Annotated in this window: 33 protein-coding genes (1 of these 33 only partly in view); 16 read left to right on the top strand and 17 right to left on the bottom strand. The window is 45.0% G+C overall.

Annotated features, from left to right (window positions below; all coding sequences use genetic code 11):
- The 3 genes from L5L77_RS13860 to yjgA form a co-directional block, all read right to left on the bottom strand.
- On the bottom strand, nt 1-181 hold a 181-nt coding region (locus L5L77_RS13860; protein ID WP_263142523.1), incomplete at its 3' end, for a transposase domain-containing protein.
- A 103-nt stretch (nt 182-284) separates the two neighbouring features.
- Complete coding sequence (locus L5L77_RS13855; RefSeq protein ID WP_263222961.1) at nt 285-2786, bottom strand: Ig-like domain-containing protein; 2502 nt, start codon at nt 2784-2786, stop codon at nt 285-287.
- Between the two features lie 29 nt (nt 2787-2815).
- Entirely contained in the window at nt 2816-3352 is a 537-nt protein-coding gene (gene yjgA / locus L5L77_RS13850; protein WP_263222960.1) for a ribosome biogenesis factor YjgA, read from the bottom strand.
- Between the two features lie 437 nt (nt 3353-3789).
- On the opposite strand from yjgA, the gene pmbA reads away from it, so the two are divergent.
- Nucleotides 3790-5133 carry a metalloprotease PmbA gene (gene pmbA, locus L5L77_RS13845; RefSeq protein WP_105251299.1) on the top strand — a complete coding sequence of 448 codons (1344 nt, stop codon included), beginning with the start codon at nt 3790-3792 and terminating at the stop codon, nt 5131-5133.
- A 250-nt stretch (nt 5134-5383) separates the two neighbouring features.
- Here the strand turns inward: pmbA and L5L77_RS13840 are convergent, their stop codons facing one another.
- Nucleotides 5384-7510 carry a TonB-dependent receptor gene (locus tag L5L77_RS13840; RefSeq protein WP_263222958.1) on the bottom strand — a complete coding sequence of 709 codons (2127 nt, stop codon included), beginning with the start codon at nt 7508-7510 and terminating at the stop codon, nt 5384-5386.
- 245 nt (nt 7511-7755) lie between these two features.
- Complete coding sequence (locus L5L77_RS13835; RefSeq protein WP_317629712.1) at nt 7756-8604, bottom strand: substrate-binding periplasmic protein; 849 nt, start codon at nt 8602-8604, stop codon at nt 7756-7758.
- A gap of 266 nt (nt 8605-8870) precedes the next feature.
- Between L5L77_RS13835 and L5L77_RS13830 the strand changes: the two genes are divergently transcribed.
- Both L5L77_RS13830 and fumC read left to right on the top strand, forming a co-directional pair.
- On the top strand, nt 8871-9095 hold the full coding sequence (locus tag L5L77_RS13830) for a ribosome alternative rescue factor ArfA (protein ID WP_131523432.1): 225 nt from the start codon (nt 8871-8873) through the stop codon (nt 9093-9095).
- A 209-nt stretch (nt 9096-9304) separates the two neighbouring features.
- Nucleotides 9305-10708, top strand: coding sequence for a class II fumarate hydratase (fumC, locus tag L5L77_RS13825; protein ID WP_263222956.1), 1404 nt, complete (start codon nt 9305-9307; stop codon nt 10706-10708).
- A 212-nt stretch (nt 10709-10920) separates the two neighbouring features.
- On the opposite strand, the gene rimO is transcribed toward fumC, so the two are convergent.
- Nucleotides 10921-12339 carry a 30S ribosomal protein S12 methylthiotransferase RimO gene (rimO, locus tag L5L77_RS13820; RefSeq protein WP_219250655.1) on the bottom strand — a complete coding sequence of 473 codons (1419 nt, stop codon included), beginning with the start codon at nt 12337-12339 and terminating at the stop codon, nt 10921-10923.
- 417 nt (nt 12340-12756) lie between these two features.
- On the opposite strand from rimO, the gene L5L77_RS13815 reads away from it, so the two are divergent.
- The 4 genes from L5L77_RS13815 (at nt 12757) to L5L77_RS13800 (ending at nt 16625) form a co-directional block, all read left to right on the top strand.
- Nucleotides 12757-13470, top strand: a complete 714-nt coding sequence (locus tag L5L77_RS13815) for an oxidative stress defense protein (RefSeq protein WP_263206857.1) — start codon at nt 12757-12759, stop codon at nt 13468-13470.
- A gap of 206 nt (nt 13471-13676) precedes the next feature.
- Nucleotides 13677-14453, top strand: coding sequence for an EAL domain-containing protein (locus tag L5L77_RS13810; protein WP_113940061.1), 777 nt, complete (start codon nt 13677-13679; stop codon nt 14451-14453).
- A gap of 140 nt (nt 14454-14593) precedes the next feature.
- Nucleotides 14594-15445 carry a class I SAM-dependent DNA methyltransferase gene (locus L5L77_RS13805; protein WP_105251307.1) on the top strand — a complete coding sequence of 284 codons (852 nt, stop codon included), beginning with the start codon at nt 14594-14596 and terminating at the stop codon, nt 15443-15445.
- 601 nt (nt 15446-16046) lie between these two features.
- Nucleotides 16047-16625 (top strand): porin family protein, encoded by a 579-nt coding sequence (locus tag L5L77_RS13800; protein WP_263222955.1) that lies wholly within the window; start codon nt 16047-16049, stop codon nt 16623-16625.
- A gap of 470 nt (nt 16626-17095) precedes the next feature.
- Here the strand turns inward: L5L77_RS13800 and L5L77_RS13795 are convergent, their stop codons facing one another.
- The 4 genes from L5L77_RS13795 to L5L77_RS13780 all read right to left on the bottom strand — a co-directional run bounded on the left by L5L77_RS13795 (nt 17096) and on the right by L5L77_RS13780 (nt 21537).
- Nucleotides 17096-17839, bottom strand: coding sequence for a class I SAM-dependent methyltransferase (locus L5L77_RS13795; protein WP_263222953.1), 744 nt, complete (start codon nt 17837-17839; stop codon nt 17096-17098).
- A 4-nt stretch (nt 17840-17843) separates the two neighbouring features.
- Nucleotides 17844-19232 (bottom strand): hypothetical protein, encoded by a 1389-nt coding sequence (locus tag L5L77_RS13790; protein ID WP_263222951.1) that lies wholly within the window; start codon nt 19230-19232, stop codon nt 17844-17846.
- 786 nt (nt 19233-20018) lie between these two features.
- Nucleotides 20019-21122 (bottom strand): phosphoribosylaminoimidazolesuccinocarboxamide synthase, encoded by a 1104-nt coding sequence (locus L5L77_RS13785; protein ID WP_263222950.1) that lies wholly within the window; start codon nt 21120-21122, stop codon nt 20019-20021.
- Nucleotides 21109-21537 carry a hypothetical protein gene (locus L5L77_RS13780; RefSeq protein ID WP_317629711.1) on the bottom strand — a complete coding sequence of 143 codons (429 nt, stop codon included), beginning with the start codon at nt 21535-21537 and terminating at the stop codon, nt 21109-21111. The genes L5L77_RS13785 and L5L77_RS13780 overlap by 14 nt, the downstream gene beginning before the upstream one ends.
- Nucleotides 21538-21784: 247 nt before the next feature.
- On the opposite strand from L5L77_RS13780, the gene L5L77_RS13775 reads away from it, so the two are divergent.
- The 8 genes from L5L77_RS13775 (at nt 21785) to L5L77_RS13740 (ending at nt 30686) form a co-directional block, all read left to right on the top strand.
- Nucleotides 21785-22267 (top strand): SRPBCC family protein, encoded by a 483-nt coding sequence (locus tag L5L77_RS13775; RefSeq protein WP_263222946.1) that lies wholly within the window; start codon nt 21785-21787, stop codon nt 22265-22267.
- 104 nt (nt 22268-22371) lie between these two features.
- The gene (locus L5L77_RS13770; protein WP_107402699.1) at nt 22372-23034 is read left to right on the top strand and encodes a pentapeptide repeat-containing protein; all 663 of its coding nucleotides are present in this window, start codon (nt 22372-22374) and stop codon (nt 23032-23034) included.
- A 430-nt stretch (nt 23035-23464) separates the two neighbouring features.
- Nucleotides 23465-25747 (top strand): thiosulfate reductase PhsA, encoded by a 2283-nt coding sequence (phsA, locus tag L5L77_RS13765; protein ID WP_105251315.1) that lies wholly within the window; start codon nt 23465-23467, stop codon nt 25745-25747.
- A gap of 12 nt (nt 25748-25759) precedes the next feature.
- Nucleotides 25760-26326 carry a 4Fe-4S dicluster domain-containing protein gene (locus L5L77_RS13760; protein ID WP_263193257.1) on the top strand — a complete coding sequence of 189 codons (567 nt, stop codon included), beginning with the start codon at nt 25760-25762 and terminating at the stop codon, nt 26324-26326.
- Nucleotides 26327-26328: 2 nt separating this feature from the next.
- Nucleotides 26329-27276, top strand: a complete 948-nt coding sequence (nrfD, locus tag L5L77_RS13755; protein WP_263222945.1) for an NrfD/PsrC family molybdoenzyme membrane anchor subunit — start codon at nt 26329-26331, stop codon at nt 27274-27276.
- Between the two features lie 774 nt (nt 27277-28050).
- On the top strand, nt 28051-29412 hold the full coding sequence (locus L5L77_RS13750) for a CBASS cGAMP synthase (protein ID WP_263222943.1): 1362 nt from the start codon (nt 28051-28053) through the stop codon (nt 29410-29412).
- Nucleotides 29413-29414: 2 nt separating this feature from the next.
- A complete protein-coding gene (locus tag L5L77_RS13745) occupies nt 29415-30071 on the top strand; it encodes a hypothetical protein (protein ID WP_263222942.1) in 657 nt (218 codons plus the stop codon).
- 84 nt (nt 30072-30155) lie between these two features.
- A complete protein-coding gene (locus L5L77_RS13740; RefSeq protein WP_263222940.1) occupies nt 30156-30686 on the top strand; it encodes a hypothetical protein in 531 nt (176 codons plus the stop codon).
- 260 nt (nt 30687-30946) lie between these two features.
- Here L5L77_RS13740 and L5L77_RS13735 read toward each other — a convergent pair whose 3' ends face one another.
- The 7 genes from L5L77_RS13735 to metJ all read right to left on the bottom strand — a co-directional run bounded on the left by L5L77_RS13735 (nt 30947) and on the right by metJ (nt 39717).
- Nucleotides 30947-33112 (bottom strand): AAA family ATPase, encoded by a 2166-nt coding sequence (locus tag L5L77_RS13735; protein WP_317629710.1) that lies wholly within the window; start codon nt 33110-33112, stop codon nt 30947-30949.
- The gene (locus L5L77_RS13730) at nt 33109-33546 is read right to left on the bottom strand and encodes a VPA1267 family protein (RefSeq protein ID WP_263222938.1); all 438 of its coding nucleotides are present in this window, start codon (nt 33544-33546) and stop codon (nt 33109-33111) included. The genes L5L77_RS13735 and L5L77_RS13730 overlap by 4 nt, the downstream gene beginning before the upstream one ends.
- Nucleotides 33546-34223 (bottom strand): gamma-mobile-trio protein GmtX, encoded by a 678-nt coding sequence (gene gmtX, locus L5L77_RS13725; RefSeq protein WP_000353920.1) that lies wholly within the window; start codon nt 34221-34223, stop codon nt 33546-33548. Before gmtX ends, L5L77_RS13730 begins: the two co-directional genes overlap by 1 nt.
- Nucleotides 34223-36880 (bottom strand): integrase family protein, encoded by a 2658-nt coding sequence (locus L5L77_RS13720; RefSeq protein ID WP_263222936.1) that lies wholly within the window; start codon nt 36878-36880, stop codon nt 34223-34225. The genes gmtX and L5L77_RS13720 overlap by 1 nt, the downstream gene beginning before the upstream one ends.
- The gene (gmtY, locus tag L5L77_RS13715; protein WP_263222934.1) at nt 36880-38337 is read right to left on the bottom strand and encodes a gamma-mobile-trio recombinase GmtY; all 1458 of its coding nucleotides are present in this window, start codon (nt 38335-38337) and stop codon (nt 36880-36882) included. Before gmtY ends, L5L77_RS13720 begins: the two co-directional genes overlap by 1 nt.
- A gap of 187 nt (nt 38338-38524) precedes the next feature.
- Complete coding sequence (locus tag L5L77_RS13710) at nt 38525-39268, bottom strand: sulfite exporter TauE/SafE family protein (RefSeq protein ID WP_106649332.1); 744 nt, start codon at nt 39266-39268, stop codon at nt 38525-38527.
- A gap of 134 nt (nt 39269-39402) precedes the next feature.
- Complete coding sequence (gene metJ, locus L5L77_RS13705; protein WP_105251319.1) at nt 39403-39717, bottom strand: met regulon transcriptional regulator MetJ; 315 nt, start codon at nt 39715-39717, stop codon at nt 39403-39405.
- 212 nt (nt 39718-39929) lie between these two features.
- Between metJ and metB the strand changes: the two genes are divergently transcribed.
- Nucleotides 39930-40877, top strand: the 5' portion of a protein-coding gene (gene metB, locus L5L77_RS13700) for a cystathionine gamma-synthase (RefSeq protein WP_105251320.1). The gene runs 216 nt beyond the window's last position; 948 of the gene's 1164 nt are visible here — the first part of the coding sequence; its start codon is at nt 39930-39932; the stop codon falls past the right edge of the window.

Below are 40877 nucleotides of genomic sequence, written 5' to 3'. Positions count from 1 at the left end.
CCCAAATCATCGCGTCCATCGGCAATTTACGCCGTCTTAACGTCGCAACGCCCTGAGAGTCTAGGCAAGATTGAATTAACTCAGGTTCTAACACATCTGCTAAGCAGGTGAATTCGGTTAGGCGGGTAATATGAGTACGGGCGAGTGCTTCTGAGAGTTGCATAAAAAAATCCGATGACATGAGGTCATCGGATTTTGATCTTTTCAGCGAGATCGTCAAGCGATCTGTCTTAACTGATCGGCATTACGCATTCGCGGGTCTTTTCAGTTTGCTTAATTGAGTTTTAAAGCGCTGGTACTGTGAAACCTAAGCCATCAGTGACCACATTTTTAGGGGTCGTGACTTTCACCGATACGCTGGTGTTGGCCGATGCCGTAAATTTCAGTGGTGAACCTAGACTGCCTTTCGCATACACAGTATTGGGAACCTCGAAGGTTTTAGGGGTTCCAGCACAATCCACGCAAAGTTCGATACTTGTCTGAGCTGGCATGATTTGATTCGCACTGTCGTGGACAAATACTACAAATTCAGAACTAGCACCAACGGCCACAGGTTTGATGTCATTCACACTCGGCAATAACACACCGTCTTGCATCACACTGATATAAGCCTGTGAGCCTGACATGCTCATTACTAAGGCTTTGCGGATATAGGTTTTATTGGCTTGGCCTTTGCCGCAGAGTGCGCTTTCGCATTGTGGACCGTTAAATTTACCATCGGCAAAACTATATTCTTTTGCTTGAGTATTCCAAAATGGTTCGGCTGAATTCCTAATGCCATCTTCATTGTCATCCCTAAACGCATCACCTAGATCACTAAAACCACTAGGAAGATAGGCTTCGATGTCCATACCATTGCCTGTGCATTTTTTCGCAACGCCTGAATTCGTTAAACAAGCCAAGTCAGGCACAGGCGTGCCATTGATGTCTTTACTAACATCAGCATCATCAAAGATGTTATTGCCATTGGTATCGAAGAAGGTTTCGTGACCTAAGGCATAAGCAAGAATCGTGATGCGGTGATCGGGTACTCGTGCCGTTTGTGAAGTCCAAACAACGCTACAAGTCCCATTTTTAGTTAAACATGATGTTGGGATCTGGCCACCTTCTGTCGTGAAGTTGACAGCAGTATCATCGGGCGCTGGATTGCCAAAACTATCGGAGGCTCGAATGGTGATCGTTGCGGTTTCACCATTAAAGTCACCCGCTTCTGGATTGAATACTGTCGTTGATAGACTAAATCCAAGTTGTTGAGGTAGACCAGTATTCACGGTTAACTGTTCAGATTGGCTAGTGATGACTTCTTTAGTATCAGTATCAACAGCAGTGGCGACCACGCGCACAGGCGTGGGTACTGTGCCGGATAATACGCGCACACTGGCGATACCTTGGGAGTTAGTCAGGCTTTGCGCATTCGCAGTGCCATTGGCAAAACTTAAACCACCGACAACCGTATCTAAGGTAAAGCTGACATTCTGTTGCGCTGCGGGTTGGCCATTGGCGCTGGTGACTTTGAAGCTGACTAAAGAGGATTCGCTTGAACCCGTACCGCCCGCACCTTTAATGCGAATTTGTGCCGGCTCTGCCGACTCAAAACTTAAGCTGGCAAGCGTTTGGCGTTGTAGAGTAAATGGGAAATTCGCCGTTAACGTCTGATTGCCCGCTACTGTCGTGGCGACGATTTGGTCGCTACGTTCACTGTTGCCACTGCAACTTGTGTCTTGGAAGGTCGAGCCCGCATTACCCGATAAGGTTGTAACTGGGGTATCGAGTGTGGCGCTATTGTTTGTGGTGCAATCTGAGCTAAAGCTGATGGAAGAGGGTGTTTGTACTCGCGTAACCGTGCCGTCATTGGCCTCTAATACTAAACTTGCACTTACACCAAAACTACCGCCTGCACTGATTTTATATTTGCCATTGGCATCGGCGGTTAAGGTGCTCGCCAATTGACCTTCGGTAAAGACTGCACCATTGAATGAGCCGATTTTCAGCGTGCCTTCTTGATTGACGGCATCTTTACTCAAGACTTCATACAAACTGCTGGTTTGCAGCAATTGACCTTGATAGTCCACAGTGACCGTTAAGGCATTTGCCCCTAATTCAGTTGCACTTGGCGTATAGGGGACCTGCGCAATACCTTGAGTGTTGGTCAACGCACTGGCAGGATTGAGCGCCGCTGAACCTGCAGTAAAGGTGACTTTAGCGCCTTCGATACCTTTGCTTTCGCTATCGAGCAATATGGCTTGTAATTGCACCGACTCATCGACTTTAAAGCGAGTGACTAAGGCTGAGCTGTTTAAAATACTGGCGCTGAGTTTGGGTGTTTCAATGGTGTTGCCATTGTCTGAACCAACGAACTCGTAGTTACGGCTTGCAGTTAATGCGTCTGCATCAGACGGCGTATAGCTCGCCGTTACCGTACCAGCTTCTGCTGTTAATGTCGGGTTAGAAATGATGACTTCAGCAACGCCATCTGCATTGGTGAGTTTTGTTGCTGGCGCAACAGTACCTAAGGTCGCAGCGAAGCTAATCAGTTGGCCGCTAAGTTTACTCGAACCCTTTTTTAAGGTAGCGACGGCACAAAAACTCGTATCGGAGGCAAAGCTTAAATTGGTGGTTGCATCGGCGCACTTGCCGTTAACTACAGTTTTATAGCCCAGCGTTAAGCTGTAGCTGTCTGTTGTTCCGTCAGTGTCGGTGCCATCAGCTGCGCCATTACAACCACTGAGCGCTAATGCGCCCAGTAATGCCCAAGAAAATACCGATAACGTTTTGCTAAGTCGCATAAGCAACATCCTTGTGGGGCTGAAGTTAATTAGTCTTGGATTTCGCTGCGTAGATATTTAAACAGCTCTTTAGATGATTTTGATTCTGGGCCTTTGGCCAGTTCTTTGGTGGCTTGACGCACCAAAGTACGCAGTTTTTGTCTGTCTAATTGCGGATAATGCTCGACGACAGTTTGAATCTCATCATCACCTTGGGTGAGTAAGCGTTCACGCATTTTTTCGAACATTTGTAACTTAGCTGTCTCGTTGTTATTTTTATTCAACACGATAGCGAGTGAAGCCTTGATAGGCTCAATATCAAAATTACGCATCAATTTGCCGATATACTGCATGTGGCGACGATACGCCTCAGTATTGGCCTTGATTTTGCGTGTTTGCAGGATAGCGTCGTACAAAAACTCATCTAGCTCGATTTTATCTAGCTGAGTCTTGCTCAGTGAAACAAGCTCCATACCGACTTTTTGCACGGCTTCGCTATCACGCTTGTCCGTTGTTTTGCTGCTGACATAATCTTCATCTATGTCGTAGGGCTGTTTAAAATGTTCTGAATCACCAACAATCTTCATATAGATAAAACCTCAAGTAAATAACTGGCTAATAATAACATCTCCAGCCAAAAATCGCCTAGGTGAATGTGTTTATACCCAAGCTACCTGAAGATACGAGTTTCAGAGCGCCTAGGGTGCTTCAATTCAAGGCGCATCAATGACAGAATGTCGGCCACCTTTTGAATTGATGCAACACGGAAGTGGAGTGCCCTAGGCGCTCCGTCCCGGCGGGTTTTAACGCACTTTATGCTGTGTTGGTTATTTTTAACTTAGCCCGCTAGGTCTGCAAATAACCGCCTTGCCTAAAGTGCGTTAAACTCCCGCTGAATCCTGCATCTTCAGGTTGTTTGGGTATAGGATACGCTCTCAAGCCTAAGTCAGCCGCGAATAATTAATGTGAATGGGATTTGTGTTTGTTATGCTACGGCAATTGCCGACAACGAAAGAGTAGCTTTGTGTCTTTGAACAGAATCGATAGTGAATTAGGCGCGCTGAAAGATGCGGTGGCCGTGGCGCTGGAATATGCCAACAAATTAGGAACGAACGCTGCCGAAGTGGCGATCAGTAAACAACAAGGTTTGTCGGTTTCTACCCGTTTAAAAGAAGTTGAAACCGTTGAATTTAATAAAGATGGTGCCTTAGGGATTACGGTTTACCGCGATGGTTGCAAGGGCAGTTCATCGACGTCGGATTTAAGTCCAGAGGCCATTGCCCTCGCGGTGAAAGCGGCCGACGATATCGCCCGTTATACTTCTCCCGATCCATTCAGTGGCCTTGCCGATAAAGCCTTGATGGCAAATCAGATCCGCGATCTTCAACTGTATTATCCACAAGATATTTCCCCCGATGAGTTAGCGCAACTGGCAATCCGCGCCGAAACTGCGGCGCTCGATGCCGATCCACGTATCAATAATTCCGACGGCGCCAGTGCCAATGCTCACACCGCGGTTAAAGTGTATGGCAACAGCCACGGTTTCTTAAACGGTTATTGCAGCTCGCGTTATAGCTTGAGTTGCAGCGTGATTGGTGAAGATAGCGAAGGCAATATGCAACGGGATTACGATTACACTATCGCCCGTAAATTCAGCGAGATGCTTGCACCTGAAACGGTAGGTTTAAAGACCGCCGAGAAGACAGTAAGCCGCCTCGGTGCGCGCAAGATCGCGACGACGCGTTTACCCATTTTATTAGCGCCAGATATCGCCACAGGGTTAATCGGCCACTTTATCGGAGCGATCAGCGGTGGCAGTTTATACCGTAAATCCAGTTTCTTATTGGATTCGATCAACACCCAAATCTTCCCCGATTGGTTCAATATCGAAGAGCAGCCACATTTACTGGGTGCTCTAGCGAGTGCGAACTACGACAGTGAAGGCGTGGCGACCCAAGACAGACGCATTATTGACCGCGGCATGTTAGAAACCTATTTGCTGACCAGCTACTCGGCGCGCAAGTTAGGCTTAACCAACACGGGCCATGCGGGCGGTATTTATAACTGGACGCTCGGCCACACAGGCCAAACCTTCGACGAATTGGTGAAAGACATGGGCACAGGTTTGATTGTGACCGAAGTCATGGGCCAAGGCGTGAACATGGTAACGGGCGATTATTCCCGTGGTGCGGCGGGTTTCTACGTTGAAAACGGTGAGATCCAATATCCAGTGGAAGAGATCACTATCGCGGGTAACTTAAAAGAGATGTTCCGTGGTGTGCAAGCCGTGAGTAAGGATTTTGATTTGCGCTCATCGATTCGTACCGGCGGTATCTTGTTATCTGAAATGAAGATTGCGGGTAACTAATCCATAGTGTCACTCGTTCCTCCGTGCTGCATAGTGCGCTTAAGTCGTCTCAGTGCTTTAGTGCCAGTACTTTAGTGTTAGTAGCATGAATGTGGTTTGAGCATAAAAAGGGCAAGCGATTAATCACTTAATCTGCTTGCCCTTTTTGTTTAACGTTTGGATTAGAGCTGTTCGGCCTAAAAATCCGCGCCGTTAAAAACCATGTGGTTAAAAACGATGTTGTTAAAAACAGTGCCTTTAAAATCAGTCGTTAAAATGCATAGCTTGCGCTGAGTTCAAACGAGCGACCTGCACCGGCAATCTGGTTAAAGCCATTGGTATTATCGGCCTTAAATTCAGCCACACTCACGCCGCCCAGTGGCAGCTCATAGTAGCTGTCGAACAGATTATTCACGGCGAAGGTAACAGTCAGATCCTGCCACTTCATGCTGCTGTTCAAATTGAGCAAGGAGTAGCTGTCGGTTTCATTTTCAAGGCGGCGGTCATCTACGCGATCTTTGGTCGCAACCCATTGCCATGAAAGACTGTTTTCCCACTGACCTAACTGATGTTGCAGTGCCAGCTCAGTTTGCAACGGCTTGATTTGATATAAAGGTTCATCACCTTCATCTCGCTCGCCACGGGTTACATTCACTTTGCCTAACACTTGCCATTTACCTGTGCTGGTTTCGGCAAACTGATAGAGCGCATTAAAACGTGCGCCATAGAGATTGGCATCTAAGTTAGTGAATTGGAGAATATTGCGTTTGCCATCAGGCGAACTGGTGCGATTGAAGCTACCAATGACTTCGGCATCGACATAGTCAGTCACAGCTGTGTACCAAGCTGTGGTCGAGACTTGCCAGCTATCATCGTTATATTTGTAGGCTGCGCTCAGGGTATGGGCGGTTTCTGGTTTAAGATCCGGATTACCCACATAACCATTACCATCACCATACCAACCTATCATAGTGGTCGCCATAGTGCCGCGGCCCCAGCTGTAACGTTCGTACAGATTCGGTGCACGATTCTTGCGGGCTAAACTAAACTCAAGTTGTTGATTAGTCGATAATTGATAGCGCGCCAGTAAGGTGGCATCGATCAGATTATCATCACGTTTTCTGTCCATCGCATTAAAGGCTTTTGCCGCTTCGGCGTCGACATTGGGCATGCCCATCATAGGCATGTTGCTATAGGCTTGGACTTCACCTGTATTGGTGGTGACATACTCAAAGCGAACACCCGCCGATAACCACCAGCTTTGACTTAAATCTTGCTGCCATTCGCCATAAACGGCGGCGCGTTTTCGCTGGCCATCGTTGATGTTGATGTAGTCATTGGGCGCCATCATAGTGCCAGGCACCGCAGGCCAAACATCGTCGAGCTGGTAGCTATAGTATTCTTGGCCGACCAGTAAGGTGCTGTCATCACCAATTGGCAAACGCCAGTGTAGTTGATAGCTGTAGTCATCACCTTCAGTGTTCATTGGCATCTTGCCGGTTTTTTCTGGGGTGAAAAAGCCCATCTCGTGTTTCACGCCGTGCCAGTTTACTTGGGCACTGAATTCACCGTCATCGTCGAGTTTGAGTTGATAACGGGCGAGGGCACCGTAACTCTTGTTATCCGTCATATCCATATATTGGTTAGCAAAACCTTGGAATGGAATATTTTGGTGGGTCAATTTGATGGCAACTTCTTGAGTCTCATCGCGCCATGCGGCTGTCAGTGCATGGTTTTGTGCGCGGTATAGAGTATCTATGACTTTATCGCCATTGCCATCTTTATAGCTGTTGGCATCTTCATAGGCGCCTTGATAGCTAAGGCTGACATTTTTGCTGGCAACTGTGGCATTGGTGCCGAGTAGCAAGGTGTCGCTCACACTGCGATATCCCGTTGAGATATCACCGCTATTCCACTTGATGCTATCGCTTTCACCAAATTTAGGGTTAAGGCTGCTAACCTTAATCACGCCCGCAATATTGTCGCCACCGGCACTGACTGGCGATACGCCCGCAATCACTTCGGCTGCGGTGACTTGATTGGCGGAAATATAGGACAGCGGGGGATTCATTTGGTTTGCACAGGACGAGGTAATGTCTGCGCCATCAACCAGCACTTTGATGCGATCTCCCATCATGCCATTGAGGATAGGTAGGGCGGATACGCCGCCCGCTTCGGAGAAATCGACTCCTTGCCCTTTCAGTAGATTTTCAGCCGAGCCTAAGGCGTTACGGTTTTCGGTCTGTTGGCCATGGACCTCTAAGCGTTCAATATTGGCTAATTCACTATCGTCAGCCATGGCCTGTGGCGCTAGCGATAAGCCCATGGCGATTGCGAGGGATGAGGAAATTACTGAAGTTTTAAACGGGTGAGATAAATACGCAGAATTTGCAGCCATCTTATTGTCTTCCATTCACTTGGATTAATTGCGCTGCATTATAAAGAGCATCTCAGTGTGGCAGGTGCGGCATATTGTCGCAGAGGGTAACAAAGCGAGTTAAAACATCAGAATATGGCTTGAGCAGAAGACAAGTTTTCCACTTTTTAATCAGTTAGGCATGATTCTCTTAGCTCTTTATTGGTACCTCAATTGATAAGAGGTCCAATAGAACTCTGCGTTAGCGGTACTTTTTGTGATTTAAGCTAGCCAAAATACTTGCTATACAAGCGCTGAGTTTCACCTTGGGAATCCATATCGGCGAGTGCTTTGGCAAATTCAAAGACTTTAGAATCTGGTGTTAACACAGTGGGACTGTTATCTGGGCTGATGGGGATATCGGCGCGATAGTTGGGGTTGTGTCTACCGCGGTAGTGGCGGCTTTTTTTCGAGAAACCGAGGTACATTTCCTGCGGTAATTCGCTGTAGTGATAGTGGAGTTTAAACTGGCTTTGGTCACGATTTTTGAGGTAATAATGCAAAGTGGTTTGATCATAAATAAAAAAGTCACCTTGGTTTGAAAGTAAATAATCCAAGGCTTTAGGGACGGTTAGCTCAGGCGGTTTGCGTACCTTAATTTTGTCGGGTAAGCCGCCAAAGTCATAACTGCCGGGGGCGATTAAGAGGGTCATCTCATTATGGGCTAACTGTTCAATGGAGCGAATATCGGCGGCGCCAGCACGGCTAATGCCAATCGCACGTTGTGAAAGTCCATTGGGGATAAAATGCGCGTATTGAGCCCGCTCTTCGGTGAAATTAAGGCCGGGATAAAAATCGATATTGCCGAGTTTGAGATCCCGCAGAATACGTAATTTAGGTGCGCGCACCACATTGAGTTTGCAGCCAATCTTGTCCGCCGCCGCTTGGTAGAGTTCGTGATAAAATCCCGTGTTATTGGACTCGTCGCCAATAAAGGGTAAGCGTTCGCTGGTGCGATACCCCATGGTCATCACGCAGGAATCTGAACTGGAAAAAGCACTGGCAAGCGGGGCTTGAAGCGTTATCAGTAAAAGCAGTGCACCGAGCCAAGATTGAGCGACTAACACGGATGTCAAATTGATCTCCTTATCTGTCGATTACAAAGTGTAACCAGAGTGCCAATAAAGGTTATGGCAAAATCCACTCACTAAACCTATTAATAAAATCTTATTGATTATTAAGCTAATATATTATTTTTGTTTGAATAATCTATCATACTTTCCTACTAGTCAAAGTCATTTTTTATGTTGGAGTGCACAAACTCTGTACATCTGATTTGATTGCGTTATAGTTTGCGCTGTTAGGCTATGGGCTTAACTTTCATTAAGCAGTGAGGCATAAAATGACTAAGCAAAAACCGCAAAATATGCCCTTAGAACACGAAAGTGGTCGAGGCACCATTACCGATAACGCACTAAAAGCGTTAGTGACGAGTCCCTTGTTTAGGACCCGCACCGAGAAAGCGAAAAAGGGCAAAGGGTCATACGACCGTAAGGCACAAAACCGAAAGGGGCATCAGCACAAGGGCGATGCCCCTTTTGACTTTCTAGGTCTGCGCTTTTGTTAATCTGCTTTTTTACTACTTTAGTTCGCTGTTTTAGTCTGCTGTATTAGTGCCTCGTTAATCCTACCAATTCATGCTTCTCCACCTGCCTTTACGCCAATCTTTACGCTTAAATCAGCCTTATTATTGATACTCCTTGTTGGAGGTTAATTGTACTTTCGCCCTGAGCGAGTATGGTGAACGCTTAGAGCGTTTTAGCGAAGGAGATGCACATGGCACAGCAATATCGAGTTGAACACGACACTATGGGTGAGGTGAAAGTCCCCGCCGATTGTTATTGGGGCGCACAAACCGAGCGTTCGCGGCAGCACTTTCGTATTGGTGCTGAGGCATCTATGCCTGTCGAAGTGATCCACGCTTTTGGCTATTTAAAGAAAGCCGCCGCTATTACCAATCAACAACTTGGCATCTTGCTCCAAGATAAAGCTCAACTGATTGCCCAAGTGTGCGATGAGCTGATTGCAGGCGAACTCGATGCGCAATTTCCTTTAGTGATTTGGCAAACGGGCTCGGGCACGCAAACCAATATGAACGTCAATGAGGTGATTGCCTATCGCGGCCATGTGCTCTCGGGTGGGCAACTTATCGATGCGGTTAAATGCTTGCACCCCAATGATGATGTTAACCGCTCGCAATCCTCCAACGATACTTTTCCCACCGCCATGCACATTGCCGCCTATCGTCAAGCCGTAGAGCTGGTTTTGCCCTGCATGAGGTTATTGCAGCAGAGCTTGCAGGATAAGGCCGAGGAGTTTGCGCACCTAGTCAAAATCGGTCGCACACATTTTATGGATGCAACACCGTTAACCTTAGGCCAAGAGTTTTCGGGTTACGCCGCGCAGTTAAGTCATGCCATCGAAGGCATTGAGCACAGTCTCAAGCGGGTGGCCGAGTTAGCCTTAGGTGCGACCGCCGTCGGCACTGGGCTGAATACACACAAGGATTACGCCGTTAAGGTGGCGGACAATATCGCAAAACTCACTGGGTTGCCCTTTGTGACGGCGCCGAATAAGTTTGCTGCCCTTGCTGCCCACGATGAATTAGTCGCCCTGTCGGCGGCCTATAAAGTGGCGGCGGTCAGTTTAATGAAGATCGCAAATGATATTAGGATGTTAGGTTCTGGTCCGCGCTGCGGCATCGGTGAGTTATTACTGCCTGAAAATGAACCCGGTTCCTCCATTATGCCGGGAAAAGTGAACCCGACTCAGGTCGAGGCTATGACTATGGTGTGCGCGCAAATCATGGGTAATGATGTCGCCGTTGGGATTGGCGGCAGCAATGGTCAGTTTGAGCTCAATGTGTTTAAGCCGATGATTATCGCCAATGTGCTGCAATCGGGGCGCTTATTGGGGGATGCTTGCCAATCGTTTCGCGATCATTGCGTGGTCGGCATAGTGGCGAACGAGCCACAAATCGCGCTGCATGTGGAGAACTCACTCATGTTAGTGACGGCGCTAAATCAACATATCGGTTATGAAAAGGCCGCTAAGATAGCCAAAAAAGCCCATAGCGAGCATAAGACACTGCGCCAAGCGGCATTAGAACTTGAGTTTGTGACAGCAGAAGAGTTCGAGCTGTGGGTCGATGCCAATAAGATGTTGGGACCCGATGCTTAATGCTTAATTCAAAACGTCTCATCCTAGCTGCTGATAAATCAGCGAAATTGAGGCTGGCAATGAATCAATATCGTGGGCCAAGACAGTGTGAAGAAACAGTGGAGTAAGGATGCTGAAGCATTCGCAGTGTTAATGCTTACGAAATGATAAAAACAAAAAGCGAACCAGAGGTTCGCTTTTTGAGTCATAGCCTGTCCTATAGTCAGAACAGCTTAGTCTTGGGTGTCAGCGTCGACTACTTCAGCCCACAGATCGTGTTCATCTGAATGGGTGATGCGGGCACGAACCAACATACCAGGTTCTAGCTCAGTTTCACCATTGATAAACACCATGCCGTCGATTTCTGGTGCATCGGCGAAGCTGCGGCCAATGGCGCCTTCTTCGTCGACATCGTCAATCAGAATATCTAAAGTACGGCCAACGAAACGGGCTAAACGCTCGGCGCTGATCTCGGCTTGGAGTTCCATAAATCTGTGGTATCTGTCTTCTTTAACTTCTTCGCTGATAAGCTCAGCGATAGTGTTGGCGACAGCGCCATCGACTTCAGAATATTTAAAGCAACCTACGCGGTCGAGACGAGCTTCTTTCAAGAAATCGAGCAGGATTTGGAAATCCTCTTCGGTTTCACCTGGGAAGCCAACGATGAAGGTTGAGCGGATCACTAGATCTGGGCAGATTTCACGCCAGCGTTGAATCGCTTCTAACTGACGGTCAACACGGCCTGGACGCTTCATCATCTTGAGGATGCGCGGGCTAGCATGCTGCATTGGAATATCCAAATATGGCAGGATCAAACCTTCGGCCATCAAGGGGATCAAATCGTCAACCCATGGGTATGGATAGATGTAATGCAGACGCACCCAAGCGCCCATTTTACCCAGTTGGCGCGCTAGGCTAGTAATGTCTTGCTTGACTGGCATACCGTTCCAAAAATCGGTACGACCGCCTTTGTCTTTGCCGTAGGCCGAGGTGTCTTGGCTCACAACTAGAATTTCTTGTACGCCTGATTCCACTAAACGCTTAGCTTCATCTAAGATGCTGCCCGCTGGGCGGCTGTCGAGATCGCCACGTAGCGAAGGGATGATGCAGAAAGTACAACGGTTGTCGCAACCTTCTGAAATCTTTAAATAAGCGTAATGCTTAGGCGTTAACTTAACCCCAGTTTGTGGGATTAATGATGTGAAAGGGTTGTGCTCTGGCTTAGGCACGTACTTGTGAACATGCTTTAACACGGCTTCGTAGCTGTGTGGGCCTGTGATTTCTAACACATCTGGGTGCACTTCACGGATTTGGTTTTCTTTGGCGCCAAGGCAGCCAGTGACGATCACTTTGCCGTTTTCTTCTAAGGCTTCACGCACAGCATCTAGAGACTCTTCCACCGCAGCATCGATAAAGCCGCAGGTATTGACGATAACTAAGTCGGCATTGTCGTAGCTGTTAGTGACTTCGTAGCCGTCGATGCGTAACTGAGTCAGAATACGCTCTGAATCCACGAGGTTTTTTGGGCAGCCCAAAGACACGAAACCGATGCGATTCCCAGTGGCAACAGCATTAGTGCTTGCTGCTTCTAATGTTTTGACTGGGATATCAAGCGTGGTCGTTTGCTTGGGTTTAAAAGTTTCAACTGTCATGGTTTCTCGCTGAGGTATAAGCCGCCTTAAAAAAGTTGGCGGATTATACCTGAAGTGATTAAAAGGTACAGTAGCTTTGGCTGAAAAGTGTACAGCTGGGGCGCTGAATATGCCAGTTAACCCTAAGGCCTATTTTGGGTGTGGATATAGGAAGACAAGCCAAAGATCCAAGGTCGAACTCATCTGGATAAAAAGCGCTAAACAATTTTCAGAAAAATTAACCCTTTTTAAAATTGGCCGCGTTTATAGGGGCAAGAGACAATTTCTTGATGCTGTTACATATTGGCACAAGTATTGGCACTTTTTACTGATAGCCTAAGCGCTAAATAAGCGACACAGTCGTTTTAGCCGTCTCGTTTTGAATATGCGTTCTATTTGAAGTGGTTTAGGTATAAGCACATTATTTTGGAGTAAGTTATGAAAAATTCTCTTTTAGCGGTATTGGTGGCGGGTGGTCTTTTTTCTAGCGCGTTTATGGCGCCAGCGGTACTCGCCGCTGAGGTCGATTTCCCGCATATTGAAACCATGGGGGTCAGCCAAATCCAAGTCGAGCCCGATATGGCGGATGTGAATGTGGAAGTGGCCGTGACCGAAAAAACCGCTAAAGCCGCCAAAGATAATTCCGATGCCGCCGTGGCTAAGTTTATCGCCCGTCTCACCGCAGCGGGTGTGACTAAAGATCAGATCCAGAGCGCGAATTTAAATCTTCAACCGCAATACGTCTATGTGCAGGATAAAGCGCCAGAGCTGACGGGTTATACTGCCAGTCGCCAAATTACCGTGACGGTAACAGACTTAAGCCGCTTGAATGCTATTTTAGATTCTGCCTTAGAAGAGGGCATGAATCGGGTCAATAACATCGCCCTTAAGTCGAGCAAAGAAGCTGAATACGTCGCCAAAGCACGTCAAGCCGCGATTGTGGATGCCAAACAAAAAGCCGAATCTTTGGCTAAAGGCTTTGGTGAAAATCTCGGTAAGATTTGGCAGATCCGTTATTACGATCAACGCCCTGTGCAACCTGTCATGTTGCGTATGAGCGCTAAAGCCGATGCCATGGGCGCCGCCGAGAGCTATCAGTACGGTCAAGTGAGCATAGAAGATAGAGTTGAAGTGGTTTATAAACTGAAGTAAATCAGTCTGAGGCCTATGGTGATGGATGAAGCTCCTATTGGGATTCATCCATTTTTTTTATGTCGTTTACAATCGTTTTATATTTTTGGAAATAGCATTCTTCACTCTAATATGTGATGGATTTTATTAGGATGATGAACAGTAAAAACTGGCAAATTTAAGTATTTATCCTCACACTAGTAAGGTTAATGTTTAGGAGGCCGTTTATGGATTTTCCCGCTCGAATAAAGCAACAAACTTGCATGGATTGCTTAAGTGGTAAGTCATTAGGATTTGAAATTCGAATGGCATTTCAACCTATTATCCATTGGCCTAGTCGTGAGATTAGCGGTTATGAAGCTCTGGTCAGAGGCCCTGATGGTGAAGGGGCTGCGTGGGTGTTTGAGCGGATTAATGAAAATAATAAATACTATTTTGATCAGGCTTGCCGTGTTAAAGCGATAGAAACCGCTTCAAAGCTGGGACTCGATAAGATGCTCAGTATCAACTTTTTACCTAATGCCGTATATAACCCTGAGACCTGTATCCGCGCGACGATTGAAGCCGCCGACATGTATGGGTTTGATATTCACAAAATCATGTTCGAAGTGACTGAGGGCGAGCAAATTGTTGATCGGGCAAAATTAGTCCGTATCTTCGAGAGCTATGCTAAGCGTGGTTTTATCACGGCAATCGATGATTTTGGCAGTGGTTTTGCTGATTTAAGCTGGCTCGAAGCCCTGCGCCCTCAAGTATTAAAACTTGATATGACCTTGATCCGTGATATCGATCTCGATAGAGAAAAGCAGTTAGCCGTGGATGAAATACTGCGTATTTGTTTAGAGCTTAACACAAGAGTTTTGGCCGAAGGCATTGAGACTGAAGCCGAACTTAATTATCTCGCTGGAATAGGGATTGAGTATTTTCAGGGGTATTATTTTGCCAAACCACAACTCGAATATTTAAGTTCCTATGAAGAGCTGAGCTTTCACGCCCCAAAGTAAATGGTTAGGTGGATTGATATCGTTGCACGATTAGAGTGATAACACGTGCAGAGACACGATGGATAATTCTTTGTTTCTGATATCGGCTAACTGATATATCATGCGCCACCTAAAATTGCCCTTGTTACCTATTCGCTACTATGTCTTCCAACGCGCTCTATACCGATTTATCCGGTTATTACGATTTAATGTGTTCCGATATTAACTACCAGCAACAGAGCGCGAGTATTCATCGTCTGCATCAGTTCCTCGGTAATAATGGTAAGCAACATCTTGATTTAGCCTGTGGCACCGGTCCGCATGTGCGGCATTTTATCGACCTTGGTTATCAGTGCAGTGGCCTAGATATCAATCAGCCTATGCTAGACATGGCCATGCGTCGTTGTCCTGAAGCTCAGTTTAACCTCCAAGATATGACGGCTTTTTATTTAGAAGAGCGCGTCGATTTGATTACCTGTTTTTTATACTCCATCCATTACAGTGCTTGCATCGAACGCCTTAAAAGCTGTATCGCCAGTGTGCATAGCGCACTTAATGATGGTGGGCTGTTTTGTTTTAATACTGTCGATAAGCACAGAATCGATAACACAAGTTCGGTTAAGCATTTTGCCGAGTTTGATGGTAGCCATTTCGCATTCGAATCCGGCTGGCATTACAGTGGGCAAGGTGAGAAACAGTCATTAAAGTTGAGTATTGCCAAAAGCAGTCAGCCGTTTGCTGAGGTCTCGCCTTTACCTGTCTCTGATATGAAAGGCTTAGGCTCGCTGGAAGCAGGGTTACACGCCGCAGGTTTGCAAGAAGTGGGCTTACAAGAAGTCCACAGTATTGAGCAATGGCAAGATCAACATGCTATGGTCGCTACCAGCTTCACTGAGCTGCAGGAATTGTTAGCGCCCTATTTTGAAGTGCATGTTTTCGAACACGATTATGAAAGAATTGTCCCGTGGGATTTAGCATCAGGTAATGCGCTGTTTGTTTGCGTGAAGATTTGACCTTCTGTTGAAGTTTGGTAACAGAAGGTCTGCTCATAATGTCAGTGTTACTCGTTAAATCTCGCTTCTCTTTCAGTCTGTTTTTATGTAAAGCCAAATTAAAGTTGTAGGCTTCACTCTTAATTTTTCATCAAGAGTCGACCAAAAGGGGAAAGTACCGTTCCCCTTTTGGATATTCCTTGCCAAATAACGTCCATATTTAACAATTAGTTCGTTATCCATAACTCTTGTTCATAACGCTGCGGCACAGTATTCCCGTTAAAGCTTGCTTTAATAAAGAAGCCGCACAATAGAAATGATAATAGAATTAATTGAATGTAATAAAATTGTATGTTTATTTCATTGCCTATGAAATAGTTACAATTTCACAGGAAATAAATACATTAAGACAGAATTGGCACGGCTTTAGTGTAAGTATGAAAAAAGTTTCATGTGTTTTATAAAAATAGTTAACTTGAATTTAAAATATTAAAATAAATATATCGCATTGATAAGTAAGGTTATTGTTTTCATTATGTATTGAACTGAGTGTGGTTTTGCGAGGTTGGCATTATTTTTGTAATGTCCTTAGTGTATTTAAATAATTAACTAGGAGTACTTTATGAAAAATCCCATTCTTACTTTAGCTGCCATTATTTCTTTAGCCTCTTTTAGTGCATATTCTCATGCAGATAACATGAGCAACAGTGATGCCGCAGAAAACGGAATCTATGTCGGCGCTAACTACGGTTATTTAAAAGTCGATGGCGATGATGATTTTGATGATAATAGTGATGTAATGCAGGGCCTTGTTGGTTATAAGTTTAATAAATACCTTGCTCTTGAAGGTAGTTACATTAACTTTGGTGATTATGGTAATGGTTTAGCAAATGCCGAAACCGATGGTTATACGGCAGCCCTTAAAGTCATGCTTCCCATTGCAGACCGAGTAGAGCTATATGCTAAAGGTGGTCAGTTATGGTATTCGACAGATTATGACGTCGTCGGTTTTTCTGGCAATGACGATGGTGAAGGTGTATTCGCCGGCGCCGGTGTGGCATTTAAAGTCACAGATCGATTTTTAATTAATGCTGAGTACACTTGGTATGATGCAGATATTAATGTCGATAGCGTCGCCAATGGCGGAAAAACAGATACAGACTTTAATCAAGCCAGTTTAGGTGTTGAATATCGATTCTAATTATTCGTTTTTGATATTTATAATTTAATAATTAATTATCTAGGTGTGACACGCTAAGTGTCACACCTTTTTTATATGATTAATATGTCCCTCATAGTTTTTTTAAGCAAAGTAAAAATTAAGGTCGTGGGGCTTCACCCCCCACCCGACCAAAAGGGAAAAAACGCCTATTCCCCTTTTGGAAATCCCCCGGCGTCCCTAGCGAAGTTACATGCATTGACTCTTTATTTATAAAGCAGGGCTTCGTACTTATTCGAAAATAGCTAACGTTTCCTATGGTCCATCCCCGATTAATTAAATAAAGAATCCGAAAGCTAGCTTGGCATCCATTCCAAACTCACGCTATTTTCTTCAACACCCTTCAGCAACTTCGCAGGAGAAGATGAACTTCAGCGGCTTAGGTGTTGGCTGTTATCTTAAAACCTAAAAGAGTTACGCATGTCCTATCTTTTTGTTAGGGTTAAATTTTATCATAAAGGTTTTTTAGCAATCACTATTAAATGGTTTTTTAGGTTTTTATCTATGTTAGATTTGAATGTTTTTGTAAAGCTTTCCGTTACAAACCCAATATCTTCAAGAACACTCTTAACCTTTTTTGCATGACCGGCATATTTGTTGTAAATATAATCATTATAACAAAATTTAGCTCCAGGTTTAAGAACCCTATATATCTCTTTCATCTGGGACTCATATATTTTAAAATGCATTACAAAGCTTGATATCGCACCATCGAAAGATGCGTCATCCGCACTTATAATTCCAGCCTCATTAAATAGGTTGCCCTCAAAATTTATATTTGTAAGTGTGGAGTTGTTATTGTTTGTAACGAAATAGTTTTTCGCTTGATCTAGTGCATATTGCGATATATCTAGTCCTAAAATTTTAGATGGACATGCTTTCGGTTGACGATTTTTAATATATTGAAGAAACATACCTCCACCACATCCGAAATCAATTATCGTCCCTGAGTTAGGTATTTTTGAAAGATTATATATCTCTGATACAACATCCATTGAGTAATCGTAGTCAATAATTTCATCTGCAAGTTTTAATCTAACCTCCGATAACCATGCGACTTCGAGTGAGTTTAATTCGCTTGGTTGTTTGGGTATGTATACTTTATCCATGTATCGATAATATATTCTTGCGCCATAGATAAGAGTATCTGGACCAAAATTATCCCTATTTATTAGGATATCTTTATACCATTCCATCTGACTACCCCCAAATGACATTAACAAATTGTTTTGCTCTTGTTGTTAGTTTAACTAAAAAATTATTAGATGAATGCATAAATCTAGCATTTAAAAATGCAACAGTCTTCTGAAAAATGAGGCCAATAGTAAAAAAGACCACTACCGCTACATCGAATATGATAAAGGGCTGTATGCATGAATCAACATCGCTGAAGCTTGCTAGTGTGTCAGGAATATGAATAGCTGCAAACATTGAAAATAATATAGGTATGGAAACAAGAGTATAGATAATTTTTCTTAAGAGTGAAAGATCATTATTAGAAATAAATATATATTTAATAATAAGTCCAATACATAGCATAAACCAGACAATTGATGAAGATATATCTAATTCTAAAGTTTTTATGATAAATAGACTGGAAAAGTTTTTGTCTGCTAACCTGGTAGCATCAAGACCAAGTGAAACTAATAAAGAGAAGAACATGCTAATTATAATAGTGTAAAGTTCTTTTTTTCTGTTTGCTTTGTTGTCAATTAATTCTATTTCACCAATGAGTTTCTTTTTCCTACTGTTTTTTAGTTCATCATTTACAGAGTTTCCATGCAATAATCTTAACAAAGATGAATTGTATATTTTAAGTTTTTTCCAATCGTCAAAATATGAGGTGTTTTGTTGAGAATATACTTTAATTGTTTCAACGTCTTTTTCATTTAGTTTATAATTGAAATATTTTATATCATGATCTTTTGGGACTTGATAGTATATTTTAAAGTCATGAAATGACAAATTTTCATCTGAGTCTATCTCATGTTGGAATGAGAAAGTGCCATCACCTTCCTTAAATTCACCTGTAAATCTTGTGTGTATCCAGAATCCATGAGACGCAAAATTTTTTATAGAAGGCGGTATTTTTATGTTACTGGGAGTAAGCTTTATTTTCTGTTCTGAGATATTTATCTTGTTGGGTATTATAAAGAATTTTTCAATGCCTTTGTTGGATTCTTCAACGAATAAAATATTATTTGTTAGTGCACTAAAAAATGAGTCTATTTCGCCAGCATATTCAGGGGAGTTGACAGGGAATTTTTCTGAGAAATCTCTATTTTCTAACGTTTTAGTATTGGCTCCCCAAAATTGATTTAATATGTCATCTTTCTGGTAGTAATCATGCTTGTTGATGTTTTCAATTGATATTTTTTGATTATTTTTCGAGTAGTTTTCGTAAGTTGCTTCTATTTTTAGAGGAACAGTATCACCCGACTTTGCTCGGTAACTAATAGCAGTGAAAATATCTACGCTTCTAGTTTTTCCAGCTGTTTTGTCGCCAATGATTACAAATTGAAAAAATTTATCAACAATAATTTCATGATTTTTTGAGAAGTCTTTTTTAAGTTCGAATTTAATTTTCATTTTTAATTCTTTATTATTTTTTCAATTTAATTTTTATTCATTTAGGAAGAGATATACTAAAAATCAATGTAATTTTCCACATATTTCTCCATTGGTTTATTGAGTTTAATCGCATAATAATTGAATTTTTAGTCTTATTATTTGCGCTAAAAAGTAGAAGGAAGATTATTAATAAGTATTGTAAACATATATAGATTTCGTGTTTAAATGTGACATTGGCTGTTAAAATGCCATATAAAACAGATGGCTGCAATGGTTATGGTGATTATAATCTTCGAAGTCGCCGCGGGTGCTGGAAGAAATTGCGTGAGTCCGGTCATGGTCGTTCTCGTGCATTCAAGGATTTAACGAGCCACCCATCGTTAAATTTTCTAAAAGTGATGTTTGGTATCACTCTGTTTGCTTTGCATTACTCGCAAGCAACACCGAAGCCACAGAAGTTCACCTTTCCCTGAGAAGTTGCTGAAGGGTGTTGAAGAAAATAGCGTGACGCAGACAGGACGTCTGCGTAGCTTTCGGGGGGAAGGGACGCTCCATCGGAAGCGTTAGCTATTTTCGAATAAGCACGAAGCTAGTATCTAATGCATGTAACTTCGCTAGGGGCGGCAAGGGAGATCCAAGAGGGGATTGCTGTTGATCCCCTCTTGGTCGGGTGTGGGGTGAAGCCCCACGACTTTGATCCAAACGAAGTTTGGAAAATCTACTTTTTCGAAGTAAACAAAAAAGGCGCCTAAGCGCCTTTTTCAATTTAGGTTGAGGGTAACACCCTAGCCACAGCAGATCTGATTAAACAATCAGATCATACTCATCTTTGAGTATCTTAATAATATCTGCCTTAGGATTCGCTGGCAGCGGAATCGCCGCGCCAGTCACTTTCTCGGCAACGCCGGTGTAAGTGCGTGACACTTGCATCATGGCCTCAAGTGGCAGGTCATTGTCGCGGGCGAGGGCTTCACGTTCTGGCATTCTGTCTTTGTTGAGCAGCACATCAGGGTCTGGGAAATGATTCAGCAAGAACTGGCGGAAACCCTCTTTGGAGTTTTCTAAAATCTTGCCATCGCGGTAGGCGGCGCCGTCCCAAATACGTGATGAGTCTGGAGTACCGACTTCATCCATGTAAATCAGTTTTGAATTGCCATCTTTATCGGTCACATAACCGAACTCAAATTTAGTGTCGACAAACACTTGATCAATGTCGGCCAGTGCTTTTGATATCACTTTAAAGCCATCTTTTAACAGCTTCTCGTACAGGTCGATATCTTCTAACTTTTCAAAGCCAAAGGCTTTGTAGTTGGCTTCGATATCGCTGCGGCTGATGTTCACGTCATCTTGGGCTGGCACGCCTGGGATACCGGTTAAAATGCCCTTAGTCGATGGGGTGATTAACAGCTCAGGGAGCTTTTGATCTTTCTCTAAGCCTTCTGGCAGTGTAATGCCACAGAATACTCGCTCGCCTTTTGAGTAAGCGCGCCACATTGAGCCTGTGATGTACTGGCGACAAATGGCTTCGACTTTAATGGGGCGAGCTTTTTGGACTATCCATACGAACGGGTGCGGGATATCCAAAATATGGCTGTCGGCTAGGCCGTTTTCGGCGAACAGTTTAAACCAATGGTTAGATATCGCATTTAACGCCGCGCCCTTACCTGGGATGCCTTTTAAACCGCCTTCACCGTGGAAGATACAGTCGAAGGCCGAGATACGGTCGCTTATCACCATGATGGCGAGCGGGGTATCTTCGGGGACGTTATAACCTTTGGTTTTGATTAAACGACGGCTGTCGGCATCGGTTAGCCAGTAAACGCTGCGAACCTTGCCGCTGTGGACTGGGCTGTCGGTGCGGATAGGCAAATCGTTATTCACGGCTAATACGGAATCAGCAAGACTCATGACGAGTATTCCTTAGGATAGAGAGTGTAGGGATAAGGTTTTTATAAGTGTCGGTTTGCAGATGGACTATGGCGTTAGCAACAGCCAGATTCATTGCAACCGCTTTATTATTCGCACTTGGCTTAGGGCGTAAAGCGTTCAGCCAGTTTGCGGGATTTGATGTTAAATCTTGAACAGCAAAAGGGGTATTTCCGGGCGGTGTTTGAATTGTGTTGGGTGGAGATAATGCAAGGGATGGAACAAACGCAGGGCAAGGTTGGCACCACAGTGAAAGTGGTCTGCGAAAGCGGGCTGGGCCCGTGCCATTTTGCTCGAAAATGCTAACCATTAATCCGAGAGAACCTTGTTCTAGACTGCCGCGAAAAAGTGGCGACATTCTACCTTTTTTGACAAAATTTGCCACGGCTATTTGCATCGCTCTTTGCACAGATCTTTACACAGCCCTTTACACTGCTCTTTATATAGTTCTGTGGCTTGAATCTAGCGGGCGTAAGGATTTGCAAGGGAATCACGCGCTAACACTCAGTGCTGAGCATCATGGAGGGCTGGTGTTCTGCGGACGAGCTAATGTTGAAGGGCTGTATTTTAGCACGCTGATGTGCGAGCTTATGACGTAGCTGCAGCCGACAAGACCATCAAGCCAAATATCCAATGGAGGGAATATGAGCACAAGTCAGCATGTACATAATGATAATCAACGAGAGCTAGTATTAGAGCGGATTATCGATGCGCCGCCAGAAAAGCTGTTCCGCGCGTGGACCGAGCCAGAACTCCTCAAAATTTGGTTTACGCCAAGGCCGTGGACTGTGGCTAGCGCGAGCTTAGATGTGCGTGCCGGTGGTTCAAATGTTATCGTGATGCGCAGCCCTGAGGGACAGGATTTCCCGAATCGTGGCGTGTATCTCGAGGTGGTTGAGAATGAGCGCATCGTATTTACCGATGCCTTTACTGAGGCTTGGGTGCCGTCCGATAAAGCCTTTATGACGGCAACCATCATGTTTGAACCTATAGATGGTAAGACCAAGTACACTGCGCGGGTGCTGCATTGGAATAGCGAAGATAGGCAGAATCATGAGGATATGGGGTTTTATCAGGGGTGGTCTAAGGCGACCGATCAGCTTGAGGAACTCATCGCGAGCATTTAGCCGGTGAGTCTCAAGCCTCGTATCAGAGAGTCAATAATAAGCAGTACCTAGCCCAATTGCCCTGCATATTTTATTGCTGGGGATTGGGCAGGATTAGAGGTGTTATGTCGTCACAGAAAGAAGTACCAGTGCTTAAACAATCGGTGCTTGCGCCATCGCAACTCGCGCAAAGCGCGGCTTTGCAGGGCAATAGTTTTTTATCAAAACAGTTCAATGGCTTGTCGGAATTAGCCCAAGATCTACAGGGCATCGAGTTTGAGGATTGCTGCTTTCAAGATTGCCATTTTAGCGAGAGCACTTTCCGTAAGTGCAAGTTTATCGATTGCCGCTTTGTGCGTTGCAACTTAAGTTTAGTAAAAGTGCCCCAGTGTCAGTTCAGCGGGGTGGAGTTTGAAGAATGTAAGTTAGTCGGTATCGATTGGACCCGCGCCGCGTGGTCGCGTTTATCCTTTGCCGCGCCCTTTTCCTTTAAGCAATCCATCTTAAATGATTGCTCATTTTTAGGTTTGTCCCTCGATGAAATTATCATCGAAGAGTGTAAGGCCCACGATGTCGATTTTCGCGAGGGCAGTTTTAATCAAGCCAATTTCACCTACACGGATTTTAGTCATAGTCTGTTTGGCCGAACTCAATTATTGGAGGCGGATTTCAGCGAGGCATCCAATTACGATATCGACATTTTTAACAATAAAATCAAAGGCGCTAAGTTTAGCCGTGACGAAGCGATTCGGCTGCTCAACTGCCTCGATATAGAATTAATGGATTAAGGATTGTGGTAGGTTTTTACTCAGCTTTTTACTCAGCATAGTGATGCTCATCCCACGAGTATTATCGCAATTTACTGAAATATCTGTTTATTTTTGAAGCCGCCATTTGTCCCATCTGGCGGCTTTTTCTGTCCGTTTTTTAAGACCTATTGATCTTATTCACGTATTTCAAGGTCAGTCCTAGGTTTTAGTTGCGGTAGATCACACCGAGCTTCCCCATGTGGTTTACCACAATACCCACCTACCTCTTTCGGGATAACAATCTCTGTGGATGAGCAGTGTATTCAGCGTATGCCGTGTATTTTGAAGATATGGTGGCGCTGTTTTAACGCTTTATAACTAAAAAAGTAATCAAATCAGTGAGCAAATCTCTGCTCGATGGCGTCCAATGTGGCGACTGACGGGTGGGATGAGCGTGATGGAGGTAACCATGATTGAGCTTAATAGGCGAACCTTTTTAAAGGGAGCAGGAGCGAGCAGCGCCACGTGTGCGCTGGCCAGTCTGCTGCCGGGCAGCTTAGCGGCATTAGAGAATAAGCAGCTAAAGGGCATGGGCAAAGACATTGCCAGTATTTGTGAAATGTGTTCGACTCGCTGCCCGATTTCGGCGCGGGTGATTGAGGGCAAAAACGTCTTCATTAGTGGCAACAAGGCCGCTAAATCCTTTGGCGGTAAAGTGTGTGCCCGTGGCGGCGCAGGCCATAGTTTATTGTACGATCCACAGCGTATCGTTAAACCGTTAAAGCGGGTCGGTGAGCGCGGCGAAGGCAAATGGGCTGAGATCAGTTGGGATGAGGCTTATAAATTAATCGCTGAAAACCTCAATAAAATCAAAAAAGAACATGGCCCAGAAGCCGTGGCATTCTCGTCAAAATCTGGCTCACAAGAAAAGCATTTGTTTCACCTTGCGACCGCCTTTGGTAGTCCAAATACTTTTACCCACGCGTCGACTTGCCCTGGTGGTTATGAAATTGCCGCTAAGGCTATTTTTGGCACTAAGGTCAAACGTGATTTAAGTAATTCTAAATACATCATTAACTTCGGCCATAACCTGTACGAAGGCATCAATATGTCCGAAACCCGCGGCATGATGGCGGCGCAGATGGACAAAGGTGCCAAGCTGGTGGTGTTCGAGCCAAGATTCTCCATTGTGGCCGATAAAGCTGATGAATGGTATGCCATTCGCCCCGGTACCGACGTGGCCGTCGCCTTGGCGTTATGCCATGTATTGATTGAAGATAATCTTTACGACAAGGCATTTGTCGCGCGTTATGTGGAAGGCTTCGAAGCCTTTGCCGCCGAAGTGAAAGCTTATACCCCTGAATGGGCTGAAACCATCTCCGATGTGCCTGCCAAAGACATTCGTCGTATCGCCCACGAATATGCTGCTAAAGCGCCCCATGCTGTGGTCGATTTTGGTCACAGAGCCACCTTTACCACCGAAGAGTTTGAGATGCGCCGCGCCCTTTACGCCGCCAACGTCTTGATTGGTAATATTGAGCGTAAAGGCGGGATTTATATCGGCCAGAAACCCGGTGATTACAACAAGCTTGCCGGTGAAGCGGTTGCGCCCGTATTAGCAAAACCTGGCGTGAAAGACATGCCAAAACCAGCAGCGAAACGTATCGATCAGGTGGAAGAGCAGTACGCCATGATGTGGACATCGGGCGGCGTTTACCAAACCATTCTCGATGCCACGTTAAGCGCTGTTCCTTACCAGTTACACGGCTGGGTGATGTCACGCACTAACCCAATGCAAACCATGACAGACAGAGCGCGCGTTGTTGAAGCGATGAAAAAGCTCGACTTTATCGCCGTGTGTGATGTGTATATCAGCGAAACCGCCGCCTATGCGGACGTGATTTTACCTGAGTCAACTTATCTTGAACGTGATGAAGAAATTGCTGATAAGTCAGGTAAAAATCCGGCCTATTATGTGCGCCAACGGGTCGTTGAAACCTTAGGTGATACTAAGCCTTCTTGGCAGATCTTTAAGGATGTGGGTGTGGCTATGGGCCTTGGCGAGTTCTATCCATGGGAAAACATGGAAACCCTGCAAATGCTGCAGGTGAACCGCGACACTGACCTGCTGCGCCGGATCAAAGACGAAGGTTTCGTGAGCTTCGGTAAGCCAATTATGTTGTGCGAGCCTAAGATGGTTGCCGAGTTTATTAAGGCATACCCCAATGCGCGACCTGCCGATGAAGACGGCACTTACGCCAGTGCACTGACCTTTAAAACCCCGAGTGGCAAGATTGAACTCACTTCCGCGAAAGTCGAAGCCATGGCACCGGGCCGTGGGGTGATCAAGTTCCGCGAAGTGAATCTTAAAAAAGCAGATGAGCTGTACTTTATCCAAGGCAAAGTGGCGGTGCACACCAATGGCGCAACCCACAATGTGCCTATGCTCGCTAACCTGATGTCGGATAACGCTGTGTGGGTTCACCCTGTTACTGCGGGCAAGTTAGGGATCAGCAATGGCGACCCAATCCGCCTCACCAGCAGTGTTGGCACAGAAGAAGGCCATGCCTTAGTCACGCCGGGCATTCGCCAAGATACTGTGTTTGCTTACATGGGCTTTGGTTCTAAAAACAAAGAGTTGGTCAGAGCAACGGGCAAAGGTATCCACTGCGGTAACTTACTGCCGCACGTTACTGCTCCTGTGTGTGGCATGACAGTGCACACCACGGGCGTCACGCTGGCAAAGCGCTAATCGGAGGCTTAAATGAATAAACGATATGTAATGGTGCACGACGAGAATAAGTGCATCGGCTGCCAAGCCTGTAACGTGGCGTGTCGCAGTGAAAATGGCGTACCCGAAGGCGTAACTCGTCTGCAAGTGCGTGTGGAAGGCCCCTTTGGTGAGATGCCCAATCTGCATTTCAAATATCACAGGGTATCTTGCCAGCAATGTGAAGATGCACCCTGCGTTAAGGTGTGCCCAACGGGTGCGGCCTATGTGGGTGAAGACGGCATTATCTCTATCCATATCGAGAAGTGTGTCGGCTGTATGTACTGTGTGGCAGCGTGCCCTTATAAAGTGCGCTTTATGAACCCAGAAACCAAGGCGGCGGATAAGTGTAACTTCTGTAAAGACAGTCGTTTAGCACGGGGCGAAGAGCCGGCGTGTGTGACTGTGTGTCCAACCGATGCCTTAGTGTTTGGTGATGCTAATGATCCGCAGAGTGAAGTGGCCATCATGCTCAACACTAAAATCACTTACCAAGATAAAACCCATTTGGGCACTAAACCTAGGGTATATCGCGTTCCTACCAAAAGAGGGGGGATTTGATTATGAACAATACTTGGGGCGACATGGCGCAATATGATCCTGTCACTTGGCACTGGGTCATCGCCGTTTACTTGTTTATGGCGGGGTTATCCGCGGGCAGTTTATTGATTGGCATTGGTTTACGCTGGGCGAATAAGGAACTCAGCGCGGGAGCTGAAAGCAGCATTCTTAAGGCGGCAGCCATTATTGGGCCTGTGGCAATTAGCTTAGGTTTAGCTTGCTTAGTGTTTGACTTAACCAAACCATTCCACTTTTGGCTGATCTTAATTCACTATAACTTCCAGTCTGTGATGGCAATCGGGGTGCTGGCGCTGCTGGCGTATTCTCCCTTAGCTTTTGCGTACGCCATTATTGTGCTGCGGGATGACTTACCAAAATGGGGTTTGGGTTTCCTAACACCTATCGCTAAGTTACTTATGCCATTTCGAAGGCTGATTGAAGTATTGTTGTTTGTCCTCGCCATTGGCGTAGGGGCTTACACTGGCTTCTTAATTTCGGCGATGAATGCCTATCCTATGCTCAACACTGCGGTGCTGCCTGCGCTGTTTTTAGTGTCAGGTCTATCGGCGGGCGCTGCGGCAAATGCGGTACTGGCGTTGCTGATGTTTAAGACTGACAGCCACGACAAAACTTTAGTGAAGATGCACGGTTTAGAATTGCCTGTGATGGCGATTGAAATCCTGTTCCTGTTCATGTTGTTCTGCGCCTTGTACTTCAAGGGTGGCGCGGCGGCAGCGGCCTTAGCATCGTTAACTTCTGGGCTATGGGCAAGCGTGTTCTGGATAGGTGTTGTCGGTATTGGCTTTGGTATTCCATTGCTGTTTATGCTGTTACCCGCCGCGACTCGCCACACTAAGGGCGCGATGATCATGGTGGCTTGTGCGAGCTTAACGGGTGTACTCGCCTTAAGACACTTTATTGTGTACGCAGGGCAAAGCTATTTAAGCTGAGTGTAAGCTGGCTTTACATATTGATAGATAAAGAAAAAGCACTGTCAATGCGAGTATATAGTAAAAACAGTGTCTATTCGCGTGTGAGTGAGTGACAGGGCTTTACATATAGGGTCAGCGGCTTTCATTTCAAACGTACATACTGTGTATAATGGTATGTACGTTTTTTATTTGCGCCGAGTCCTTCGGCGGTAACCATTCATCCATGAATTTTTGTTCAGTGTTTAATTGCACCTTGTGAGTGCGACTTGTTCCAACAAGTCGGGAGAGATAGGAGTTTACGTCATTGGTTTAGCAGGACGGGGATAGTTGTTTGCGGCAAGTGCAGAGTTGTCGCCGCATCCATGCGGCTTTGACAGTTCAGTTGTTCACTCATTGATTCACCTTCTTGATTAATTGCACTTAATTTACCACCACATTGCAACCGCTAATTACCACGTGTTGCAAATTAATCGCACCACAACTTTCACGGAAAGTACCACTTCGTCGGATCTCGGCTTTGTGCCAAAAGCGGTCTTATACTAATTAAGTTGAAGGCAAAAATCTGATTGCAGCATGTAAAGAGGGTGTTTTACTCAGAAAAGCCTGTATCGAGCACGCTTTCGCAATTTACAAAGCGGAAAAGTCAGCTAAAAAATTGATTGCAGATTGTTTTTTCGTTAGCGTGGACGAATGCAAAAAAGATCAAAGGCCCAACGTAGACGTAAAAGTGTGCGTTTTGCATTTGATTAACATGTGTCCGGTGCGTTGATGTAAGTATGGGGAAATAAATTTATGGGTTTAAGTGCTAAGCTGTTTTTTGAAGCTAACGAAAATGAAACTCTCTTTACACGTATTTCGTTGACGCCTGAACAATTGGAAGACGCCAGATCTAAGAAAGATAAACTGCTTGAGTTAGTAAAGTCCGAGCTTTCATCATCATTGGAAGTTCCAGTAAAACACTGGATCCAAGGTTCGTATAAAAATCACACTCTTATAAGACCTATCAAAAAGGGTGATGAATTTGATATTGATGTTGGATTGTATGTTTTATGCAATGCTGAAGATGAGGGGTTATCTGCGTTAGATGTAAAGCAGCTAAATCGAAGTATTCTTGAGTGGTATGTTTCGAATAGACCTGAGGCCAAAGTTGGGGAAAGTAAAACGAGCTGTGAGCGGCTGATTTACCCGTCATCTTTTCATATTGATATACCTATCTATTACAGCGATGCTGAAACTGGTACTTGTAAGCTCGCTGTTGAGTCGGATGAGTGGGTTGATAGTGACCCAAAAGCGCTTCAAGATTGGTTTAATAAAAAAGTATCAGGTTTAACATCAATATCCTTGGCTCAGCTGAGAAGGATGATCAAGTATCTAAAGGTGTGGACGTCGATCAAGGGAAAGGAAGATGGCATTAGAATTCCATCAATTGCAATTACGGTACTTGTAGCTGATCTATTTGTTGCGGCGGATGACGACGATGATGCCTTTATTCAAACCGCCGTACGTGTAATGAATTATATTATCTCAAATGACACGTTAGATAACCCATGCAATGGAGGGGATTTGTTTGGCTTCAAGGATGATGAATATCAACAAATTAAAAGTAGATCAGAGGCATTAAAGAATTCGTGTGAATTTATAAATAAATCAGATGACAGTTTCCAGCAATACGTTCTATGGAGCGCAACATTTGAACATATGTTTCCTCCATTTATTGAAAGGATTGATGAGGTATCAAAGAACACAAATCTTCCTGCAATAACAGTTCCACCTAAAATTAAAGTTCGACACCTAGACAAAAAAAAGAAGCTTATGTCTAGTGGTGTGAAAGATGAAATTAGGGTGTTTCGTGATGAAGAGCTTTATTTTTCAATAGATAATAAATCTGATTATAGTGAAACTGCCGAGGTTCATTGGATTGTACGGAATCAAGATGAAGAAGCAAAAAGGGTTAACGATCTTGGGCACACCTCGGTACTTTCAATAAGCGATGAACGGTACGAAGGTTGTAGTTATAGCGGTACACACTACATGGAATGCTTAGTACTTGATAAAAACAATATAAAGGGTATGGGGGCAGTTAAAGTTCGTATAACTGGTTTTTCCCGACCTTTGAGAAACCCTCCAAAGAAGAAATATTTTAAAGGTAGATAGGTATGTGGAAGGTATTTCCGAAACTCGGGCTGTTAAAGCTATTACTCGCTATTTTTTCTGCATTATTTCTATCTGCATTAATCCTACTCATGGGCACTAATGGTGGGGAGCTTTCTTGGAATAACTTTGGTGATTCTTTTAAGCTTTCAACGCCAATAACACTAATTTTTATCGCGGTTATATATGTCATTGGGAAATGGGGGTGGTTGTTTTTCTGGAAGCTCCCATTTTTGGGGGAGCTACTACATAAAACCGTATGTCCAAACCTCAACGGAAAGTGGCTAGGCGAGGCGTACTCAAATTACACCGATGAAAATGGCAACAAAGTCTCCAAGGAGGTAGAGTTGACAATTAAGGCAGATTTGTTTGGATTTAGCCTAGCATTGAAGTCATCAGACGGTTACCAAGAAAGCAAGGTAATACAAAGCGAGCTTTATAGAGATCCTCGTACCGGAACTTTCTATCTGAGTTATATTTTCGAAGCATCGGTTCCGCTTCCTAAAGAAACAGATGATAGGGTTTTTGATGGGGCAGCAAAGCTAGAGATCATAATTAATGATGAAAATACAGTTTTAAAAGGAACGTACTGGACAAATAGAGCATGGCAACGTGGTATGAATACAGCTGGTCTAATTATCATGAAGAAAACAAACATTTAACAAGTGGCTACTGGCGGATTGCATTACGCTCCGAGCCATGTAGCCCCAGAGCTAGGTGTTGCTCTTGAGTGAATTAGGATAACGATGGATAAGTACACATTTATTACTGAAATGACTAAAGCATTAGCTTGGCCAGCAACTTTGATTTTTGTTTTATTTTTTTTACGCAAACCATTGATTTATTTGGTGCCATTCATGCGTAAATTGAAGTTCAAGGAATTCGAGATGGAGTTCTCTGAACAAATTCAAGCGCTGAAGTCTGAAGCTGAAATCGATGAAACTTCAGAAATTGACACGCCAGCAATGAATATTCTCGCTTTTTCCACACGAGCCGCTGTCTTGGAAGCATGGATGGAGCTAGAGAATGTTGCAGCAGCACTTGCTGCTTCTTTTTGGAGTTCATCAAATACAGTCCCGTTCAAAAATTATGCGAAGCTGGGATATTATCTACATCAATGTGGTGTCTTGAACGATACACAACTTAAGTCGTTTAATGAACTCCTAAAGCTACGAAATCAGCTTGTGCATACGAAAGAAGAGGAATTAACAGAAAGTGACGCAAAAGCTTACATTATGGTTGCTTCAAACTTAGTTAAGCAAATTAAGTCTCGGTAATTAGCAATTTAACAAACGCCTCAAGAGGGACTTTCAACGCGTGGCGTTTCCTGTCCCAATGAGTCGCGGTGGTTGTGTTGGAGTTTAGTGATAATGAGTTGTCAGCCACTCAGGTGGGCGTTAATCTCCGGTATTCGCTCTTAGCTGACGATCAATTAACTGTATGACTGCTGAAGCTGGTGGTTACATGAAAGTGCAACGGGTTGTAAGCCGCGATTGATCGTGGTGATAAATTTGGGTGATGTTTTGCAGCAGCTTTGCTAATTTTGGTGTAGTAGTTCACTCAAGTAGCTATTTCGCTTATGTGAGTTACTGTGGGCTTCTGTAATAACCCTTAGTTCATCCGAACTACCAACTATATGGATCTCAACCTCTGCTCTGGTAATCGCGGTATACAGCCACGCTCTATCAACGATTTTGCCTTTCTGTAGTGCAATAATGATTCTAGGAAACTGCGATCCTTGAGCTTTATGTAGGGTTATTGCATAACCCAACTCCATGCAATCGAGCACGGATTGTGTGACCTCAACTTTATCCCCCGTATCCAGCGTTACTTCACCATAACTTTCACCTGATGAGTCAATGCTGGTAAGCGTACCAAGAGAGCCGTTTTGAATGCCTTTATCATAGTGGTTTTGCGTAAATAGAATCGCATCATTCAATCTGAGGTTTTGAAAGAATCTCTCACCGTGCATTTCAAACTCAAGCCTTCTACCGCTTGGGTTAACAGCCTCTTGGGTCAGTTTATTAATTTCAGCAACGAGTGCCTTGGTCGGTGCCATGACGCGACTATTTTCAGGTGATTGCTGATACAACTCACAACAGGCTTGAGCAATGTCGCTCTTTGCCGTTTCGTGGAAGTGAATAGCCCCCGTACTTAGTTTTTCAGGCACGATACCTTGATTAATGAGCTTGGAGTATTCAGGAATACCCGTTGAGCCTTTCTGACGCTTAACGATATCTAGCATAGTATTAGCAACGGCTTTTGATAGAACGATATCAGCCAAAACCTTGCCGCAACCTATAGGTGGTAACTGGTCAGGGTCGCCAGTAAAGATAATACGAACCGATGGGTGAATATGGTTGACCAGGCGATACATGGTTGGCAAGTCAATCATACTGGCTTCATCTATTACCAGTAAATGCTTTGGCTGGTCTGAACTTGGCTCAATAGGCTCTCTACGTAATAACTTAGCGATAGTTGAGGTGATAAAGCCAATTGACTCATGCAAGCGCATAGCGGCTCTGCCACTCAGCGCGACCGCATGTATTTCAAATCCCATTTGATGGTAGGCTCGAAGTGCGGTTCTAAGGACTGTGGTTTTACCTGTGCCAGCTCCGCCCGTAATACAGCTCACGGCGTTATCCAAACACGTTGTCACTGCTTCAATCTGCTTCTTGGTTAGCTCGTATGGTAATTCACCAACCGAAGAGCAATATGCAGAATTTGCAACTTCGTCATAAAGGTTGTTTTGATTAGCTAGTGCTTTAAGTCGTTTGGCAACGACATTTTCCATCAACAACTGGGCGGTTGGATGATAAGAGCCAGTGTCGGGGTTTAGGATGTATTGCGCTTTGTTGTGACCTGCTTTAAACGCTTCCGTCACCAGTTCCTTATCTTTGAGCAATTTGGTTAGGTATGGGCGTAAACACGCTTGAGTTGTATAGGTGTGGCCTTTCTCAATCTCTTTGCGAATCGCGGTTTCAAGTGCGGCACTTAGTCTGCGGTGATCACAAGCTGTGATCTTAAACTGGTCAAAATTAACCAGTTTATCGACATCCGTAAACGACATCCCAAACCCAATAAGGACATACGGATTTTGTTTAATAGCCTCAATGGACTCTTCTCCATGATGCTTCAATAAGCGCTGCTGAATACTTGCTGGTATCTTGTGTTCGGTCATCCAGTTGCAGTAGGCCAGATTCTTATATTTGGCGTAACCCTCAAATAACGCATTGATAGAATCTTCACTCAGGACACTTCTAAGGCGCTCTCTTGATTCATGAGTGTCTTTTCTAACCGTTGAGTGAAAATCCTTTCCTAACAGTTCCCAGAGTGCTCTAGCTTTACTTTCACCGATACCTTTGAAATCACTTTCTCTGGCAATAAAGCGAATAAGCTGTTCACCCGTTTCTGGCAGGCTGCATTCGATGTGCTCTGGTGATTCATAGGTATGCTGCTGCATCACGAAATCACCTGTTTCTACTTCCTCTACCAAACGAGTTCCCTTCACTGACCAGTGCTGGCCGAGGGCTGGTTGAACGGGGATGGCATCTGGATCAGCTTTGATGGTGACGTAATACTTGCCGCTATTGGTTTTGTGTGAGTTTTTTTTCAGTGGCACGCCACTGAATATCACCATTTTGGTAGAGCTGTAAGGAATGCTCGTGACACGCATTTGGTCTTGATGGAGTGTAAATTTCATCGTGGCATAAACCCCATTTCTGACAAGGTTTCATTCAGTTCGCCAAAACGCTCCAGTTTACCTTCCAGCTCTTTAACTTTGGCTTTTAGCTCAATGTTTTCAGCTTCTAAGGTCGATACTCGTTTAGCGTCGAGCAGCTTGCGATTAGCTGTGTTGTCGTATTGCTTTGGTTTGTCAGCATTGTTCTTTGCAGATTCGGTCAGTGGCGGGAGTATACCTTTATCACGCAGTTTGTCTTCTAATGCCTTGAGCGCTTTTCTAAGCGTAGGATTTTGGTTAAGGGCAGACTTACCGCAACCAACCCCTTTTGCTACTTCGATGCGGTTGAGCTTGCCTTTAAAGGCGATTTGCTTAAAGTCATCATCAGTTTGAGTGGCTTGCCATACTTCAAATGCTTCGAGATTCTGCTGCGCTCTTTGCTGACCGTTCGCCATTAATCATCTACCTCACCTAACAACTTGCGTAGACCTGTCGCAAAGCCTCTAGGGAATATTTCTATGTTGTATTCCATGTCTTTTACTTGGCCTGCTTGTGTGGTTTGCCAGTTATGTTTTTCCATACATTCGTCAGAAATAGCGTAGGCTAAGGCTTTCTTCTCAGATTCGGTCAAGATGCCAGATAGTGAAGGCAAGACTTCAACACTCGGCTCTGCGCTTGCATCAAACTGACGTACAGGACGCTTATCAATGGTAATATTCGCGTGCTGTTTTAGCAGATTAACCTCTTTGCGATAACGGTTGCGCTCGGCAATAATCTGACCAAACAAAGCCCGTACCGCAGGGTCTGGAATACGCTCAAGTAGCTTGTTATCCTGTGGAACAGACTTAGAGCGTGAGGTTGGCGATAACGGCTTTTTGGTGGTTGTTTTGCACTTTGCTGCCCATGCTTCAATCAAGGTGCGGTAGTGCTTGTTTTTGGTTGCTCGTAACGCTTCGTAACCTGGGCCACCCTCTGCTGCTGATACTCGCCCCATTTGTGCAATGGAGAAATCACGCTGCCCCGATCCTGCATAGGCTTTCAGGATGTCGTTAAGCTTATCTAGGTTTTTTTGGGTTCTTGGCACTTTGTCGTCTTTTAGGTCAGCCAAGATGATATCAATATTAATGTCCATTAACCCTCCAAGAGCGCAGGTTGGGTGAGATTTTCTAGGTGCAATGCTTTACCAGTGAGCGCACTCATGCCTGCACTAAATAGTTTGTTTTCTTCAAGGTACTCACCTGCCTCAATGTAGTTGGCGACTTTGCGGTAGCCCTCTAATTTGTCATGAGGGTCTGCTATTTTTGCCATGTGACGAAGCATGGCATTAGCAGCAATGAGTTGCTGCTTTTCATCCATTTCCAAGAAGATAGGTTCAAAACCCTTTTTCATCAGCATGCGACTGAGTTCAATGGAGCGCTTTTGAATGGCGGGCGTTTTACGAAGTTCATCCTGCAAGTCAGGGAAGAATTCGGCATCGTCACATAGCAAGGAGAGGTGTAAGAGCTCTGAGTCGGTTTCGATAAACCTCAAGGCATGGCTAATATCTTGTTCATTCCCTACTGCAATCAATTTATCTTTGGTGTCGCCATCGCTTCGGGCTTCCTCGACTTGATTGATTTTGATGATTAGCTCGAAGCACACTATCAAGTCTTTGGCGTATTCATTGGCCTCTACTTGTTGCTTTTCATAGCGGCGTTGCAGCACCTGTAACTCACTGTGTTTGGTAAAGGGTTTGCCTTGCTCTTCACAGAAGAACTGCTCGTCTTTGAGTGCTTCTAGCTCACCCTCGATTTCAACCGATAGGTTAGCCGCTTGGTGCGCCTTGTAACTGAGTTGATTTAACTGAGCGTTAAGCGCTGGCAGGTATCGCGCCTCAGTTATAAACCAACGGCAACGAATACAGTTTTCAGGGCCATGCGGTACGCTGTCATAGATGCGATTTTTGGCAGCACTTGCATCTTTAATCAACTCACCGCCGTTCCAGCACCCGCCCAGCGTACTGACTTCATCGGATTTTACGGTGTTGCCTCCGACCAAACATAAGCCAGCTGAACGCTCCTCCCAGCCGATGGGATTACGGTTAACCAGTGCTGCCTGAATACTGTCTTCTTTGTGGTAGACCATTTTGCATTGAATTTGCGCTAGTGAGGCATCTTTGAGGAAGTTGCGCACTGACTGCTTGGCTTTACCCTCAAGCTCCCCCTCGGCTTCACTCATTTTTTCCGCCATCACGGACGGGGTGATTTTGTTATAGTAGATGGTCATTAGGATACGTGAGTGCCCTGCCAGTAGTTTGGATATGACAGGTAGTGGCAATTGGGTATCCATCGTGTAGGCAGTTATCAGCGATACACGCAAACTGTGCGGGGGGTGGTTCGTGGCAACCTTATAGTTTACATTAGTGCCTTTTGGGTAATCCACAACCAGTTTAAGTCGCTCTCCATTATCAAGCGTATTACCTTGCTCAGCGAGCTGGTTTTCCAGTGTTAGCAAGAGTTGATACCAGAAAGCTCTCATCGCATCGGGATTTATCGGTTTGTATTTATCATCACCGTTTGCTGATGCATCCCGAAAGAGAAAGGCGATTTCACCCATGCTTTCTAACTGCGTTTGTGACTTCTGATTCTTAGTATGTTTAATTGAGAGCGTGGTGCAGTCTGTCGGTTTCACTATAGGGTTGTATTTTTCCTGCCAGTTACGCAGTTTTTCCAGCCAATATAGTACCTCTTCGTTTTGCCAAGGAATAATGTAGCCCCGCTCAAGTTCGTCTTTATTTTGGTCAGCGGTTTTGTTGGTGTTGATATATAAACCTGTGGAATACTGGCCTGTCATGGTGTCATGGATACGGCGAAAGATGCCTTTACCAAAAGGGCGTTTTTCGCTACCGAGCGCAAAGTCATGCTTGTCATTGAGCTTCCAATGACCGCTTTCATAACGCCACGTATCCGCCTCACCACTGTCTAACATCCGCACTTGATAGGTGCGCAGTGGCAGATGCAGCTTTATAAATATCACCATCGCTTTGACAGGTGACCAGATTTGGTGGAGAGTGATTCTTTTATTATCTCTAGTCACTTCTTTGGTACGCCACACGCAATCGGGGTCGGTTTTATCAATCAAGTCAGGCTCAACTTCAAACCAATCGCCACTCTGATTGCCTTGCCCTGTCTGCTCTTGTGCCCATGCCCAATGCTTGAAATGGCGGTAGTGATAGCTAGGCAGTAACGACTCGCCTTGTGGTAGGTTTTGCTCAATCACCGTCAGTTCCGCTTTATCTGGCAATGGACACAGAATTTGGCGCAGGTCTTGGATGTAACGATACGGAAGTGGGTTACGCACGGTTTCAGTGTGCGAGAATTGCGTCTTAATTTTGCTCAGCGGATTGCGAACCAGTGGTATTAAGTTGCCGCTATCATCTTCTTCAGATAGATGATGCTCAATGACGTAATTAATGAAGTCAAAGGTGTAGCTGATAGCCATTGTTAATTCGGCGTGGGCGTTAATAGTTTTTCTCACAGTAGCTTCTAGCTCTTCAGTGGAGCAGATATGTCCATTGCAGCCCTTGAAAAACAGACCAATATCAGCTGCATAGGGAGCGTACTCCAACAGGTAGGACTCAAAAAAACGGCTCAACGCTTTACGCTTGCCGTCAATCCCCGTATGTTGTATCGCCATCCACTCAGCGGCTAATTCCTGCCATTGCTCCCATTCAGGGCCAAGGGTGGTGAGCATCCAAGAAAAGGTTAAATCTGATGAACGTCCGTCTTGTTTCTTGCCTTTTTTTGCCATTATTTACCTCGTAATTTCGGATGCTTGCCTGTGAAATAGCCTTGCGGGTCAATATCGTCAAAACCGTGCTCGACCAACTCTTTCCAATCTAGCGATTTTACTTTGGACTCAGGATTTGCCAGTTGTAGCGTGGCCTTGTTGAGTTCATCGGAGATTTCCTGCTGCCCTTTACCTGTGTAGGGAACTTGAGACTCCAGTGATTTATGGTGCATACATCGTCGTATCACCAACGGGTTAAGTCCTGAACGCTCTAAGCGTCTGCCATAGCTATGACGATGACCGTGCGGGTCTAACCCTTCCGATTTGTTTGGCTCTAAGCCAATGCGCCTTAATCCCGCCGCATAGCTTTGGTGAAACGCATTCAAAGTGTATGGGTTTCCAAGGGCGCTGTGATGGAATGAAATGAACGCATAGGGGTGATGGCAGTCAATACTGGCTCGATATTTTTGGTAACTCTTCCACAGTGACATAAAAACCTTGCCATAATCCGTTGGAAACCACTGAACTTGTATGTAGTTATCTCGATGGTCTACAACTCTTGTTTTCCAGCCAACGTATGCCGTGCCTTTCATTCGTTTGCGTGGTATACGAGCGTATTTTTCTTGTAAATAGGCTTCTCTGGTTTTTGTGCCTGAGCGACTACGCCAACTTTCGGGTGCTTTACCATCGACTTCGTTGTAAATTCGAACTATCGCTTTTTCAGGGTCATACGGATCTTCAAGTACATCAGTCACCCACAGCATAATAGCTTCACTTTCACGCAAACCGCCACCGTGCATCAAGAGCAGCATAAGCTTATCTCTCAGCGCAACTCGCGGATCTTTTGCTCCGCCAATACCATCTTTATAGAATGATTCCCAATGCTTATCTGGGAATGCTAAAGCATCGTCTTCGGCTTTCGTCAATGGAGTACGTCCTTTCATTGTGCGAGCTTTACGGATGGTTTTGTTAACAGTTTTATCTTCAATATGTCCAAGGAAGTCATTTTGGTTTTTTCGATACCAAGCAGCGTAATTAAGGCGTTGCTCATGAGGTGTGGCATCTCGCAAAGGGTTCATTGGCTCTGCGCCATGCTTGTTAGCCAGCCAATCAGTAAATGCCGTTAATCGATGAATATGTTTATTGACGTTATCAGTTGAGCTTGGCACCCAGTACAAGCCAGAGGGATCTAAACCATCTTCACCGATGGTGCCTGTGTAAAGACGCTTAGCAAAGGTTTGGAATAGCATTTTAGGATCTTCAAATAATCCTTTGTTGGCTTCCATGTAATCCAAGAGCAAAGAAGTGGCTTGAATAAAACCATTCATTAAAGCATTACTAGCACCATCAGCTTCCATCTTTAGCAAGTAATCGGTAACTGAACCAACTTCACCTTGTTCGGTGATCAAGATGGGGAGCTGACTTTTAATGCCAGTATTATCTTCTACGATAGTTGCTTTGACTTTAACCGATGACAAGGTTCATTCCTTTATACACATTAAACATACAATACACTATAGCGCTAAAGCTTTTATTGTGAAATAAAAAGGCAGATTTCTCTGCCTTAATACACAATATACATAGTTCAAGGTACTATATATAAGCAATGTCAGTGCTTTTTTATTGTTTGAATCGTGAGAAGGTTTGCCAGTACAAGCAGGACGCTTATTGGGGTAATAACTCGATAACCGACTTCACCGTTAGCACTAAGGCGCTGATACTGCACAGGACTAACGTCGCCATCTTTGTCTTCTCTTTATCGACACGGCCCACTAATCGTCCTGCGACTAAGTAACCTAAAATCACTGAGGGGAGCAGCATCAACGACAGCCACAGATGTTTTAATTCTAATAAGCCAGTGATCGCTAAAATGACCAATGCAATCATGGAGCTAAAAATGAAGAAGGCCGACAGGGCAGCACGAAACTGCGAGGCATCTTTGCCTGCCAACAAAATCGCCATCGGTGGGCCACCAATCGCGGCGATATTGCCGAAGATCCCTGAAACCACGCCCGCACCGAAGAGGGTTTTCTTATTCACTGGCAGGCTGAATTTATACAGGCTGAGGATCACTGCGACAGTTACAATGGCGGCGATGGATAAACCGAGTATGGGTTGAGGCGCAAACAGCAACAGACTCGCGCCGATAAAACCGCCGGGCACGCGACCTAGGAGCGCATATTGCAAGCCATTGAATTCTAAGTGACCGCGTTCACGCACTAAGGTCAGCAGGGCGATGGAGAAACCCATAGCAATAACAGGCGCAGGTACAAGTTGTGGATCGACGATATACAGCAAAGGACTGGCGACAACCGCAAGCCCAAACCCAATAAGACTTTGGGTTAATGCGCCCAGAAACACGACCAGCGAGGCTAAGGCGAGTGTCTGTGGATCTATCATAGAAAACATAGGATTTCCTATATCCCAAACCAACTCAAGATGGTGAAATTTAAAGTTTGAAGTCGCTTGGGGATAAACAAAAAGGGATCGTTAACGATCCCTATTGATGAGCACTGTGATATGACTTTGAAAGCGACGAGTCGCTATTCCATGTCTTCCCACTCGATTCCCATTTGATCCATCAACAACTTGGCTTCGGCGGGAATGCTGTCTGGGTTGTCTTTTGACAGATCTTCATCGTTGGGCAATGGCTGGCCAGTGTAGGCGTGCAAAAATGCCTCACACAACAGCTCGCTGTTGGTGGCGTGACGCAAATTATTGACCTGACGACGAGTACGTTCGTCCGTGAGGACCTTAAGCACTTTGAGCGGAATAGACACAGTAATTTTTTTTACTTGTTCATTCTTCTTGCCATGTTCAGCATAGGGGCTGATGTATTCCCCATTCCATTCAGTCATTGACTCACCTGTTATAACGCTAAATTCGGGGCAGATTTTAAACCCTTACAAAGAACAGTCAAATTATTGCTACTATTTCTTTGTGATTGCAAACAGATTTCTTTATGTTCAGACGTCTAAACGTCTTCACGCCTATTGACGATGGCGTTGGGCTTAGGTACATTTAGACGTCCAGACATCTCTATCAGTCTATCGAATTTAGGAGTCCACCCATGGCAGAGCGTCAATTAGCCACACTGGCAGTGCGTCAGGGTATCGAAAGCGATACTCAATATGGTGCAGTTGTGCCACCGATTTATTTGTCGACTAATTACGCCTTTGATGGTCATAAAAATCCCCGCGAATTCGATTACAGTCGTTCAGGCAACCCAACGCGCTGCATTTTAGGCGAAGCATTAGCGCAATTAGAAAAGGGCGCCACTGGCATAGTGACGTGCACTGGCATGGCGGCCATCACCTTAGTGACTACTTTGCTCGGCCCCGATGACCTATTAGTTGTGCCCCATGATTGCTATGGTGGTTCCTACCGTTTATTTACCAACTTGGCGAAGAAAGGCCAGTTTAAGCTCATTGTGGTCGACCAAACCGACAGCCAAGCGTTAGCCGCCGCCATTGCGCAGAATCCTAAGATGGTGTGGCTCGAAACCCCATCGAACCCGTTATTGCGTGTGGTAGATATCGAAGCCATTGCTAAGGCGAGCCATGAGGTCAGCGCGCTGGTGGTGGTCGATAACACTTTTTTATCGCCAATATTGCAACAACCCCTATTGTTAGGCGCGGATATCGTTATCCACTCCACCACTAAATATATCAATGGTCACAGCGATGTAGTCGGCGGCGCTGTGGTCGCCAAAGACGCGCAAATCGGCGAAAGCTTACATTGGTGGTCGAACACTCTAGGCTTAACGGGGTCAGCCTTTGACAGTTATCTGACCCTGCGCGGCCTACGTACCTTAGCTGTGCGTATTCGCGAGCATCAAGCCAATGCCCAGCGTATTATTGAGGTATTAACGCAAAGCCCTGTGGTGAGCAAAGTCTATTACCCCGGTCTTGCGGATCATCCAGGTCACGCCATTGCGGCCAAGCAACAACAGGGCTTTGGCGCTATGCTGAGCTTTGAGCTCAAAGGCGGCGAGGCCGAAGTGGTGGCCTTTTTAGGT

The sequence above is a fragment of the Shewanella sp. SM29 genome (genome assembly GCF_025654245.1).
Classification (GTDB): Bacteria; Pseudomonadota; Gammaproteobacteria; order Enterobacterales; family Shewanellaceae; genus Shewanella; species Shewanella oncorhynchi.
This window is presented reverse-complemented; position numbering and strand designations above follow the sequence as displayed.

Bases quoted from the DNA above. Each gene is read 5' to 3' on its own strand.
- L5L77_RS13730 (WP_263222938.1), bottom strand. From the start codon at position 33,546: ATGGCGAACGGTCAGCAAAGAGCGCAGCAGAATCTCGAAGCATTTGAA.
- L5L77_RS13790 (WP_263222951.1), bottom strand. From the start codon at position 19,232: ATGAAAATTAAATTCGAACTTAAAAAAGACTTCTCAAAAAATCATGAA.
- L5L77_RS13785 (WP_263222950.1), bottom strand. From the start codon at position 21,122: ATGAGTCTTGCTGATTCCGTATTAGCCGTGAATAACGATTTGCCTATC.
- L5L77_RS13720 (WP_263222936.1), bottom strand. From the start codon at position 36,880: ATGGCAAAAAAAGGCAAGAAACAAGACGGACGTTCATCAGATTTAACC.
- L5L77_RS13780 (WP_317629711.1), bottom strand. From the start codon at position 21,537: ATGCAAATAGCCGTGGCAAATTTTGTCAAAAAAGGTAGAATGTCGCCA.
- rimO (WP_219250655.1), bottom strand. From the start codon at position 12,339: ATGACAGTTGAAACTTTTAAACCCAAGCAAACGACCACGCTTGATATC.
- L5L77_RS13795 (WP_263222953.1), bottom strand. From the start codon at position 17,839: ATGGAATGGTATAAAGATATCCTAATAAATAGGGATAATTTTGGTCCA.
- L5L77_RS13775 (WP_263222946.1), top strand. From the start codon at position 21,785: ATGAGCACAAGTCAGCATGTACATAATGATAATCAACGAGAGCTAGTA.
- L5L77_RS13760 (WP_263193257.1), top strand. From the start codon at position 25,760: ATGAATAAACGATATGTAATGGTGCACGACGAGAATAAGTGCATCGGC.
- metJ (WP_105251319.1), bottom strand. From the start codon at position 39,717: ATGACTGAATGGAATGGGGAATACATCAGCCCCTATGCTGAACATGGC.
- L5L77_RS13740 (WP_263222940.1), top strand. From the start codon at position 30,156: ATGGATAAGTACACATTTATTACTGAAATGACTAAAGCATTAGCTTGG.
- L5L77_RS13810 (WP_113940061.1), top strand. From the start codon at position 13,677: ATGGATTTTCCCGCTCGAATAAAGCAACAAACTTGCATGGATTGCTTA.
- L5L77_RS13830 (WP_131523432.1), top strand. From the start codon at position 8,871: ATGACTAAGCAAAAACCGCAAAATATGCCCTTAGAACACGAAAGTGGT.
- yjgA (WP_263222960.1), bottom strand. From the start codon at position 3,352: ATGAAGATTGTTGGTGATTCAGAACATTTTAAACAGCCCTACGACATA.
- L5L77_RS13770 (WP_107402699.1), top strand. From the start codon at position 22,372: ATGTCGTCACAGAAAGAAGTACCAGTGCTTAAACAATCGGTGCTTGCG.
- gmtX (WP_000353920.1), bottom strand. From the start codon at position 34,223: ATGGACATTAATATTGATATCATCTTGGCTGACCTAAAAGACGACAAA.
- phsA (WP_105251315.1), top strand. From the start codon at position 23,465: ATGATTGAGCTTAATAGGCGAACCTTTTTAAAGGGAGCAGGAGCGAGC.
- L5L77_RS13815 (WP_263206857.1), top strand. From the start codon at position 12,757: ATGAAAAATTCTCTTTTAGCGGTATTGGTGGCGGGTGGTCTTTTTTCT.
- L5L77_RS13855 (WP_263222961.1), bottom strand. From the start codon at position 2,786: ATGCGACTTAGCAAAACGTTATCGGTATTTTCTTGGGCATTACTGGGC.
- L5L77_RS13750 (WP_263222943.1), top strand. From the start codon at position 28,051: ATGGGTTTAAGTGCTAAGCTGTTTTTTGAAGCTAACGAAAATGAAACT.
- L5L77_RS13805 (WP_105251307.1), top strand. From the start codon at position 14,594: ATGTCTTCCAACGCGCTCTATACCGATTTATCCGGTTATTACGATTTA.
- L5L77_RS13745 (WP_263222942.1), top strand. From the start codon at position 29,415: ATGTGGAAGGTATTTCCGAAACTCGGGCTGTTAAAGCTATTACTCGCT.
- L5L77_RS13840 (WP_263222958.1), bottom strand. From the start codon at position 7,510: ATGGCTGCAAATTCTGCGTATTTATCTCACCCGTTTAAAACTTCAGTA.
- L5L77_RS13800 (WP_263222955.1), top strand. From the start codon at position 16,047: ATGAAAAATCCCATTCTTACTTTAGCTGCCATTATTTCTTTAGCCTCT.
- L5L77_RS13710 (WP_106649332.1), bottom strand. From the start codon at position 39,268: ATGTTTTCTATGATAGATCCACAGACACTCGCCTTAGCCTCGCTGGTC.
- L5L77_RS13735 (WP_317629710.1), bottom strand. From the start codon at position 33,112: ATGAAATTTACACTCCATCAAGACCAAATGCGTGTCACGAGCATTCCT.
- nrfD (WP_263222945.1), top strand. From the start codon at position 26,329: ATGAACAATACTTGGGGCGACATGGCGCAATATGATCCTGTCACTTGG.
- fumC (WP_263222956.1), top strand. From the start codon at position 9,305: ATGGCACAGCAATATCGAGTTGAACACGACACTATGGGTGAGGTGAAA.